Annotated in this window: 44 protein-coding genes and 1 pseudogene (1 of these 45 only partly in view); 16 read left to right on the top strand and 29 right to left on the bottom strand. The window is 74.8% G+C overall.

Annotated elements, in window-relative coordinates:
- A protein-coding gene (hemG, locus tag AC07AZ_RS02505; RefSeq protein ID WP_478842968.1) for a protoporphyrinogen oxidase crosses the window boundary here: on the top strand, positions 1–200 show its final stretch. It extends 1,231 nt beyond the left edge of the window; the window shows 200 of its 1,431 coding nt (coding positions 1,232–1,431); its start codon lies beyond the left edge, outside the window; its stop codon occupies positions 198–200.
- A 5-nt stretch (positions 201–205) separates the two neighbouring features.
- Entirely contained in the window at positions 206–937 is a 732-nt protein-coding gene (gene hemQ / locus AC07AZ_RS02500) for a hydrogen peroxide-dependent heme synthase (RefSeq protein ID WP_478842966.1), read from the top strand.
- Here the strand turns inward: hemQ and AC07AZ_RS02495 are convergent, their stop codons facing one another.
- From AC07AZ_RS02495 to zapE, 13 genes are all read right to left on the bottom strand, one after another.
- On the bottom strand, positions 938–2,587 hold the full coding sequence (locus AC07AZ_RS02495; RefSeq protein WP_478842964.1) for an alpha/beta hydrolase: 1,650 nt from the start codon (positions 2,585–2,587) through the stop codon (positions 938–940).
- Positions 2,588–2,702: 115 nt separating this feature from the next.
- Entirely contained in the window at positions 2,703–3,491 is a 789-nt protein-coding gene (locus AC07AZ_RS02490) for a TIGR04222 domain-containing membrane protein (RefSeq protein ID WP_478842962.1), read from the bottom strand.
- Between the two features lie 97 nt (positions 3,492–3,588).
- Positions 3,589–4,356, bottom strand: coding sequence for a DUF4142 domain-containing protein (locus tag AC07AZ_RS02485; protein ID WP_478842960.1), 768 nt, complete (start codon positions 4,354–4,356; stop codon positions 3,589–3,591).
- A gap of 298 nt (positions 4,357–4,654) precedes the next feature.
- Positions 4,655–6,178, bottom strand: coding sequence for an MbnB/TglH/ChrH family RiPP precursor modification enzyme (locus AC07AZ_RS02480; RefSeq protein WP_478842958.1), 1,524 nt, complete (start codon positions 6,176–6,178; stop codon positions 4,655–4,657).
- A 336-nt stretch (positions 6,179–6,514) separates the two neighbouring features.
- A complete protein-coding gene (locus AC07AZ_RS02475) occupies positions 6,515–7,210 on the bottom strand; it encodes an aminoacyl-tRNA hydrolase (RefSeq protein ID WP_478842956.1) in 696 nt (231 codons plus the stop codon).
- A 46-nt stretch (positions 7,211–7,256) separates the two neighbouring features.
- Positions 7,257–7,445 (bottom strand): hypothetical protein, encoded by a 189-nt coding sequence (locus AC07AZ_RS02470; protein WP_478842954.1) that lies wholly within the window; start codon positions 7,443–7,445, stop codon positions 7,257–7,259.
- An 18-nt stretch (positions 7,446–7,463) separates the two neighbouring features.
- Positions 7,464–8,297, bottom strand: a complete 834-nt coding sequence (locus AC07AZ_RS02465) for a polysaccharide deacetylase family protein (protein ID WP_478842952.1) — start codon at positions 8,295–8,297, stop codon at positions 7,464–7,466.
- A gap of 70 nt (positions 8,298–8,367) precedes the next feature.
- Complete coding sequence (locus AC07AZ_RS02460; RefSeq protein WP_478842950.1) at positions 8,368–9,891, bottom strand: FAD-dependent oxidoreductase; 1,524 nt, start codon at positions 9,889–9,891, stop codon at positions 8,368–8,370.
- A 161-nt stretch (positions 9,892–10,052) separates the two neighbouring features.
- Positions 10,053–10,829 carry a slipin family protein gene (locus AC07AZ_RS02455; RefSeq protein ID WP_478842948.1) on the bottom strand — a complete coding sequence of 259 codons (777 nt, stop codon included), beginning with the start codon at positions 10,827–10,829 and terminating at the stop codon, positions 10,053–10,055.
- 117 nt (positions 10,830–10,946) lie between these two features.
- On the bottom strand, positions 10,947–12,449 hold the full coding sequence (locus tag AC07AZ_RS02450) for a SulP family inorganic anion transporter (protein ID WP_478842946.1): 1,503 nt from the start codon (positions 12,447–12,449) through the stop codon (positions 10,947–10,949).
- Between the two features lie 8 nt (positions 12,450–12,457).
- Complete coding sequence (locus AC07AZ_RS02445; RefSeq protein ID WP_478842944.1) at positions 12,458–13,036, bottom strand: carbonic anhydrase; 579 nt, start codon at positions 13,034–13,036, stop codon at positions 12,458–12,460.
- Between the two features lie 87 nt (positions 13,037–13,123).
- A complete protein-coding gene (locus AC07AZ_RS02440; RefSeq protein ID WP_478842942.1) occupies positions 13,124–13,516 on the bottom strand; it encodes a hypothetical protein in 393 nt (130 codons plus the stop codon).
- Between the two features lie 193 nt (positions 13,517–13,709).
- The gene (gene zapE / locus AC07AZ_RS02435; RefSeq protein WP_478842940.1) at positions 13,710–14,828 is read right to left on the bottom strand and encodes a cell division protein ZapE; all 1,119 of its coding nucleotides are present in this window, start codon (positions 14,826–14,828) and stop codon (positions 13,710–13,712) included.
- A 37-nt stretch (positions 14,829–14,865) separates the two neighbouring features.
- Between zapE and AC07AZ_RS02430 the strand changes: the two genes are divergently transcribed.
- The 4 genes from AC07AZ_RS02430 to msrB all read left to right on the top strand — a co-directional run bounded on the left by AC07AZ_RS02430 (position 14,866) and on the right by msrB (position 18,474).
- On the top strand, positions 14,866–15,702 hold the full coding sequence (locus AC07AZ_RS02430; RefSeq protein WP_478842938.1) for a pyrimidine reductase family protein: 837 nt from the start codon (positions 14,866–14,868) through the stop codon (positions 15,700–15,702).
- Positions 15,703–15,914: 212 nt separating this feature from the next.
- Positions 15,915–16,370 carry an indole-3-glycerol phosphate synthase gene (locus AC07AZ_RS02425; protein WP_478842936.1) on the top strand — a complete coding sequence of 152 codons (456 nt, stop codon included), beginning with the start codon at positions 15,915–15,917 and terminating at the stop codon, positions 16,368–16,370.
- Positions 16,371–16,661: 291 nt separating this feature from the next.
- Positions 16,662–18,053, top strand: coding sequence for a UDP-N-acetylmuramate--L-alanine ligase (gene murC / locus AC07AZ_RS02420; protein ID WP_478842934.1), 1,392 nt, complete (start codon positions 16,662–16,664; stop codon positions 18,051–18,053).
- Positions 18,054–18,066: 13 nt separating this feature from the next.
- Complete coding sequence (msrB, locus tag AC07AZ_RS02415; RefSeq protein ID WP_356036082.1) at positions 18,067–18,474, top strand: peptide-methionine (R)-S-oxide reductase MsrB; 408 nt, start codon at positions 18,067–18,069, stop codon at positions 18,472–18,474.
- Positions 18,475–18,483: 9 nt separating this feature from the next.
- Here msrB and AC07AZ_RS02410 read toward each other — a convergent pair whose 3' ends face one another.
- The 3 genes from AC07AZ_RS02410 to AC07AZ_RS02400 are packed head-to-tail and all read right to left on the bottom strand — an operon-like array spanning position 18,484 to position 23,428.
- Complete coding sequence (locus AC07AZ_RS02410) at positions 18,484–19,791, bottom strand: alpha-glucoside ABC transporter substrate-binding protein (RefSeq protein ID WP_478842931.1); 1,308 nt, start codon at positions 19,789–19,791, stop codon at positions 18,484–18,486.
- Positions 19,788–21,089 (bottom strand): hypothetical protein, encoded by a 1,302-nt coding sequence (locus tag AC07AZ_RS02405; protein ID WP_478842929.1) that lies wholly within the window; start codon positions 21,087–21,089, stop codon positions 19,788–19,790. The genes AC07AZ_RS02410 and AC07AZ_RS02405 overlap by 4 nt, the downstream gene beginning before the upstream one ends.
- Entirely contained in the window at positions 21,086–23,428 is a 2,343-nt protein-coding gene (locus AC07AZ_RS02400) for a tetratricopeptide repeat protein (protein WP_478842927.1), read from the bottom strand. The genes AC07AZ_RS02405 and AC07AZ_RS02400 overlap by 4 nt, the downstream gene beginning before the upstream one ends.
- A 204-nt stretch (positions 23,429–23,632) precedes the next feature.
- On the opposite strand from AC07AZ_RS02400, the gene AC07AZ_RS02395 reads away from it, so the two are divergent.
- The 4 genes from AC07AZ_RS02395 (at position 23,633) to AC07AZ_RS02380 (ending at position 27,258) form a co-directional block, all read left to right on the top strand.
- Positions 23,633–24,139: a SigE family RNA polymerase sigma factor gene (locus AC07AZ_RS02395; protein WP_478842925.1), complete on the top strand. Its 507-nt coding sequence runs from the start codon at positions 23,633–23,635 to the stop codon at positions 24,137–24,139.
- Positions 24,140–24,149: 10 nt separating this feature from the next.
- Positions 24,150–24,647 (top strand): cellulase, encoded by a 498-nt coding sequence (locus tag AC07AZ_RS02390; protein WP_478842923.1) that lies wholly within the window; start codon positions 24,150–24,152, stop codon positions 24,645–24,647.
- Between the two features lie 125 nt (positions 24,648–24,772).
- A complete protein-coding gene (locus AC07AZ_RS02385; RefSeq protein ID WP_478842921.1) occupies positions 24,773–25,990 on the top strand; it encodes a bifunctional glycosyltransferase family 2/GtrA family protein in 1,218 nt (405 codons plus the stop codon).
- The gene (locus tag AC07AZ_RS02380; RefSeq protein ID WP_478842919.1) at positions 25,987–27,258 is read left to right on the top strand and encodes a hypothetical protein; all 1,272 of its coding nucleotides are present in this window, start codon (positions 25,987–25,989) and stop codon (positions 27,256–27,258) included. The genes AC07AZ_RS02385 and AC07AZ_RS02380 overlap by 4 nt, the downstream gene beginning before the upstream one ends.
- A gap of 105 nt (positions 27,259–27,363) precedes the next feature.
- Here AC07AZ_RS02380 and AC07AZ_RS02375 read toward each other — a convergent pair whose 3' ends face one another.
- The 7 genes from AC07AZ_RS02375 to AC07AZ_RS02345 form a co-directional block, all read right to left on the bottom strand.
- Positions 27,364–28,446 carry a class I SAM-dependent methyltransferase gene (locus AC07AZ_RS02375; protein WP_478842917.1) on the bottom strand — a complete coding sequence of 361 codons (1,083 nt, stop codon included), beginning with the start codon at positions 28,444–28,446 and terminating at the stop codon, positions 27,364–27,366.
- Positions 28,443–29,711, bottom strand: a complete 1,269-nt coding sequence (locus tag AC07AZ_RS02370; protein ID WP_478842915.1) for a glycosyltransferase — start codon at positions 29,709–29,711, stop codon at positions 28,443–28,445. The genes AC07AZ_RS02375 and AC07AZ_RS02370 overlap by 4 nt, the downstream gene beginning before the upstream one ends.
- The gene (locus tag AC07AZ_RS02365) at positions 29,708–30,550 is read right to left on the bottom strand and encodes an alpha/beta fold hydrolase (protein ID WP_478842913.1); all 843 of its coding nucleotides are present in this window, start codon (positions 30,548–30,550) and stop codon (positions 29,708–29,710) included. Before AC07AZ_RS02365 ends, AC07AZ_RS02370 begins: the two co-directional genes overlap by 4 nt.
- Positions 30,551–30,553: 3 nt before the next feature.
- Positions 30,554–30,892: an acyl carrier protein gene (locus AC07AZ_RS02360; protein ID WP_478842911.1), complete on the bottom strand. Its 339-nt coding sequence runs from the start codon at positions 30,890–30,892 to the stop codon at positions 30,554–30,556.
- Positions 30,889–35,790 carry a beta-ketoacyl synthase N-terminal-like domain-containing protein gene (locus AC07AZ_RS02355; protein ID WP_478842909.1) on the bottom strand — a complete coding sequence of 1,634 codons (4,902 nt, stop codon included), beginning with the start codon at positions 35,788–35,790 and terminating at the stop codon, positions 30,889–30,891. Before AC07AZ_RS02355 ends, AC07AZ_RS02360 begins: the two co-directional genes overlap by 4 nt.
- A 1-nt stretch (position 35,791) precedes the next feature.
- Positions 35,792–42,847, bottom strand: coding sequence for an SDR family NAD(P)-dependent oxidoreductase (locus tag AC07AZ_RS02350; RefSeq protein WP_478842907.1), 7,056 nt, complete (start codon positions 42,845–42,847; stop codon positions 35,792–35,794).
- 489 nt (positions 42,848–43,336) lie between these two features.
- Positions 43,337–44,656: a hypothetical protein gene (locus AC07AZ_RS02345; protein WP_478842905.1), complete on the bottom strand. Its 1,320-nt coding sequence runs from the start codon at positions 44,654–44,656 to the stop codon at positions 43,337–43,339.
- 113 nt (positions 44,657–44,769) lie between these two features.
- On the opposite strand from AC07AZ_RS02345, the gene AC07AZ_RS02340 reads away from it, so the two are divergent.
- Complete coding sequence (locus tag AC07AZ_RS02340) at positions 44,770–45,990, top strand: molybdopterin-dependent oxidoreductase (RefSeq protein ID WP_478842903.1); 1,221 nt, start codon at positions 44,770–44,772, stop codon at positions 45,988–45,990.
- Between the two features lie 307 nt (positions 45,991–46,297).
- Here AC07AZ_RS02340 and AC07AZ_RS02335 read toward each other — a convergent pair whose 3' ends face one another.
- The 3 genes and pseudogenes from AC07AZ_RS02335 to AC07AZ_RS02325 form a co-directional block, all read right to left on the bottom strand.
- Complete coding sequence (locus tag AC07AZ_RS02335) at positions 46,298–47,197, bottom strand: class I SAM-dependent methyltransferase (RefSeq protein WP_478842901.1); 900 nt, start codon at positions 47,195–47,197, stop codon at positions 46,298–46,300.
- A complete protein-coding gene (locus AC07AZ_RS02330; protein WP_478842899.1) occupies positions 47,194–47,805 on the bottom strand; it encodes a TIGR04282 family arsenosugar biosynthesis glycosyltransferase in 612 nt (203 codons plus the stop codon). Before AC07AZ_RS02330 ends, AC07AZ_RS02335 begins: the two co-directional genes overlap by 4 nt.
- Before the next feature lie 482 nt (positions 47,806–48,287).
- Positions 48,288–49,013: pseudogene (locus AC07AZ_RS02325) on the bottom strand (glycosyltransferase family 2 protein); the annotation flags it as partial.
- A 103-nt stretch (positions 49,014–49,116) separates the two neighbouring features.
- Here AC07AZ_RS02325 and AC07AZ_RS02320 point away from each other — a divergent pair.
- Both AC07AZ_RS02320 and AC07AZ_RS02315 read left to right on the top strand, forming a co-directional pair.
- Positions 49,117–49,860: a response regulator transcription factor gene (locus AC07AZ_RS02320; protein ID WP_478842897.1), complete on the top strand. Its 744-nt coding sequence runs from the start codon at positions 49,117–49,119 to the stop codon at positions 49,858–49,860.
- Positions 49,857–50,984 carry a sensor histidine kinase gene (locus AC07AZ_RS02315; RefSeq protein WP_478842895.1) on the top strand — a complete coding sequence of 376 codons (1,128 nt, stop codon included), beginning with the start codon at positions 49,857–49,859 and terminating at the stop codon, positions 50,982–50,984. The genes AC07AZ_RS02320 and AC07AZ_RS02315 overlap by 4 nt, the downstream gene beginning before the upstream one ends.
- A gap of 617 nt (positions 50,985–51,601) precedes the next feature.
- On the opposite strand, the gene AC07AZ_RS02310 is transcribed toward AC07AZ_RS02315, so the two are convergent.
- The 3 genes from AC07AZ_RS02310 to AC07AZ_RS02300 all read right to left on the bottom strand — a co-directional run bounded on the left by AC07AZ_RS02310 (position 51,602) and on the right by AC07AZ_RS02300 (position 54,916).
- On the bottom strand, positions 51,602–52,603 hold the full coding sequence (locus AC07AZ_RS02310) for an NAD-dependent epimerase/dehydratase family protein (RefSeq protein WP_478842893.1): 1,002 nt from the start codon (positions 52,601–52,603) through the stop codon (positions 51,602–51,604).
- A gap of 118 nt (positions 52,604–52,721) precedes the next feature.
- The gene (locus AC07AZ_RS02305) at positions 52,722–54,161 is read right to left on the bottom strand and encodes a sensor histidine kinase (RefSeq protein WP_478842891.1); all 1,440 of its coding nucleotides are present in this window, start codon (positions 54,159–54,161) and stop codon (positions 52,722–52,724) included.
- Positions 54,158–54,916 (bottom strand): response regulator transcription factor, encoded by a 759-nt coding sequence (locus AC07AZ_RS02300; RefSeq protein WP_478842889.1) that lies wholly within the window; start codon positions 54,914–54,916, stop codon positions 54,158–54,160. Before AC07AZ_RS02300 ends, AC07AZ_RS02305 begins: the two co-directional genes overlap by 4 nt.
- Positions 54,917–55,006: 90 nt before the next feature.
- Between AC07AZ_RS02300 and AC07AZ_RS02295 the strand changes: the two genes are divergently transcribed.
- From AC07AZ_RS02295 to AC07AZ_RS02285, 3 genes are read left to right on the top strand one after another with little or no spacing between them, the layout of a single operon-like run.
- Positions 55,007–56,344 (top strand): ferredoxin reductase family protein, encoded by a 1,338-nt coding sequence (locus tag AC07AZ_RS02295; RefSeq protein ID WP_478842887.1) that lies wholly within the window; start codon positions 55,007–55,009, stop codon positions 56,342–56,344.
- 19 nt (positions 56,345–56,363) lie between these two features.
- Complete coding sequence (locus AC07AZ_RS02290) at positions 56,364–56,810, top strand: FMN-binding protein (RefSeq protein WP_478842885.1); 447 nt, start codon at positions 56,364–56,366, stop codon at positions 56,808–56,810.
- A 1-nt stretch (position 56,811) separates the two neighbouring features.
- Entirely contained in the window at positions 56,812–57,549 is a 738-nt protein-coding gene (locus tag AC07AZ_RS02285) for an FAD:protein FMN transferase (protein WP_478842883.1), read from the top strand.
- Positions 57,550–57,671 lie beyond the last annotated feature (122 nt).

The raw sequence follows: 57,671 nt of genomic DNA, 5'->3' as shown, positions 1-57,671 counted from the left end.
GCCTGCCCCAGTACCCGGTCGGCCACCACGCGCGCGTGGCCCGCGTCCGCGAGCACCTCGGCAAGCTCCCCGGCCTCGCGGTGTGCGGCGCGGTGTACGACGGCGTCGGCATCCCGGCCTGCGTCGCGAGCGCGTACACCGCCGTGGAGCAGCTCACCCCCGACCCGGTGCGGAGCCGTCCCGCGGGCGCGGGAGAATGAGGACCATGAGTGACGACGCCCCCACCACCGAGTCCGGCAGGGTCCCGAACAAGGGCAAGCTGGCCAAGGACCTCAACGAGACCATCCGCTACACCCTCTGGTCCGTCTTCCGGCTGAGGGACGTGCTGCCCGAGGACCGCACGGGCTACGCCGACGAGGTCCAGGACCTGTTCGACCAGCTCGCCGCGAAGGACGTGACGGTCCGCGGCACCTACGACGTGTCCGGTCTGCGCGCCGACGCCGACCTCATGATCTGGTGGCACGCGGAGACCAGCGACCAGCTCCAGGAGGCGTACAACCTCTTCCGGCGGACCAGGCTGGGCCGCGCCCTGGAGCCGGTCTGGTCGAACATGGCGCTGCACCGCCCCGCCGAGTTCAACCGCTCGCACATCCCGGCGTTCCTCGCCGACGAGACGGCCCGCGACTACGTCAGCGTCTACCCCTTCGTGCGCTCCTACGACTGGTACCTGCTGCCCGACGAGGACCGCCGCCGCATGCTCGCCGACCACGGCAAGATGGCCCGCGGCTACCCGGACGTCCGGGCCAACACCGTCGCCTCGTTCTCCCTCGGCGACTACGAGTGGATCCTCGCCTTCGAGGCCGACGAGCTGTACCGCATCGTCGACCTCATGCGTCACCTGCGTGCCTCCGAGGCCCGTATGCACGTCCGCGAAGAGGTGCCGTTCTACACCGGCCGCCGCAAGTCCGTGGCCGAGCTGGTGGCCGGGCTCGCCTGATCAGCGTGCCGGGGGTGCGGCCGGTGCCGTCCGCGCGGCCTCGGTCCGCGTCGGCTCGGGCTCCCGGTGCGGGGCGCAGGCAGCGTGCCGCACCGGGAGCCGGCCGTCCAGCAGATAGGCGTCGAGGTAGCCGTTGACGCAGGCGTTCCGGCCGCCCGCGATGCCGTGCGTACCGGAGTCCCGCTCGGTCACCAGCACCGAACCGGACAGCCGCCGGTGCATCTCCAGGGCGCCGTCGTAGGGGGTCGCCGCGTCCCGCTCGGCGGCCAGGATCAGCGTCGCCGGCAGCTCACCCGGCCCGGTGCGCACGTCGAGCGGCTGCCGGCGCGGCGCCCGCCAGTAGGCACACGGCAGGTTCGCCCACACGTTGTCCCAGGTCTCGAAGGGCGCCACCCGCGCGAGCCGGGTGTTGTCCCGGTCCCAGACGTGCCAGTTCGTCGGCCAGGCGGCGTCGTTGCACTCGACCGCCGTGTAGACCGCGTTGCTGTTCTCGGCCTCCTTCGCCGCCTCCGGATGCGGACCGGCCTGCTCGATCAGGGGCTTCGGGTCGCCCTTCAGATACGCCGACAGCGCCTGCGCGCGGTGCGGCCAGTAGTCGTCGTAGTACCCGGCCGTCAGGAACGCGCCCTGCAGCTGGCCCGGTCCGACCGTGCCGCCCGCGGGCTTCGCGGCGAGCCGGTCGCGGGCCTTCTCGTAGCTGCGCAGCACCTGCTCCGCCGTGGTGCCGAGCCCGTACACGTCGTCGTGCCGGGCGACCCACGCCCGGAAGTCCGCCCAGCGCTCCTCGAACGCGGCGGACTGGTCGAGGTTGTTGCGGTACCAGACCTGCCCGGGGTCGGGGTTCACCGCCGAGTCGAACACCATCCGCCGTACGTGCGAGGGGAACAGCGTCGCGTACAGGGCCCCGAAGTAGGTGCCGTAGGAGGCGCCCATGAAGGTCAGCTTCGGCTCGCCGAGCGCGGCCCGCAGGACGTCCAGGTCACGGGCGTTGTTGAGGGAGGTGTAGTGCCGCAGCGCGGCGCCCGTCCGCTCGGCGCATCCCCGGGCGTACGCCCGGGCCCGGGTGACGCGTTCGCGCTTGTACGACTCCGAGGGATACGTGGGTGCCTCGGCGGGCCCCTTGAAGAACTGCTTCGGGTCCTCACAGGACAGGGGAGCGGAACGTTCGACGCCGCGGGGGGCGTACCCGACGAGGTCGTACGCCGCCGCGACGCGCTTCCACTCGGGGATCATGCCGACCAGCGGGAAGTACATGCCGGAGCCGCCGGGACCGCCGGGGTTGAAGACCAGGGCGCCCTGCCCCGGCACCCGGTGCCTGCTGTTGCGCGGGTCCCTGTGCGTGGCCGGCGCCCGGCTGACGGTCAGCCGGATCTGTGTGCCGTCGGGGCGCGCGTAGTCGAGCGGGACGGACACCGTGCCGCACTTCATTTCGCCCGGCAGGTCCTCGGCGTCGGGGCAGGCGCCGAAGGTGATCCCGGCCGCCCGGGCCCGCGCGGCGGCGAGCGCGGTGCCGCGCAGTTCGAGCGAGGCCCGGGAGAAGTCCGCGGGGGCGGGCGGTCCCGGTGCGCCCGGGGTGCCGCCGGCCGGGGCGGCGGCGAGGGCGGTCAGCAGCAAGGACCCTGCGGCCGTGTAGAGGGCGGGAGCTCTCATCGGGTGTCCCTTCGGTGCGCGGCGGCGACAGAAGGGATGGTTCGTTCGCGCCCGGGGGAAGGCAAGCACCGTCCGCCGGTGTCGCCGCCAGTGCCCCCCGTACGCCCCCGGTGTGTCAGTCGCGCCGGGACGGCTCGCGGTGCGCGAAGGCCGCGCGCAGCTCGGGCTCGCCGACCGCGCGGATGCCCCGCACGGCGACGCGGGTGAGGTAGGTGTGGTCGTCGCCGTCCGCGGGGTGCCGGCTCAGTCCGCCGAGCAGGCGCTGCCCGGCCGGGGACGCCCAGCGCGAGTACGGGTGGACCTCGACCCGCGCGATCGCCAGACAGCTCAGGGTGAGCGTGAGGGGCAGCGCGAACCACAGGGCGACCAGGCCGGAGGGCAGGTCCGACCGGTCCGGCGCCAACAGCGCGGTGACGCCCAGCGCGACGACGGCCACCGCGGCGAACCGCACCTGCCGCATTCCGGCCGTCACGCTCGTCCGGGCGCCGTCGGGCACCGCGAGCCCCGCGCTGACCAGGCGGTCGCCGATGCCGCGCACCGGGTCCCCGGCGGCCGCGGCGGCCCGTACCGGGGCTATGCGGGACTGGCCCTCCGGTCCGATGGCCCTTATCACCGAGCGCTCCAGGTCGTCACGGCCGCGGGGATCGACGACGGTCGCCCAGCCGGTGTGGGCCAGCAGCAGCCGCCGCTGCCGTGCCATGGAGACGAGCGTGAGGTCGGCGACCCGGCGGGGGCCGCCGGAGAGGAACGCGGCCTCGTAGAGCGTCAGATCGTGCTGCCGGACGTCCGCCGGGGCGTCCGCGCCGCCGTCACCGGCCGCCGTGCGGACGGCGGCCAGGCACAGCCGGGTGCAGGCGGTGCCGGCGGCGGCCCAGGCGAGCAGGAGAAGAAGGACCCAGAGCATGTGGATTTTCTATGCGACCGGGTCCGGAAAAAGCCATGCCCTGTTCACGATCCGGACCGAGCGTTGTCGGTACGTGACGTTCCGCTCCGCCGCCCGGTCAGGGGTTGCCGTACGGCGACGGGGGCGGGCTGGAGGCGGCCGGCGGCAGGGTGTAGCTCGGTGCCGGTGCCGGCGCCGATGCCGGGGCCACCGGCAGGGCCGTGGCCGCGACGGCGGGTCCGGGCACGGGGGAGGCGCCGGCCGGCGGGGTGGAGACGGGGGCCGCCAGGTCCCGGGCCAGGGCGTCGAAGTCGACGTATCCGGTGGCCTCCAGGATCTTGATGTGGTCCAGCACCGTGGTGTTCGCGTCGTCGGCGAGGGCACGCACCAGGACGTTGCCGGTGCCGGCCCGCACCTGGGCGACGACGGCGAACACCCTGCCGTGTGCCAGCCGCAGGATGTTCGCGAACTGGCGGTCGAAGTCCACGCCCCGGGCCGCGTTCAGGGTGGCGAGCCACTGCTTCTGCTGGTCGTTCGGCTCGTTCGGCAGGGGGAGCACGAGCTTCGTCGCGACGTCGCGCACGCGCTCGTCCAGGAAGGTGTGGCCCTCCACGAGGTGCCGGCCCGCCCTGCGGACGGCCTCGGTGGTGCCCTTCTCCTCGGCCAGCCGGCCGGCGGGCAGTTCCCACAGGCCCGCCAGCCGGACCTTCGTGACGAAGTCGCGGTCCAGCGCGGACAGCGGCCCGTACTGCGTGGCCACGGTCTGGGCGTCGCTCAGGACGCGCACGTCGGTGCCCGAGCGGTCGCTGTAGGACCAGATCGGGAAGATCAGCGCGGCGAGGGTCGCCGTCAGGCCCACGACGATGAGCCCGGTGCCGCTGAACATGCCTCTGCCGTGAACGGGTGGTCGCGGTCGCAAGGTGCCTCCTGTCGCGACACCGCACGCCGGTGCGCTCGGGGTGCGGGATTGGCATATTACTGCGGAGTCGCGGTCAACTGCCGTACAGGGGCGAAAGGTTGATCAGCGGACATTGGTGACGAATGCAAGGGCGCGAAGGAGGGGCGTACGGGGCCAAAAGTGGAGGAAGTGTGCCGAGATCATGGTTCCGGCGCGCGGAGGCGGCCCCGGTGTTAACCCCGGCACACTCCGGTGGCCGGCAGGTGGACGGGGGGCCGCCCCGGGGTCACCGGCGCAGCAGGACCCGTCGGGTCGCGCGGGCCAGCCGCACCGCCGGCCGGTGCGAGCGCGGCGCCGGACCCGACCGCTCCAGCCACCACGCGCGCAACTCCCGGCGGGTCCGAGCGTCCTCGGGGCGCCCGGCGAGCAGCAGCCGCCCCACGAAGTCCAGCGCGTCGCGGCGGTAGCCGCCGGTCATCGGGGAGCCGTGGGCGTAGGCCAGGAAGGCGGGCCGGTAGGCGGGTCCGAGGATGTCCGGCAGTTCGGGCGCGACCTTGGCCACGACGTCCGCCCGCTTCGCGGCCAGCGCCCGCGCCTGCACGCCCAGCCGCACCCCGTCGAACCCCTCGGGCACGGGCGTCCCGGCGACCAGCGCGGACAGCAGCGCGGCCTGCGCGAGAGCGAGGCGCTGACGGGCGGGGGTGGGCTCCGGGTCGGTGCCGGCGGCGGCGGTCGGGGCAGGGGGGTGGGGGGTGCCGCCCCTCGTGCGGCGGTCCGCGCCGGCCGGGTCCGCGCCGGCCGGGCCGGCGCCCGTGCGGTCTGTGCGTGTCGGGCTGGCGCCCGCAAGGTCCGTGCGCGTCGATCCGGCCAGCGCGCGGTCGGTGCGCGTCGATCCGGCCCCCGCAAGGTCCGTCCGCGCTCTGCCGGCCCCCGCGCGGTCCGTCTCCGCCGGGTCCGGGTCGGTCCCCGCCCGGTCCGCTTCCCTGCGGCCCGCCGTCACCGCGGACCCGATCGCCGTCAGCTCCCGCTCCAGCTCGGCCGGTTCCGGGAAGTTGTCGTCGCGCTCCAGGAGCACCCCGGGCGGGCGGACGCGGGAGGCGAGGTCGGTCAGGATGTCGAGGACCTCCCGCGGAACCGGGTGGGCGTGGCTGTCGTGCCAGACGCCGTCGCGGACGAAACCGCCCGCGACATGGACGTAGGCGACGGCTTCGAGGGGCAGCTCCGCGAGGGCCTTGGCCGGGTCCTCGCCGCGGTTGACGTGGTTGGTGTGCAGGTTGGCCACGTCGATGAGGAGCCGTACGCCGGTGCGGTCGGCCAGCTCGTACAGGAACTGTCCCTCGGTCATCTCCTCGCCGGGCCAGGCGATGAGGGCCGCGATGTTCTCGACCGCGAGCGGCACCGGCAGGGCGTCCTGCGCGACACGGACGTTCGCGCACAGGACGTCCAGGGCGTCCCGGGTGCGCGGGACGGGCAGCAGGTGACCCGCCTCCAGCCGCGGGGAGGCGGTGAGGGCGCCGCCCGCGCGGACGAACGCGATGTGCTCGGTGACCAGGGGCGAGCCCAGCGCCCCGGCGCGTTCGGCGAGGGCCGTCAGACGGTCCGGGTCGGGCCGCTCGGCGCCACCGAGGCCCAGGGAGACGCCGTGCGGCACCACGGTGACCCCGCGCTCGCGCAGCCGCAGCAGTGACTCGGGGAGGTGTCCGGGGCAGAGGTTCTCGGCCACGGCCTCGACCCAGTCGATGCCCGGCATCCGCTCCACGGCGTCCGCGATCTCCGGCCGCCATCCGATGCCCGTCCCCAGTCGTTCCATGCCCGTCCCCCTTCGGTGTCCTCGGCGGCCTCCGCGTGTCCGGCCCTCGGCGTTCCCGGTGACTGCCCGGCCGCGCGCCGTGGCGTGACCGGGGTATGGCCCCGCCGGCCGGGCCCCAACCTCTCGCCCCGCACGTTCAGAGCAACATTTGAGGTTCGGGTCCGCTGCGAAGGAGCCTCCCGGAGTACCGACCGGTCGTCGGCGCGGCGTACCCGGCCGGTGCCAGGAGGTACGAAGGGAGCGTCCGGGATGTCCAAGCGACGGGAAGATTCCTAAACGGCGAGTAAAGTCGCGGGCGTTGGCGGGGCCGGACGGGCAGAGCCGCCCGGACCCGGTCTAACGCAGGGCCGGGTGGTCCGCGACGACCGTGCAGGAGCCGGGGGCGATCTCCGTGAAGCCCGCGTCGCGCACCAACGGCAGCCCCGCGGACGTCAGTTCGGGCCAGCGGGCGGGGTCGGCGGTGCGCACGGCGAGCGGGAAACCGGCGTCGCGCCAGGCGGTCCGCTCCTCGTCCGACAGTTCCCACCAGGCCAGTTGGGCGCCGTGGCCGGCCTGTGCCATCGCCTTGCCCGCGGACATGCCGAGTCCGGGGTTCAGCCACAGCACCGGCGAGGACCCGTCCGGGCCGGCCGGTGGTTCCGGGTCGTCGAGCTCGGTGCCGGAGACCTGGAGCCGGGCCAGGTCCTTCGGCCAGCCGTCCAGCGGCACGGGCGGGAAGACCCGTACCTCCGCCGCCTTGCCCGTCACGGTGATCCCGGGCAGCGCCTCGGCCCGCCGCCACTCGGCACCCCGGGCCCGCCGTACGACCTTGCGGATCCGCGCGTCCTGCCAGTCCCGCATGATCCGCGCCCACTCGCCGTCACCGGCCGACCGCTCGTCGCTCAGGACGGCCAGCACGGCGCGGGCGGCGGTCTCCAACGCGTCGGTGCGGGCGGGCGGCGCGTCGCGTTCGATCCGTACGACCAGGGGCAGGACGAACTGCGGCGCCTCGTCGCGGGCGCCGGACTCCGGCTGGAAGGGGCTCTCACTCACAGACGCAGGCTACTTGACCCGCGCGGGGCCCCGGAGGGCCGGTGGATCACCCCGGACAGGCCGTGCGCTGGGCCTCCTGCCACGCGCACACCGGGCACAGGGTGATCCCCCGGTGGGACTCCGGGTACTCCGTCGGCTTCCGGCACAGCACGCACTCCGCGTACGGCGGCCCGTCCGCCGTGGGCTCCTCGCTCGTGCCGGCCGCGCGGTACGTGTCCTCGCCGTCGTCGCTCATTCGTCCAGGGTAGGCCGGTCAGCGGCGTCCGCCCGCGGCCCCGATCAGCTGGGACACCCGGACGAACCGGAAGCCCCGCGCGCGCAGTGCGGGCACTATGGTCCGCACGGCCCGCTCGGTCGCCGGGGCGGCGCTGCGGGTGCAGTGCATGACGACCACGGAGCCCGGCCGTACGCCCTCCAGCACCTGCCGGGCCACGGCACCCGCGTCCGTCGCGAACGCGTCCCCGCTCACCACGTCCCACTGCACCGCGGTCACGCCGGTCGGGGTCAGCGCCTTCAGGGCCCGCCGGTCGTAGCACCCGCCGGGGAAGCGGAAGTAGGGCATGGCGTCCGGCACCCCGGCCCTGCGGAAGGCGGTGTACGCGCGCTCCACTTCCTCGCGCATCCGGTCCCCGGCCACCGTCGGCAGGCCGTAGCAGTCGCCGGTGAAGGCGTGGTGGCTGTAGGAGTGGTTGGCGACCTCGAAGAGCGGGTCCCGGCCGATGGACCGCGCCTGGATCGGGTACTGCTCGGCCCAGCGTCCCGTCATGAACACCGTGGCCGGCACTTTCAGGGCCCGCAGGGTCGCGACGAGCTGCGGGTTGTCGAAGCGTTCCCCCTTCGCGGCCCGGGGGCCCTCGTCGGCGGTCATGTCGGCGTCGAAGGTCAGGGCGACCGTCCTGTCCGGCGTCCGGGGGCCGTTCGTGAAGACGGGGGTGAGCCCCGCCGGCCCGGGGGCCAGGGTCGGGGGACGGGAGGCGGCGGCGGAGGGGGCGGGACGGGCGGGGTGCGGGGCGCGGGCGGCGCCACAGGCGGTGAGGGCGGCGCTCAGGGCGCAGACGGCGGCGACACGTCGTACGAGAAGGATCACCTGAAAAACGTAGGGTGATTTGTCCTATATGAAGGTGAACGCGGCGGGAGCCCGCGCCGGAGTCACCCGCTCAGATGTCCCGTCGCTCCAGTGGCCGGGTCGCCGGTCCCTGCACCACCTTGCCGTCCGTGTCGAAGCGGGAGCCGTGACAGGGGCACTCCCACGCCCGTTCGGCGGCGTTGAACGCCACCAGGCAGCCGAGGTGGGTGCAGCGGGCGGACAGGGCGTGCAGTTCGCCGTCGTCGTCCCGGTACACCGCCAGCCGGTCGGCCCCCGCGCGGACGACGGCGCCGCCGCCCGGCTCGATCGCCTCCACCGGCTCCGCGGGCCGCAGCCGGTCGCCGACGAAGTGGCGGGCCACCTTCGCCTGGTTCAACAGGAACGACGGTGCCTCGCGCACCGCCGACCGCAGCCGGCGCGGGTCGTACAGCTCGCTCCACGCGCACTGCTCGCCGGTGATCAGGGCGGTGAGCAGCCGGCCCGCCATGATGCCGCCGCTCATGCCCCAGCCGCCGAACCCGGTGGCGACCCAGGCGTGACGGGCGCCCGGATGCAGCGGGCCGACCAGCGGCACGGTGTCGGTGGGGTCGTTGTCCTGGGTGGCCCAGGCGTACGTGAGGTCGACGCCCGGGAAGTGCTCGGCGGCCCAGGCGCGGAGGCGGTCGAAGCGGGCCGGGGTGTCGCCCGTGCCGGGAGTGAAGTGCTCCCCGGTGACGAGGAGGAGCCGCTGCCCGCCGGTGCCGTACGGCGCGGTGCGCACCGAGCGGGTGTCCTCCTCCGGCGTGATGTACATGCCGTCGGGGTCCTGGTCGGCGGCGACCGTCCCGGCCACCACCAGCTCCCGGCGCGGGGACAGGCGGGTGAACAGCAGGGCGCGGTCGAAGAGGGGGTAGTGCGTGGCGACCACGACGTCCCGGGCGGTCACCGTCGCGCCCGTCGCGGTGGACAGACGGCACGGCTCGCCCTCCTCCAGGCCCAGCACCGTGGTGTTCTCGAACACGCGCCCGCCGTGCGCGAGGAGGTCGCCGGTGAGGGCCAGCAGGTACTTGCGGGGGTGGAACTGGGCCTGCCCGGTGACCTCGACCGCGCCCGCCACGGGGAACGGCAATCCGGTGTCCGTGGTGAAGGCGGCCGCCAGTCCCGCCGCCCGGGCCGCCCTGGCCTCGGCCTTGACCTCGTCCAGCCGGGACGCGTCGCGGACGTAGGTGTAGGCGCTCCGGCGCTCCCAGTCGCAGTCGATGCCGAGTTCGTCCACGAGCGTGGCCGCGTGCTCGACGGCCTCGTTCTGCGAGCGGGCGTACAGCCGCGCGCCCTCCGGGCCGCGGGTGCGGCGCAGCCGGTCGTAGACGAGCGTGTGCAGCGCGGTGAGCTTGGCGGTGGTGTGGCCGGTGACGCCTGCCGCGACCCGTCCGGCCTCCAGCACCGCGACGCTCCGCCCGGCGCGCGCCAGCTCCCGGGCCGTGCTCAGGCCCGCGATTCCGGCGCCGATCACGGCCACGTCGACGCTCAGGTCCTCGTCGAGTGCGGGGTGGGGCTCGCCGCCGGGTGCGGTCTCCAGCCAGTACGAGCCGTTGACGTGCGCGTTCTCGGTCATGGCCGCCGGGTACCCCGCCCCGGCGGGTTCAGTGTCCCCGCCGCCCCGCCGCCCCGCCGCCCCGCCGCCCCGCCGCCCCGCCGCCCCGCCGCCCCGCCGCCCCGCCGCCCCGCCCACACCCACGCCGGGCGGGGCGGCCCGGGAACCGCACCCGTGGCACGTCACCGCTCGTGCGGGTGCTCCTGAGCCCGTTCCAGGAAGCGCAACAGTTCCACCGGGAAGGGCAGCACCAGGGTGGAGTTCTTCTCGGCGGCGACCGCGACGACCGTCTGGAGCAGCCGCAGTTGCAGTGCGGCGGGCTGTTCGGACATCTGCGCGGCGGCCTCGGCGAGTTTCTTGGAGGCCTGGAGTTCGGCGTCCGCGTTGATGATGCGGGCCCGCCGCTCCCGGTCCGCCTCCGCCTGCCGGGCCATGGACCGCTTCATCGACTCGGGCAGCGACACGTCCTTGATCTCCACCCGGTCGATCTGCACCCCCCAGCCGATCGCCGGGCTGTCGATCATCAGCTCCAGGCCCTGGTTGAGTTTCTCCCGGTTGGACAGCAGGTCGTCCAGGTCGCTCTTGCCGATGATGGAGCGCAGCGAGGTCTGCGCCATCTGCGAGACCGCGAACCGGTAGTCCTCGACCTGGACGATCGCGTTCGTCGGATCGACGACCTTGAAGTAGACGACCGCGTCCACCCGCACGGTGACGTTGTCACGGGTGATGCCCTCCTGGGCGGGGATCGGCAGCGTGACGATCTGCATGTTCACCTTGCGCAGCCGCTCGACCCACGGGACCACCGTGGTCAGGCCCGGCGAGCGCGCCTCACCGACGACCCGCCCGAGCCGGAACACCACCCCGCGCTCGTACTGCTTCACGACCCGCGCCGCCGCCGCGGCGTACACCACGCCGGCGGAACCCACCGCCACGGCCGCCACCACCAGCTCCTGGAGCATGTCGCCCCCCTCTGCGAGAGGACCGTTAGGCCTTGAGTGTCTCTTTTGCAACGATATGCCCGGTGGCCGGTCCCGGGCCACGCACGGCTCGGAACCGGCCACCCGGGGCCGCGGTCGCTATCCGGCGGTGACCCGCACCGCCTCCGGCCCGACCGCCGAGGGGACGCCTCCCGCTTCGAGCGAGGCCGACACGTGTGGGAGCCGCTCGGACCAGCTCTCCAGCGCCGTACGGCAGGCGTGGTCGAGGTGGTGCAGACCCGACAGGTCCAGCTCGACGGGACGGTCCTGGGGCAGCGCCTCCAGAGCGTCGAGGATCTTCGGCAGCCGCAGGAAGGTCGCGTTGCCCGACAGGTACGCCTGGACGGGGCCCGCGCCCTTGTCCACGACCTCCAGCCGGATGTGCGAGGCCTCCCAGGCGGTCTTGGCGACCGCCAGCGCGAGACCGATGAGCACGCCCTCGAACATGCTGACCGCCACGATCGACACGGCAGTGGCGACCAGTATCAGCGCCTCCCCGCGGTGCTCGCGCCACAACGACACGATCTGTCCTACGGGGATGAGCTTGGCGCCGGAGTACACCAGGATCCCCGCCAGGGCCGGGACCGGGATGTACCCGAGCGCCTCCGGCAGCAGGGCCGCGAACAGCAGCAGCCACACGCCGTGCAGCACCCGGGACGCCTTCGTGCGGGCGCCCGCCTGGACGTTGGCCGCGCTGCGCACGATCACCGCCGTCATCGGCAGCGCGCCCAGCAGACCGCAGAGCGCGTTGCCCGTGCCCTGCGCGAGCAGTTCACGGTCGTAGCGGGTGCGCGGGCCGTCGTGCAGCCGGTCCACCGCGGCCGCGCTGAACAGCGACTCGGCCGACGCGATCAGGGTGAACGCGACGATCGTGCCGAGCAGACCGATCTCCGCGAGCCCGCCGAACGCGTCCAGGGACGGCGGCTGCACCGATTCCAGCAGCCCCCGCACCTCCACGGTGGCCACCGGCAGGGAGAACGCCAGGCTCACGAGCGTCGCGAGGGCGACCGCCGCGAGCGGTCCGGGGAGGGCGCGCAGCCTCCTCGGCGCGCGCTTCCACAGCACCAGCACGGCGATGGTGCCCGCGCCGAGCCCGAGGGACGCCAGGGCGCCGGGGTCCCCGGCCGCCTCGGCGAGCGCTCCGGGCAGCCCGGCTATCTTCGCCGGGCCGGAGGCGGGCGCCTTGGCGTCCGCCATCGAGTAGAGCTGCCCGGCGATGAGCACGAGCCCGATGCCGGCCAGCATGCCCTCGACGACGGAGACCGAGATGGCCCGGAACCAGCGGCCCAGCTTCAGGGCGCCCATCAGGATCTGCAGGGCGCCCGTCGCCAGCACGATCACCCCGAGCGCGGGCAGGCCGTACTCCCGCACGGCCTCGAAGACCAGCACGGTCAGCCCGGCCGCCGGCCCCGACACCTGGAGGCTGCTGCCCCGCATGAGCCCGGTCACGATGCCGCCCACGATGCCGGTGACCAGGCCGAGTTCGGCCGGCACCCCGGAGGCGACGGCCACGCCGACGCACAGCGGCAGCGCGACCAGGAAGACGACGAGTGAGGCGGCGAAGTCCTGCCGCAGGTGCGGGAAGCGGGTGCGTATGTCCATGGCGGCCCTCACAGCGCGCGGAAGGTGTCGGAGGACACGTCGTGTGTCAGCACGGACCCCGTGTGCACCTCGTAGTACCAGCCGTGCAGGGTCAGTCGGCCGTCCGTCAGCCTCCGGTCGACGAACGGGTAGGAACGCAGCCGCAGCAACTGCGCCAGGACGTGGCTCTGCACGCCCTCGGCGACGGCCGGGTCCTCCGCCGCGCCCGCCGGTCGCTGGCCGGCGTGGGTGAGCCAGTCCCGCACCGCGGGTACGGCGCTCAGGTCGTCGCCGCGGACGAGGGCGCCGACCGCGCCGCAGTGCGAGTGCCCGCAGACGACGATGTCGCGGACGCCCAGCACCTCCACGGCGTACTCGATGGTGGCCGCCTCGCCGGTGGGGTGCGCGGAGGCGTACGGCGGGACGATGTTGCCCGCGGTGCGCAGCTCGAAGAGCTCGCCGGGGCGGGCGCCCGTGATCAGGGCCGGGACGACCCGGGAGTCGGAGCAGGTGATGAACAGGGCCTGGGGGGACTGGCCTTCGGCCAGCCTGGCGAACTCCTCAGGGCGCTGTCCGAAGGTGCGGGCGTTGTCGATGAGGGGCTGCATGGGGAACTCCTCCTGGCGCGCCGCAGGGCGCGTCGGGCTTGCACGACGAAGTGGGGGGAACTGCGGGGGTGTCGGCGGTGCTCGCTGTCAGCAGCGGAAGACCTGGAGGACGGCCGGGGAGCGGTCCGGCACGGATCTCGCGGTGCGGTGCGCGGCGGACCTGAGGGGTTCACGCGGGGCGGCCGGGTCCCGTGCGGGGAACGCGCGCTCGGGCACCTCGGGTGCGAGGTCGGCGGCGCGGTGCCGGTCGCGGGTGCGCAGCGGGCCGGCCGGGCCGCCGGTGTGGTCGCAGTGGCGGTGCGTGACCGTCTCGGTGCCTGGCGCCGGGTCCGGGAGCGTGGTTCCGGGCTGGGCCTTGGCCTTGGCCTGACTTGTCGTGTGCGCGGATGCGAAGGACGGGGTGGGAGCGAAGAGCGGAAGCGCGAGCAGGACGGCGGAGAGGACCGCGAGCACGGTCCGGACCGTCGCACCTCGGAACATGCGCCCCCTTCCCGGCCGTTCACGCCTCATGTCCAGACCAACAGCTGGTCAATGACTGGTCAAGAGACACGGTAACCCCGCGAGGTTGTTTGCAGGGTTAACGCAACGTTTCCGATGGAAGAGCGCCCGAAACCGCCCGCCGGGTGGCGCGAACCCGACCTCGCCCAGGTCGTTCCGGCCGTCGTGGTGGCGCTCAGCCGCCCTCGACAAGTCCCCTGGCGTCGCGGGCCAGCGCGGTCAGCCGGGAGATCGCCCGGAAGTACTTCTTGCGGTAACCGCCGTTCAGCATCTCCTCGCTGAACAGCCGGTCGAAGGGCTGTCCCGAGGCCAGCACGGGGACCTCGCGGTCGTAGAGCCGGTCCGCGAGGACGACGAGCCGCAGGGCCGTCGACTGGTCCGGCACCGGCTGGACGTCGGTCAGGCAGACGGCCGTCAGACCGTCGGTCAGGGCGCCGTAACGGCTGGGGTGGACCTTGGCGAGGTGCTCGATCAGCCGCGGGAAGTCGTCGAGCGAGGCGCCCGCGGTGGTGTGCGCCGCCTTCGTCACCTCGGCGTCGGAGTACGGCGCCGGTGCCTCGGGCAGGCCGCGGTGGCGGTAGTCCTCACCGTCGATGCGCAGCGCGCGGAAGTGCGCGGACAGGCCCTGGATCTCGCGCAGGAAGTCGGCGGACGCGAACCGGCCCTCTCCGAGCTTGCCCGGCAGCGTGTTGGAGGTGGCCGCGAGCGCCACACCGGCCTCGACGAGCCGGCCCAGCAGGGTCGACACCAGGACGGTGTCGCCGGGGTCGTCCAGCTCGAACTCGTCGATGCACAGCAGGCGGTGGCCGGACAGGGTGCGGACCGTCTGCTGGAAACCGAGGGCGCCGACGAGGTTGGTGAGCTCCACGAAGGTGCCGAACGCCTTCAGCGCGGGCTCGGCCGGGGTCGCGTGCCAGAGGGAGGCCAGCAGATGGGTCTTGCCGACACCGTAGCCGCCGTCGAGGTAGACGCCCCGGGGGCCGGCCGGCGTCTTCGGGGCCCTGTTCCTGCCGAGGCCGAACAGCCCGCGCCGTACCGAGCCGGCGCCGCTCGCGTGCGCCCCGCCGAGCCCGGCGGCGAAGCCCTCCAGCACGCGGACCGCCTCGGTCTGGCTCGGCTGGTTCGGGTCGGGGACGTAGGTGTCGAAACGCACCGAGTCGAAGCGCGGCGGCGGCACCATCTCGGCGACCAGCCGCTCCGCGGGGACGTGCGGCGCGCGGGCGCACAGGGACAGCGGGGCCGCGTCAGCTATGGGGCTGGTCCCGGAGGCGGCGGGGGACGACGAGGACGACACGGTTCACCATGCTAAGGGTCGTGCCAGACTGCACGACATGCGACGCCTGTTCCCTGTGACCGACGAAACAGCAGCCCAGGTCTCCGGAGGGGGCCCGGACGGAGGCCCCGGGAACCTGGAGAAGGGCGGGGCCGGGGCGGCGGGGCGCGAGTGGAGCCTGGCCGAACTCGCCGCCGCGTACGCGTATCCCGAGCCCTCCGAGGACGGACCGGGAGCCTGGCTGCGGGCCAACATGGTCGCCACGCTCGACGGCGCCGCCCAGCACGACGGCCGCTCGCAGCCCATCTCCACGCCCACCGACATGCGGATCTTCGGCACCCTGCGGGCGCTCGCGGACGTCGTGGTCGTCGGCGCGGAGACGGTACGGCGGGAGGGGTACCGCCCGGCCCGCGCGCGGGCCGAGTTCGCGGCGTCGCGGGAGGCGGCCGGACAGGGGCCCGCCCCGGCGATCGCGGTGGTCAGCGCGCGTCTCGACCTGGACTTCTCGCTTCCGCTGTTCACCTCGCCGCTCGTGCCCACCCTGGTCCTCACGGGCGCCGCGGCACCCCCCGACCGGATCGCCGCCGCGGAGAGGGCCGGCGCCGGGGTGGTGATCGCCGGGGACGGTACCGGTGTGGACCCGGTCCGTGCCGTACGGGCCCTCGCCGGGCTCGGGCACACCCGGCTGCTGACCGAGGGCGGCCCGCGGCTGCTCGGGCAGTGGGTGGCCGCGGGGGTCCTCGACGAACTGTGTCTGACCCTCGCCCCGATGCTCACCGCGGGTGACGCGCAGCGGATCGCGGGCGGGCCCCCGGTCGCGGTCCCGCGGCGGTTCGTCCTGGCGTCCCTGCTGGAGGAGGAGGGTTTCCTGTTCAGCAGGTACCGGCGGCCGTGACGCCGGACAGCGGTTCGAAGGGCGGCAATGATCCCGAAGTGGGTGAAATGTGCCGTTCCGCTTCCTCTCCGGCAGGCACACTGAATCACGCAGACCCGTGGGATCACGGGGAAGGATGGTTTCCGCAGGGCCTGACGCGGTACGGCCCACGCGAGGACAAGAGGGCAACGGCCCTCGCAGAAGAAGGGGCGCTGGTGTTCACAAGCGTTTTGATGATCGAGAAGGCCCTGACGTCCGCCGACGTGGAGTTCGTCACCACCTTGCACGGCGACGAGCCGGTCGCCTTCCAGGTGCTGCTCCAGCCGCGCGGCGACCAGGCCGACCGCCTGCTGCGCGCCATCGACGACGTCGCGCTGGGCGAGATCGACGAGGCCGCCCGGGAGGGCGAGACACCGGAGGGGGAGGAGGCGAAGGCGCCGGCGCAGCGGGCGCTGGACGTGTCGCTGATGGCTCTGCACGCCTCCGGCAGCGAGGCGCAGGGGCGGCTGATCGAGGATCATCCGCTCGACGCGCTGAAGTCCCTCGTGGAGGAGGCGGGGGCGGACGAGGTGATCGTCCTGACGGATCCCCACTATGTGGAGGAGTTCTTCCACCGTGACTGGGCTTCGCGGGCGCGGCACAAGGTGGGGGTGCCGGTGCTGAAGCTTTTCTCGCACAGCAAGGAGTAGGGGGCGGGGGCGGGGGCCGGGGTGTGATGCGGGCGCGCGGGCTGCGGGTTGTGGGTGGCTGGTCGCGCAGTTCCCCGCGCCCCTGCGGTGGGCTGCGTCCGTCGGGTGGGTGCTGGTCGTGGGTGGCTCGGCGCGCGGTTCGGTGGCGTGCCGGTCGTGGGTGGTGGGGCGCGCGGTCGCCCGTGCCCCTGAGGGGCCGGAGGTGTGGGGTGGGGGTAGGCCCTAGGCTGGGGGGGCGTTCTGGTGACAGGGCGCTGCTCATCGTCGTACCGGATCTTGGGGAGACAACGCATGGCACCCGGCCTTCCTGCCGCCATGGACCGACCGCACTTCATCGGCATCGGCGGGGCCGGGATGTCGGGCATCGCCAAGATCCTCGCGCAGCGCGGGGCCCAGGTCGCGGGCAGTGACGCGAAGGACTCCGAGACCGCCGCCGCCCTGCGCGCGCTGGGTGCGACGGTGCACGTCGGGCATGCCGCGGAGCACCTCGCCGGCGACGCCAGCTGCGTGGTCGTCTCGTCGGCGATCCGCAAGGACAACCCGGAGCTGGCCCGGGCCGCCGAGCTGGGCATCCCGGTCGTCCACCGCTCGGACGCGCTCGCCGCCCTGATGGACGGTCTGCGCCCGATCGCGGTCGCCGGCACCCACGGCAAGACCACCACCACGTCGATGCTGGCGGTGTCGCTCGGCGAACTGGGCCTCAAGCCGTCGTACGCGATCGGCGGCGACCTCGACGCGCCCGGCTCCAACGCCCTGCACGGCGAGGGTGAGATCTTCGTGGCCGAGGCGGACGAATCGGACCGCAGCTTCCACAAGTACACGCCCGAGGTGGCGATCGTGCTCAACGTGGAGCTCGACCACCACGCCAACTACGCCTCGATGGACGAGATCTACGAGTCCTTCGAGACCTTCGTGGACCGCGTCACCGAGGGCGGCACGCTGGTGATCGCCGCCGACCAGCAGGGCGCGCGCGAACTGACCCGCCGCGTCACGGCGCGCGACGTGCGGGTGGTGACCTACGGCGAGTCCGAGGACGCCGACGTCCGCATCCTGTCGGTGGTGCCGCAGGGACTCAAGAGCCAGGTCACCGTCGTCCTCGACGGCACCGAGCTCACCTTCACGGTCTCCGTCCCCGGCCGCCACTACGCGCACAACGCGGTGGCCGCGCTGGCGGCCGGTGTGGCGCTGGGCGTCCCCGCCGCGGAGCTGGCCCCCGCGCTGGCCGCGTACACCGGTGTGAAGCGCCGCCTCCAGCTGAAGGGCGAGGCGGCCGGCGTCCAGGTGATCGACTCCTACGCCCACCACCCCACGGAGATGACCGCGGACCTGGAGGCGATGCGCGCGGCGGCGGGCGACGCCAGGATCCTCGTCGTCTTCCAGCCGCACCTGTTCTCCCGGACGCAGGAGCTCGGCAAGGAGATGGGCGAGGCCCTGGCGCTCGCCGACGCCTCGGTGGTCCTCGACATCTACCCGGCCCGCGAGGACCCGCTGCCCGGCGTCACCAGCGCCCTGATCGTCGACGCGGCGCGGGCCGCCGGCGCGGACGTGACACCGGTCCACGACAAGGCGGCGGTGCCGGCGGTCGTCGCGGGAATGGCGAAGGCCGGTGATCTCGTTCTCACCATGGGAGCGGGCGATGTCACCGACCTCGGCCCGCGGATTCTCGACCAGCTGTCTGAGTGAGGGGCTGAGGTTCATGTCGTACGACGTCGAAAAGCCGGACGAGCAGTGGCGTGAGGAGCTGACGCCGGCGGAGTACGCCGTCCTGCGGCAGGCGGCGACGGAGCCCGCCTTCACCGGCGAGTACACCGACACCAAGGCGACCGGCGTCTACTCCTGCCGGGCCTGCGGCGCCGAACTCTTCACCTCCACCACGAAGTTCGACTCGCACTGCGGCTGGCCGTCCTTCTACGACCCGAAGGACACCGACGCCGTCGAGCTCATCCAGGACCGGACCCACGGCATGGTCCGGACCGAGGTGCGCTGCGCGCGCTGCGGCTCACACCTCGGGCACGTGTTCGAGGGTGAGGGGTACGCGACGCCGACGGACCAGCGGTACTGCATCAACTCCGTCTCACTGCGGCTGACGCCCGACGAGAGCTGAGCGGGCGGCTCACCCGCCGGGACGCGCACAGATGTCCTCGGGTGGCCGGAACGTGCGGTCGTCGGCCCAGTCGGCCTCGGCCCGCACCCGTACGGCGTCCAACTCCCGCAACAGGGACGCCAGTCGATGCCGGGTGCGGTCCCGGAAGAACTCCAGGACCGCGCGGTGGAAGGCGTCCCGCAGCTCCGGCGGCATCACGTCCGAGGCGTCGAAGCAGAGCGTGCGGGCCCGGGAGTGGAGCAGCGAGTCGATCTCCCGCTCGGCCGGGTTCGCGGGCGTGGCCGGCGTGAGGCCGGTCGTGCCGGGGAACAGGGGGCGGACCGCCGGGTCCGCCTTCGCCCGCCAGCGCTCCCGCCCGGCCGGGCTGGACAGCCGTTCCACCAGTTCCTGGGCGGCCGGGTCGGCGCTGAAGACGGCCGCCATGTCGCCCGCGACCTCGAACGTGTCGCGGTACTCGGCCTTCCCGTCGAGGAACCGGGCCGACGGTTCCACCCGGACGTCGTCGCCCGCGTACACGTACCGGATGAAGGCACTCTGGTGCTCGTGCGTGCAGTCGAGACCGGGGGAGTCGAGCAGCCCGCGCGGCCGTCCGGCGACGGAGATGCCCTCGAACGAGGTGGTGAGGGACCGCTCCACCGAGGCCGCCGAGCGGGTGCCCAGCAGTCCCGCCCAGGTCGTCCAGGCCCGCTCGACGGCCGGGGTGCGCCAGCCGAGCCGGCCCGTGGCCCACTCCGCGTACCGGGCGGGACCGGCCTGGTGGAGCAGGATGTCCTCGATCCAGTCGGTGCCGGGCCAGCCCGAGGTGGCCTGCGAGGCGAGCCCCACGCACCACACCGGGACGTCGTCCGGGCCGTCCGGGGTGGCCTTCTCGCTCCACACCAGGCTCTTCAGGTCGACCTTCAGCGGAACCCAGTAGGTCCGCCGGCCGCCGTCGACCAGCAGCGTCGGCGCCCACGGCGGGTAGGCGCGCGCGGCGGTCTCCTCGGCGAGGGGCTTCAGCCGGCCGCGGCGGGCGTACTCGGTGAGTTCGCCGATGCTGTTGAGGATCGCCACGTCGGGCGGGTCGTCGGCCTCCAGCTGTGAGACGAGCGTCTCGCGCAGCGAACGGGTGCCCTCGTAGGTGTACGTCCGGCCGGTCCCGTCGTCGAGCCCTTCCAGGGCGGCTTCGAACGCGTCGCCCTCCGCGCCGGTCCACGGGCCCAGGACCACCAGGGGGGCCGGGGCGCGCGAGGCGCAGCCCGGCACGAGCGTGAGCAGACAGGCCGCGACCAGCACCCGCAGGGCACGGCGGGCGCCACGGCGCACCCGGGTTGTCATGAGACGGCTCCGGGCCGGGCCACCACGAGGTACTCGCGGCGGTAGCCGTGCAGGGCGCCGGCGATCAGGGCGGCGCCGGCCAGACCCGCCGGGAACACCCAGAATGCGGCCCCGTCGAGGAAGCCCAGCCGCCCGTCGGCGAGCGTGTCGTCCAGGCGCCGGCCCAGCACCTCCACGGACCACGGGTCCGGGCCGTCGAAGGGACGCTCCTCGGCGGCCGTCTCCGTGCCGGGCGAGGTCCTGCGGGCCAGCGCGTCCGCCACCGGGCCCGCCGCGGTCTGCGCGTGCTGCGCGAGCAGTGCGTCGGCGGTCAGGGCCGGCACCGCGAGCAGCGGCAGCGCGGCCGCCGCCAGCGGGACGCTGAGCCTGATGCGGAAGCGGCGCCGGAGGAAGGACAGGGTGCGCCACAGGCCGGCGGCGAGCAGCACCAGGGCGAGCCCGGAGACCACGGCCGCCGCGAGGACGCGCCCGCCCCAGGCGGCCCGCTGCGCCAGCCGTTCTCGCAGGCGCCGCTCCAGGCCGGACACCCGGTCCACGATCGACGTGGCGTCGCCGGTGGAGCCGGCCGCCGACGGACACGCCGGGTAGCGGTCCCGCCGGTGCGCGGCGGGAACCGGCGTGGAGCACAACATGCTGCGGGCGTACGTCAGTTCGGCGTCCCGCAGCACCGGGTCGCCCGCGTGCCCCTGGGCCCGGCCGATCCACCCCGTGTAGTCGACGACCAGCGCGGAGACCACCCGCAGCTCCTGCTCCTCGGCCACGGTCAGCGCCCCGCCCCGGGTGACCTGGTTCAGGCTCTGCGTGGCCCGCGCCACCCGGGTCCGGTACCGCTCGCCGAGCCCGCCGAGTTCCGCCGAACCGCCCGAACGCAGCCGCGCCTCGGCCTCGCCCTGCGCGATGAACAGCGAGGCCCGCACGTCGGCGAGGTCCACCAGCGCGGGCGCCAGTCGGTCCCGCACGTACACCGAGTCGGCCCGCACGTCCGCGTACGCCCAGCCGAACGCCCCGAACCCCACCACGGCGAGCAGCGGCAGCGCGACCAGCCGGTCCCGCAGGTACTCCCGGTTGCGGCGGCCCGCGGCCGGCGGCCACGCGTAACGCCCCAGCCGGCGGGCCAGTTCGACGGCGACGGCACGGACGGCGCGGACCGTCCGGGCGCCGCGCGGCAGGTGGACGCGCCGGTCGCCGTCGGCCTCGGTCCGGTCGATGCCGGTCCCGTCGGCCTCGGCCCCGTCGGTCTCCGCGCCGCCGGCAGCCGCACCGGCCGCGGCCCGTTCCGGCCGGATGGCCCGGCTCACTCGCGGGCCGCCGGGGTGTTCCGGCCCTGTGCGGGTGCGGGTGCCTGCGCGGGTGCCGGTGCCGGCCGTGGCGCGGAGGCGAGCGCCCGCAGCCGGTCGGCGAGTCTCCTGCCGGGCCACGGGCCGTCCCTGCGGTGCCGGAAGGCGAGCGGCCGGACCTCGTAGGCCCGGTCCAGCAGCGTCTCGGCGACGGCCGCGTCCTCGGGGGCGGCGGACCGGGCGGCCTGGTGGGCGAGCGCGCGGTACAGGCGGGAGAGGTCCGCGCGCAGGCCCTGTTCGTCGGCGGGCAGACCCAGCCGTACGTCGGCGCCCGCGGCCAGCGCGGCCAGGGCCCGCGCGTCGAGGGCCCCCCGCGCGAGCGTCTCCCGCAGGGTCTCCCACACCTCCGCCGTCATCCGGACCCTGGCCTGCTCGTCCGTCAGCCCGTGCGCGTGGAAGAGCCGGGCCAGCCGCTCCAGCACCGCGCGCAGCCGCTCGCTCACCTCCTCGGCGGGCCCGGCGGTCCGTACGTGCCCGACCCCGATGCGCACCGCCGCGGTCCGCGCGGCGGTCCGGTGCCGGGAGTGCTGAGGCACCGCGTCGAGCGCCCGTACGGCGTCCTCCCAGGCCCGTTCGCCGCCCAGGGCGAGGCGGGCGCGCGCCGCGCCGAACGCCGCGCTGCCCAGCGACGGGTTGCGCAGCCGCACCGCCTCGTGGAACGTCAACGCCTCGTGCCAGCGGCCCAGACGCTCGGCGCAGTGACCGAGGGCGAGCTTCGGCGCGTACTCGCCCGGGATGGCCGCGAACACCCGGTCGAAGTGGAGCCGTGCCGTCTCCACCCGGTCACGGGCCAGCGCGAGCAGCCCGCGGTGCCAGGCGAGCCGCCAGTCGTGCGGGGCCCGGCCCGGTCCGATCAGCGCCTCGGCGGACCGCAGTTCCCGCTCGGCCGTGCCGGTGCCGCCGTCGGGCACCCGCAACCGCAGGCGGCAGCGCAGCAGATGGACCTCCGGCGAGTCCTGCCAGTCCCCGGTGTGCTGCAGCAGCGCCTCCGGAGCGGCGTCCGCCAGCCGGCTCAGCTCCAGATGGTGGTCGTCGTACGGGTCGGGCCGCGGGACCGGCAGGCGCCGGGCGACCTCGACGGGCGACGGCGGCGCGTACCCGGCGGGGACCTCGGGCACGGCCCACCGGGCGAGCGGCGGCGCCGAGCCGAGGGTGCCGTCGAGGGCGTACGGCGACTGGACGAACAGAGGTGACGGCTCGAAGGTCTCCTCGCCGGTCCGCAGGGACCGTAACTCGCGGAAGACGCCCCGCAGTTGTTCCTCCATCTCCTGCGCGGTGGCGAACCGGTCGGCTGCTTCCGCCCGCGTCGCGCGGTGCAGCACGCGGGCGAGGGAGAGCAGACCGAGACCCCGGGGCGCGGGCGCCGTCATGTCGTCGGCCGCCGGGTGCGCGGGGCTGCCCGGCGTCCCCGGCGGGGCGAGCGTGTCCAGGGAGACCAGTGCCGCCAGGTCCGCGGCCGAACGCCCGAGGCCGCTCAGCCGCCGCAGTGTCTCGCCCAGGCTGAACAGGTCGTCCCGGCCGGTGGATTCGCCGTCCGGGCCGACGGTCGGGGCCCGGAACCCGGCCGTGGTGTGACCGGGGAGGCCGGCCGGGCGGACGCTGCCCACATCGATGATCTTCGTGGTGGTGCCGTCGTGCATGACGTTGTCCGGCTTGAGGTCCCCGTACACCTTCGGGGGCCGGTCGGCGTGCAGGTGTCCGAGCGCGGCCAGCAGACGCACGCCGTAGGCGAGCACGAACTCGTGGAAGCGGCCGCCGCCGAACTCGTCGGGGTTCACCCGGGCCCGCGCCCGCACCTCCTCCAGGGTGAGCCCGTCGACGTACTGCAGGACCAGGAAGTCCCCGACCTCGGGATGGTGGCCGTAGTTGTAGACCCGGATGATGTCGTCGTGGCTGAGGTCGACCAGGGCCCGCCGTTCCCGGGCCAGGGCACCCGCGCCGACGGCCGCCTGCCGGGGGTGCAGGAACTTGATCGCCACCTCGCGGTGGTCGACCCGCGTGTCCAGGGCCAGGTGGACCTCGCCCATCCCGCCGTAGCCCAGCGGCCGGATCAGCCGGTACTGCCCGGCGAGGAGTTCGCCCTGCGGCAGCGGCAACCCGCCCGGTTCGGCGCCGCGGGTCACCGCGCGCTCCAGCAGCGTGATGGTGGGCAGCAGTGCCGGGTCGGGGCTCTCCTCCGGGAGCTCCACGTGCGCGGCCCGCAGCACCGGCGGCTGCGCCGCCACGACGAGCGGGCCGAACGACCCGTCGGAGTCCGGCCGTTCACTCGACGCACCGGTACCCGCAGCAGCCCCTTCCATGGCTCCCCAGGGTAGACGCGCACGCCGCGAATGACCCCGGTGCCGCAGCACGGGCTGCCCGGCCCGGACAGCCCGTGGGACGTGCCCGGCCGTCTCCCGCCCGCAGACAGGTGTGACCCGGATCACGGGCGCCGAGCGCATCGTGGCGGCGGGCTCAACGTCTTTTCCCAGGTGTAAGGGGATGCCGAAGCGGGGGCGGTGCGGATGGAGCAGGAACGAGCCGACGGGTTCGACACGTTCGTGGCGGCCCGCTGGTCGGCGTTGTTCCACCTCGCGCGGCTGCTCGTGGGCGGCGACCGGCACCGGGCCGAGGACCTCCTCCAGGAGGCCCTGGTCAAGCTCTGGTTCGTCTGGCCCAGGATCGCCGAGGAGGCTCCGGAGGCGTACGTGCGCAAAATCCTGGTGCGCGCGGCCGCCCGCTCGGCGCGACGGCGCTGGTGGGGCGAGCGCCCGGTCGAGCAGCTGCCCGACCTCCCGGAGGCGGACGACGTGTCCACCGCGGTCGCCGAGCGCTCCCGGCTGGAGGCGGCCCTGGCCCAACTGCCGCCGCGGCAGCGGGCGGCGGTGGTGCTGCGCTACTACCAGGACCTGCCCGAGAAACAGGTCGCGGAGATGCTGGGGTGCCCGGTGGGCACCGCCCGGTCCCACGCGTCACGCGGCGTGGCACGGCTGCGCCTGATCCTGGCCGACGTCATCGAGCCGGTGGGGTGAAGGGGAGTCCATGGACCACTTCGAGCGCGAGTTGACGCGCATGATGCGCGACTCCCGGGAGCACACCCCCTTCGAGCCGCGGCACCAGTCGCGGCTGCGGGCGGACGTGCGGGCCCGCCGCCGGGCGCGCGCGGCCCAGAAGGCCGTCGGCTCCGTCCTCGCCGTCGCGGGACTGGGCATCGGCTTCTTCCTGCTGCCCCACGACCGGGTCGAGAACCGGCCGCAGGCCCCCCTGCCCCGGCCCGTGACGGGCCCGGCGTCCCCCGCTCCGACGACCTTGCCGACCCCGGACGCCCCGGCCTCCGGAACCACCGGCGCGTCCCCGTCCGGGACCCCCGGCGGCCCGTCCCCGACCGGCGACGCGGGGAACTCCGAACAGCCCACGGCGCCCACCACGACGGGCAGTTCGGTCTCGGTGGGCGCCGAACCGAGCGAGACCCTCACCTCGGCGCCCTCCGACACGGGGACGCCGAGCGCGCCACCGACACCGACGACCACGCCGTCCTGAGCGCACCCCCGCCGCCGCCGGTGGCTTCGGGGACGCCCGCGACCGACCACGACCATGGATGGAACGTGACAAAGACAGGCTTGGCCGCCGCAGTGCCGGCCCCCTCCTCACCGACGGACGATCCGATGGACCGACTGCCGCTCCGCACACCCGTGCCGGCGCACCACCGCGAACCCGTCCTGGACATCGTCGTCCCGGTGTTCAACGAGGAGGCCGACCTGGAGCCGAGCGTCCGGCGGCTCCACGCGCACCTGCGCGAGACCTTCCCCTACCCGTTCCGGATCACCGTCGCGGACAACGCCAGCACCGACGCGACCCCGCGCATAGCGGCCCGGCTGGCCGCCGAACTGCCCGAGACGCAGTGGCTGCGGCTGGCCGAGAAGGGGCGCGGCCGGGCCCTGCACGCCGCCTGGTCGGCATCCCGGGCGCCAGTGCTCGCCTACCTTGACGTGGACCTGTCGACCGACCTGACGGCGCTGCTGCCGCTGGTCGCCCCGCTCATCTCCGGGCACTCCGACATCGCCATCGGCACCCGCCTGGCCCGCGGCTCCCGGGTGGTGCGCGGCCCCAAGCGGGAGGTCATCTCACGCTGCTACAACGTCCTGCTGCGCTCCACCCTCGCCGTCGGCTTCTCCGACGCCCAGTGCGGCTTCAAGGCGGTCCGGCGCGATGTCGCCGAACGGCTGCTGCCCCTGGTGAAGGACTCGCAGTGGTTCTTCGACACCGAACTGCTGGTGATCGCGGAGCGGGCCGGACTGCGCATCCACGAGGTGCCCGTCGACTGGACGGACGACCCCGACAGCCGCGTCGACATCCTCTCCACCGCCCTCGCCGACCTGCGCGGCATCGCCAGGATCGGCCGGGCCCTGTCCCGCGGCACCCTCCCGATGGCCGGGCTGAGCCGCGGCGCCGACGACACCGCGCGCGGTGGTCTGGCCGGACAACTGCTGCGCTTCGCCGCCGTGGGAGCGGTCAGCACCATCGGATACGTACTGCTGTACGCCGTGCTGCGCCCCGCCACCGGCGCGCAGGCGGCCAACGCCCTCGCGCTGCTGGCGTGCGCGATCGCCAACACCGCCGCCAACCGGCGGCTCACCTTCGGACTGCGGGGCGGCGGCGCGCTGCGCCACCAGGCCAAGGGTCTCCTGGTCTTCCTGGTCGGCCTGGCCCTCACCAGCGGATCGCTCGCCGCGCTGCACCGCGCGGCACCCGGCGTCGGGCGCCCCACGGAGGTCGGCGTGCTGGTCGCCGCCAACCTCGCGGCCACACTCGTGCGTTTCCTGCTCTTCCGCGCCTGGGTGTTCCCCGTCCGGCGCCGCGGGACGGGGTCGACGGCCGCATGAACCACGTCATCACACAGACCGGCGCGCTCGGCACCGACCCCGCCGAAGACGCCGGCCCCTCCGACGCCCGGCAGGCGCCCGGCCCGCGGCTGCGCCGAGCGGCCCGGGAGCACCTGCCCGTCCTCGCCCTGTACGGCGTGCTCAAGCTCACCGGCTTCGCCGTCTTCATGTACCTGCTGGACTCCGCCGGGGACTTCCGGAAGAAGAACCCGCGCTTCGGCGGCGGCGCCCACGCCTGGGACGTACTGGCCAGCTGGGACGGCTGGTGGTACCAGCAGATCGCCGAACACGGCTACAACCCCGCGCTCGTCCCGGTCCCCGGCGCCACCGGACTGATCACCCTCGAAGGCAACTCGGCGGCGTTCTTCCCGCTCTACCCGGCGGCGATGCGGCTGGTGTCCGCGTGCACCGGTCTCGGCGTCTACGGCGCCGGGATGCTGGTCTCGGTCGTCGCCTCCTTCGTCGCCGCCCTCGGCATCTACGCCGTCACCGCGCACTTCGGCGGCCCGCGGGCCGGGCTCGCCGCGGCCGGACTGTGGGCCGTCTGGCCCGGCTCCGGCACGGAGTGGGCGGGCTACTCGGAGTCCCTCTACGTCGCCCTGGCGGTGTGGGCCTGCCACGCCGTCATGAACCACCGCTGGCTCACCGCCGGCATCCTCACCTTCGCCGCCGGCCTCAACCGGCCCACCGCCGGCGCGCTCATCGCCGGACTCACCGTCGCCGCGCTGCTCGCCCTGCACCGGCGCCAGGACGGCGTCGCCCGCCCGCTCACCGCGATCCTCATCGCCCCGCTCGGCCTCTTCGGCTACCTGCTGTGGGTCGGCGACCGGATGGGCGACCTCAGCGGCTACTTCGTCCTCCAGGACGGCGCGTGGGCCCACAAGTTCGACTACGGCGACCAGACCGGCGACGTCCTCACCTCCGTCGCGGTGGGGCGCTTCGACTACCTCTTCGCGTTCCCCTTCGCGGACACCATCGGGGTCGCCGTCGTCCTGCTGGCCGCGCTCCTGGTCCCGCTGCTCCTGGGGCTGCGCCCCCCGGCCGTCCTGACCGTCTACACCCTCCTCACCCTCGCCCTGGTCCTCGGCAGCCAGCAGATCTTCTGCAACGTCTCCCGCTATCTGCTCCCCGCCTTCCCCCTGTTCATCCCGCTCGCCCTCCAACTCCGGCGACTGCGGCTGCCGATGCTGTGCACCGTGCTGGGTGTCGCGGCCATCGCCTCGGGTTCCTACGCGGGGTACGCGCTCTTCGAACTCGGTGTTCCGTAGGGGCGCGTCACCGCTTGCCGGGCCCGCCGTCACAGCACCCCGCGGTGCACCAGGGAGCCGAAGGAGCGCGGGCGGGCGGGCGACGCGAGCGGCCCGGGGGCCCGCTCAGTCCCGTCGTACCACCAGGCGGTAGGCGTTGGACAGCCCCAGCCGGTGCGACAAGGGCCGGACGGCGAACCGGTCCAGGAGCGTGCCGAGCAGCAGGGCCGGAACACCGGCGATCAGCGTCGCGGCCCGCAGGATGCGGCGCAGGGCGTTCGGCCGCGCGGGCAGCCAGGGCAGGTCGTCGCGGGGCGCGGCCGCGTCGAGGGCGAGCCAGACGGCGGCCAGCAGGTCCACCGGGTCGTGCGGCTCGGCGTGCTGTTCCGCAAGGACCGTGAAGCCGAGCTCCGTCAGTCTGCGGCGCAGGTTGCCGGCCGGCACGAAGTGCAGGTGCTGCGGCTGGAGCCACGGCAGCCACCAGCGGCCGAGCAGCCGGGCGTACCGGCTGTCGGGGTCGGGGACCTCGATCAGCAGGTGACCGCCGGGACGGATCACCCGGTGGGCCGCCTCCAGTTCGCGCAGCGGCTCCGTGCTGTGCTCCAGGTAGTGGAACATGCTGACGACGTCGTAGCAGCCGGCGAGGTCCCCGGCCAGTTCGGGGAAGCTGCCGCGGTAGCCGCGCTCCACCCGCCCCGCCCGCTCGGCGAGTTCGGCGCCGTCGGTGAAGTCCAGGCCGTCGAAGACCGTGCCGGGGTGGACGGTGGCGGCCGACTCGCAGAAGTGCCCGTGCCCGGTGCCGACGTCGAGCCAGTTCTTCGGCCCGGACGCGAACGGCAGCAGGGCGGCGGCCCGTTGCTCGTACATACGGCCGCGGCTCGCGAAGGTGTTGCCGAGCTGCTTCTCGCCCAGGCCGTCGTAGAAGTCGCGGTAGTAGAACTCCAGCCCCGCCGCGCTCAGCCGGGGGTTCTGGAAGGTGTGCCGGCAGTCACCGCAGCGGTCCAGGACGAAGCGGCCCGGCTTGTGCTGCAGCAGGTCCGTCGTGCGCAGGCGGGTCGTCAGCCGGTCCGAGCCGCACCAGGGGCAGGTGGTGCGCCGCGGCTCGAAGAACCGCCCGGTGCCGTCCGCGAGATCGGCCCGGTAGCCGGGCCGCAGCGCGGCGACCTGCTCGGTACGGCCGGGGGACGCGGGCTCGTGGTCGTCGCTCATGGGGCCTCCTTCGTGGTCGCGCCGCCGGCCAGCAGTTCGAGCCGCGTGGCGGCGGCCCCGGTGCCGCCGGCGGCGCGGAACGCCGTACGGATGCGTCCGGCCGCCGCGCGGGGGCCGGGCTCGTGCAGGACGGTGTCGATCGCCGCCCCCAGGCCGGCGGCCGTCACCCGGCCGAAGCGGACCCGGACACCCGCCCCGGCGCCGGTCACCTGCCCGGCCACCACCGGCTGGTCGTCACGGATGGGCGCCACGACGAGGGGGACGCCGTGCCACAGGGCCTCGCAGACGGTGTTGTGCCCGGCGTGACACACCACCGCGTCCACCCGTTCCAGGAGCGGGAGTTGGGGGACCGAGGGAAGGACGAGCACGTCCTTGTCGTCACCGGGCGCGAGGCCGCCGGCGGTAGGGCCGCCAACGGTACGGCCGCCCGCGATACGGCGGTCGCCGGTAGGGCCGCCGGTGCCGAGGACGCCTCCCGGGTCGGCGATCACCGCCTGCACCCGGTCCGCGCGGGCGCGCACCGCGGCCAGGCACTCGGTGAGGAAACGGCCGCCCACGTCGGTGTTGGCGGTGCCGAGGGTGACCAGGACCGCCGACCGGCCGGGGTCCAGCCAGTCCCAGGGGAACCCGGGCGGCGCCGGGCGCGGGGAGACCGCCGGGCCGACCCAGTGGATCTGCCGGTCGGTCCTGGCGCCGGGGCCGACCAGCTCCGGGGTGCTGAACGCGAGCACGAGATGCGGGGAGAACCGGGGGTCGGCGGTGCCCGACGGGTCGCCGACCCGGGTGCGGAGCGTGCGCAGGATCCCCGCCAGCCAGTCCGCGACCTTCGGCATGCCCGCCAGGACGTCGGTGAACTCGGCCGAGGTGGTGGCGGAGGTGGCCCACGGCACGCCCAGCAGCTCGGCCACCAGCCCTCCGGCCAGGGCCTGTTGGTCGGCGACGACCGCGTCCGGACGGAACTCGTCGACGGCCGTCCTGACCCCGGGGGCCATGTCCTCGGCGAGCGGTACCAGGAACCGTTCCCAGAGGAACCTCAGCGCCTCCGGGCCACGCAGGTCCGGGGGGCGTACGCCCTCGCCCGAGCCGGGGACGGGCCCGGCGCACGGGAACACCACCGCGTCCTCGCCGGCCAGCCGCCGGACCAGTCCGGGGTCGGCGCAGGCCCACGCCGGGTGGTGGCCCCGCGCGGCCAGTGCGGCAGCGACACCGGCCGCCGGGTTGATGTGGCCCACCAGCGGCGGGACCACGAACAGGAACCTGCTCACCGGGCGGCCGCCCCCGCCCTCGCGGGCCCGGAGGCACCCGCCCCCGGGACGCTCGCTTCCCGGATCAGCGACAGCACGTGTCCGCCGACCACTCCCGCCGCCTCGACCAGTACGGAGTGCTCGTGGCCCGGGACCACGACCGTGCGGCAGTCCGGCAGCAGCGATTCGAGCCACGGCGCCAGCAGGGCGAGGTCGGAGTCGCCGCCGTAGACACCCAGCACCGGGCAGCGCACGGCCCGGATCCGGTCCTCCGTCAGCACCCGGCCGTCCGGGATGTCCCGGGCGAGGCTGGTCTCCCGGGCGAGACGTGCCGCGCCTCTCGCCAGCCGGGCGGTGTTGTGGCCCCGGTTCGCGGTGATCCAGGCGAGGGCGTCGGCCTCGTTGTGCGCCAGCTGGTGCGTCACCCGGTCGAGGATGCCGCCCAGTTTCACCGCCCAGGCCGCGGTCGCCGGCTCCGACTCGATCAGACAGACGCTCGCCGCCCGTTCCGGCCGGCGGGCCGCGTAGCCGAAGGCGACCGTCCCGCCGTAGGAGTTGCCCACGAGGTGGACCGGGCCCCGCACCGCGAGCCGGTCGAGCAGTGCCTCCAGGTCGTCGATGGCGTCGTCGAGGGTGTATCCGCCGGCCGGCCGGTCGCTGCGGCCGTGACCGCGCAGGTCGTACATGACCACGTCCAGGCCGGCGGCGGCGAACGGCGGGGCCACGGTGAAGTAGTAGCTGGCCAGGCTGTCGGTGAGCAGGCCGTGCACGAGCACCACGGTGGCGGTGGCCGGGCGGCCGTCGTCCGGGCCCAGCCGCTGTACGTGCATCCGGAGTCGTCCGGTGTCGACCATCACCATGGCTCAGCCCGCCTCGGCTGCCTTGAGACTCTGCACGACGTACTCGACGAGTCGGCCGACGGTGAGCTCGATGATCTCGTCGAACTCCATGCCGGCCAGGAACTCGGCGAAGTTGACCTGCCTGCCGTACCGCTCCTGCAGCAGGCCCGCCAGGGTCACCAGGTCGATGCTCTCCAGTTCCAGGTCGCGGTTGAAGGTGGTCGTCATGCGGATCTCCACGAGGTCGAGGCCGTACTCGTCCTCGAGAAGTGTCGCGAGCATGCCCGCGATGTCGGCGAGGACCACCTGCTCGGCCGTGCGGCCGGTGCGGTCCGTCCGGTCTCCGTGGGGGGTGGGGTTCATCGGTCGTACGTCTCCTTCTCCAGGTCGGCCCGGCCGTCGAGGACGTCCTGCGCCGGGCCCGTCGTCCAGGCCACGACGTAGGTGCGCTCCGGCAGGTTCGGGGGATTGACGGCCCGCTCGTGGTGCACGGTGTACGCCCGCTCCAACCGCCCGGCGACCAACAACCGGCCGCTGTCGGCCGCTTCGAGCACTGCGAAGTCCCGCGGACGGCCGCCGAAGCCGCTTCCCTCGGCCTTGGCGACGGCCTCCTTCGCGGCCCAGAACCGGGTGAACCACAGCGCCTCCGGTTCCGCGGTGGCCGCGCACCGCTCCCGCAGCAGGCGCAGTTCGTCCGCCGTGAGCGCGGTGGAGAGGGTCGCCTCGGGGCGCTCGACGACCTCCTCGATGTCGATGCCCGGGCCGGGACCCGGCGTGTGCGGCCGTACGATCGCCACCCCGGTCTCCGCGCGATGGGCCAGCGAGACGTCCAGCGCGGGCAGTTCACGCCCGTGCAGACCGGTGACGTAGGGGCGTCCCACCTCGTCGTTGCGCACCAGGATCTCCGCCGGGAAGACCGGCCCCTCGCCGTCGTCCCAGAGCCGTCGGCGTACGGCGTCCTTGACGGCGATACGGCCGAGCAGCCACTGCCTGCGGCCTCGCGGGGCGTGCTCGGCGTACGCCGAACGCTCCCTGCTGCTCAGGGAGTTGCGCATGATCAGCTCGCGTGAGGCGAGGTCGGGCCACCGCTCGTGCAGCAGCGACCAGCCGCCCGGCCGGGCCTCGGACAGGGTGTTGCGGTCGGGGAACCGTTCGACGGGCCTGGTCTGCGGGTCGTTGTCGAAACGGCGGTCCTGCCAGCCGGTGAGCTCCGCCCACACCGTGCCCCCGACGGTGAGTTGTACGTCTGCCTCCAGCACGGTGTCGGTGAGGGAGGTGATCCGCACCAGGCACTCCACCGCGGTGCCGGGTTCCGGGTGCGGCCCGTGGAAGCGCATCTCCCGCATCTGCACCGGGAACACCACGGTCCGTTCGGTGCGGGTCGCCATGATCCAGTAGCCGAGGATCTGCCCCACGTTGTCGAGCAGCGCCCCGGGCGCGGGAGGCGTGGTGATCACACCGCGTACGTGGTGCTCGCCGATCCCGGTGAGTTCCGTGACGCCCTGGAAGGCGGGGCCGTGGAACATCCACCGCTCCGCGTACAGCTGGGCCGCGGCGTGGTCGGGGACGCGCTCGGCGGCGGGGTCGGTGACCCAGCGGGCGGGCGGTGGTACGGGGTGCCGGGCGGCGACTTCGACCACCGCGCGGGCCCGCGGGCCGAAGGCGACCGCGAACCTTCCCGGCCCGTCGGCGCTCACGGTGACCGGCACGTCGACGGGCGGGGTCGCCGTCAGCCACTGGTCGAAGCGCGCCGCGTGCACGGCGACCGCCCGCAGCCCCGGGGCCGCCTGCCGGGCCGCCTCCATCATGTGGTGGACGATCGTCGTCGCCGGCACGACCGGCCAGCGATCGGCGACGTCCGGCCAGCCGGGACGCTGCGGGAAGAAGCAGTGGTCCAGGAGATACGGCATGGAGTCGGGGGAGACGTGGACCGTGGTGCGCCGCTCCGGCCGGATGGCGGAGGCTGGTACGGCGGCGGGCGAGGCGGTGGCGGCCGGGGCGGGCGGCACGGGTGCGGGGGGTGCGGGCGGGGCCGGCGCGGTCGGGCGGCGGTCCGCCGCGGTGATCAGCGCGGCGGCGGTGTCGGCCGTCTCGCGCAGCAGGGCGGACAGTTCGGCGGCGGCCGGAAAACGGCCGGCGAGCGCGTCCAGTGACGCCGACGCGAACCCGTCCGCCGCCACGACGGCCCGCGGAGCCCCCACGACGGTCGCGGCCCCCGTCCCGGCGCGCAGTTCGGCGCGCAGTTCCGCCAGCGCCCGGCCGTGCAGGGACACGAGCGCGCCGCCCAGGTCGAGCCGTACCGGTGACCGGCCGCGCCGTCCGGTGTCCGTGCCGCGCGGCAGCGCGGGGGCCACGGCGGCACCCGCGGTCCACAGGGCCGCGGCCACCCGCCGCAGCTGCGCGAGGCCGTCGCGGTGCGGCGAGTTGGCGGCCACCACCAGGTGGGCCCTGCCGTGCAGGGTGTCACCGACGAGCGAGCCGAGCTGTCCGGTGCCGACCTGGACGAACACGCGGTGGCCCGCCGCGTACAGGCCCTCCACGAGCTGCCGGAAGCGGACCGGTTCCAGCAGGTGCCGGACGAACAACGCACGTACGTCGGCGTCGCGTTCGGGGTACGGCAGCGCGGTCGTCCCCGACCACAGGGGCACGGTCGGCGGGTGCAGCCGGAAGCGGTTCGCGGCCTCCTCGATGGGCGCCAGGTAGGGCTTCAGCATCGGGGTGTGGAACCCGGACCGGAACGGCAGCACCTGACTCAGCACGCCCTCGGCGCGGAAGGACCGTACGACCTCCCGCACGGCCGCGTCCGGCCCGCACACCATCGACTGGCCGGGCGCGTTGTCGTGCGAGAGCACCACTCCGGCCCGGGACCAGCCCTCGTCCTCCAGCGCTGCCAGCACCCGCTCCGCTGACGCCCCGACGGCGGCGAAGGCCAGCCCCGGGACGGTCACCGTGTCGGGGTCGAACGACTCCATGAAGCCGCTCACCTCGTCCGCGGAGTACACCCCGGCGGCGGCCATCGCCGTCCACTCGCCCACGCTGTGCCCGGCGACCGCGTCCGGGACGAGACCCATGCGGCGCAGCGCCGCGTCGAGGAGCCGGCCCAGGCCGACGACCCCGAAGCCGTGCCGGCCCACGTCTCCCACGCGCGCGGAGGCGTCGGACGTCAGCGGGGGCAGGCCGAAGTGGGCGGCGACGTCGTCGACCCTGGGTTCGAAGTCCCCTTCGAGGCCGGGGAAGACGAACGCCAGCTTGCCCGGGCGCTCGCCCCGGACCTCTCGGGCCTCTTTGCCGGACAGCAGTGGGGCCGGCGTGAACCAGACGTCGTTGCGGCCGGTCCAGGCCCCTCCCTTGGCGACCACCCGGCGGGCCAGGGTGAGCCGCTTGGCGGTGGGGTCGACGACGGCGAGCCGGGACCGGCCGGCCGAGGGGTGCGTGCCCGCGGGGTCCAGACCGGCGGCCAGTACGGCGGAGTCGTCCCCCTCCAGCAGCCCGGCGAGGTGGTCGGGGCTGTCGGCGGCGAGCATCAGGACGCGCTCGGGTTCGGTGACGGTGACGGAGGCGGGTGTGGGGGCGGTGAGGGGCGTGGGCTCGGTCGCTGGGCCGGCGGCGGTGGCGGGGACGGTGTTCGTGGTGGCGGTCGGGGCCGCGTGCGTCCCGGTGATGCCGCCAGGGGCGGTGAGGCCGGTGGGGGTAGTGGTGCCGGCGGGGATGATGGTCCCGGAGGGGGCGGAGAGGCCGGCGGGGCTGATGGTCTGGGTGGGGGCGGGGATGATGGTCCCGGCGGGGGCGGTGGTGGCGGCGGCCGGCCCGGCTCCGCTCGTCCGGCGCGGTGTCCGGGCGCCCGGTGCCTGCTCCAGGACGACGTGAGCGTTGATCCCGCCGAAGCCGAAAGCGTTGACCGCGGCCCGGCGCACCGGTTGTCCGGGTGCCTCCTCCCAGGGCGTCGCGCGTTCCAGGGGACGGAAGCGGGTGGCGGCGAGGGCGGGATGCGGGTCGTCGCAGTGCAGCGTCGGCAGGAGCACGCCGTGGTGGACGGCGAGCGCGGCCTTGACCAGTCCCGCCACTCCGGCGGCCGGCATCGTGTGACCGATCATCGACTTCACGGACCCGATCACCGCACGGTGGCGACCCGCCTCGCCCCCGGGCCCGAACACCGTTGCCAGGGTGGCCAGTTCGGCCGCGTCGCCGGCCGGGGTCGCGGTGCCGTGCGCCTCCAGCAGACCGATCGAGCCGGCCGCGGCGGGGTCGAGGCCCGCCGCCCGCCAGGCCTGCCGCACGGCGTACGTCTGGCCGGCGGAGTCGGGGTTGACGAGGGAGGCGACCCGCCCGTCGCTGGCGACACCGGTGCCCCGGACGACGGCGTAGATCCGGTCGCCGTCGCGTTCCGCGTCGGCCAGCCGCTTGAGGACGACCACGCCCGTGCCCTCACCGATCAGGATGCCGTCGGCGTCCCGGTGGAAGGGACGGATGCGCTGGCTCGGGGAGAGGGCGCGCAACTGGGAGAAGACGCTCCACAGGGTGATGTCGTGGCAGTGGTGCACACCCCCGGCGAGCATCAGGTCACAGCGTCCGGCGGCGAGTTCGGTCACCGCCTGGTCGACCGCGACCAGTGAGGAGGCGCAGGCGGCGTCCACGGTGTACGCGGGGCCGCGCAGGTCGAGCCGGTTGGCGACCCGGGAGGCCGCGAGGTTGGGGACGAGCCCGATCGCCGACTCGGGGCTCTCGGGCCCCAGCCGTTCGGTGAACGCCGCCCGCACCCGCCCGAGTTGGGCAGACGTCAGGTCGGGCAGCAACTCGCCCAGGGTGCGGACGAGTTGACCCGCCGTACGGACGCGTTGGTCGAGCCGTACCAGGCCGGGGGTGAGATAGCCGCCCCGGCCGAGGACAACCCCGACGCGGTGCCGGTCCGGCAGGCGGTCGGCGCCGCCCGCGTCGGCGAGGGCGGCGGCGGCCACGTTCAGGGCGATGAGCTGGTCGGGTTCGGTGCCGGCCACCGAGTTCGGCATGATCCCGAACCGGGTGACCTCCACCTCGGCCAGGGCGTCGACGAACCCGCCGCGCCGGCAGTACACCCGGTCCGCCGCCGCCGGGCCGGTCGCGGACCCGGGACGGTAGTAGTCGCCGTCCCAGCGCCCCTCCGGTACGTCGGTGATGGCGTCGCTGCCGTCGAGGAGGTTGCGCCAGTACGCGTCCAGGTCGGCGGCGCCCGGCAGCAGCACCGCCATCCCCACGATCGCGACCGGCAGATGACGGTCCGTCATGTCACCAGCCCGAGGTGGTGTAGACGACGGACGTGACGGACTCCTCGCCCCAGGCCAGTTCGCGAAGCAGCGCCGCGGTGCCCTCCTCCGGGTCGATCAGCCGGATCCCGCGCCGCGCGTACTCGCGCCCCAGCTCGGGGCTCACCATCCCGGTGTGCGCGCCGGCGGGCGCCCACGGCCCCCAGTGCACGGTCAGCGCACGGCGGCCGGTACGGGCCCGCCAGGCGGAACCGAGGCTCTGCAGAGCGTCGTTGGCGGCTGCGTAGTCCACCTGGCCGCGGTTGCCGACGACGGCGGAGACGCTGCCGAACAGCACGGTGAACGCGGGGCCGTTCGGCAGGTCCTCCAGGGCCGTCAGCAGGGCCCGGGCGCCGTCGGTCTTGGTGCCGTACACACGCTGGAAGGACTCCGTGCTCTTCTCGGCGATCAGCCGGTCCTCGATGACCCCGGCCGCGTGGACGACGCCGTCGAGACGGCCGTGCTCGGCGTGGATCTCCTTCACTACCTGGAGCACCGCGTCGCCCTCGCGGACGTCGACCTGGTGGTAGCGGGCCGGGCTGCCGAGCGCCGCGAGTTCGCCCAGGGTGGCGGCGATCTCCCGCTGTGCCAGCAGGAGTTCGGCGGCCCGGTTGAGTTCCGCGGGGGTGCTGCCGTCCGCGCGGGCGGCGAGTGCCGCGCGCAGTGCGGCCGGGGTGCGCGCGGCAGCGGTCGCCGGGTCCTCGGGGCCGGCCGGTGCCGGCGTCCTGCCGAGCAGTTCGAGACGGCACCGGGAAGCCGCGGCGAGCGCGAGGGCGACCTGTGCGGTGATGCCCCGGGCGCCGCCGACCAGCAGCACCACGGAGTCCCGGTCGAGGCCGATCGCGGCGGCTTCGGCGGCGCCGGCGCCGGCCGGTCCCGCACCGCTGGTGGCGAGGGCGCCGAGCGGTGCCTCGACCAGTTCGAGGCCGTGCCGGCCGGCGGCGGTGCGCACCACGACCGGTACGGCCTCCGCCGCCTCGGGGGCGAGCAGTTCGGCGAGCAGCGCGTCGGCCACGGCGGCGGGCGTGGTGTCCGCCAGGTCGACGACGCGTGCGACGGTCCCGGGATACTCGCGGGCGGCGGTGCGGAACAGGCCGTGCAGACCCGCCGGGTTGGCGTCCGCCGGCTGGGCGGCGAGCAGCCGGCGCGGGCCGCGCCGCAGCGCGGCCTGGAACACGGGGAACGCGTCGGGCAGCACGGGCGGACCGGCGGTGAGGGATTCCAGGTGCAGCACCCCGTCCGCCCGGCCGTCCGCCTCGGTGAGCAGGTGGGCGGCCGGCCGGGCCAGGGTCTCGGCGCCGTACGACGTCAGCCGGGCCGCGACCGCCTCCGCGTGCTCGCCGCCACCGAGCAGGACGAACCGGCCACCGGCCAGCAGGGGGGCCGGGTTCGCCGGCCCGTCCGCGTCCTGGTGCGCGAGGAGTACCGGCCGGAGCCGTAGCCGTTTCGGCGCCTCACCGGTGACGGTCGTCGGCTCCTGCCGCTTCGGCCCCGACTCCGTTGCCTGGACGGCCGGTTCAGCCGGTTCGACCGGTGGCGCGGGCGATGCGGTCCGTTCGTCCGGCGGGCTGAGGCGGGCCGCGAGCCAGCCGGTCACCGACGCGGCCGTACGCGCCTTCGCCAGCTCCTCCAGCTCCGCGTCGTCGAGCGCGGCGGCGTCCGCACCGCCCCCGGTGCCCAGGCGCCTGGCCAGCTCACCGGCGATCTCGGCCCGCTTGATGGAGTCGATGCTGAGGTCCGCCTCCAGGTCGAGATCCGGTTCGATCATGTCGACGGGGTAGCCGGTGCGCTCGCTGATGATCTCCAGGACCACCCGGAGCACGTCCGCCTCCGTCACCGCCGCGGGTGCGGGTGCGGGTGCGTGAGGCAACTCGACCTGTGTGGCTGGCTGTTGCGAGGGGGCCGGTTCTGCCGCGACCGTCACGGGCTGCGGGATCCGAGGGAGGGCCGCGACCGGCGTGGGGGCCGGCGCGGGGGCCGGTATCCACGCCTGTGGCGCCGAGCCGAAGTAGGTCAGCAGCACGTCGCGCTGGGCGGCCACCATCTCCCGGCTGGTGCGCAGGAACTCGGCGATCAGCGCGTCCTTGTCGGCCGGGACGCCGTCGGGGTGGTTCGTCGTCACAGTCGTCTCCACAACGCGTCGGGCCGGTGCGAGGGCACCGGGGAGGAGAGCTCCGGCGGCGGTACGGACCAGTTGCCCGTCGACCGTCCAGCCGGGCCGTGCGGGCAGGGGGGTCTTGGCCGCGTCGACGGCGTCGCGGCCCTGGAACAGCCGTCCGGTGCGCACCGGGAGCCCGGCGACGGCCAGTTGGGCGAGGGCGTCGAGCCAGCCGCGCAGGCCGCTGTCGGGACGCGGCTCGCACGCCACGGTGCGGTGCGGGCGGTCGCCCAGGATCTGCCCGACCAGCCGGGTGAGCACGGAGCCGGGTCCGGCCTCGACGAAGATCCTCGCCCCGGCCTCGTACATCGCCTCGATCTGCGCGACGAAGCGGACCGGCGCGCCGATCTGTGCCGCGAGCTCCCCGCGGATGGCGTCGGCGTCGTCGCCGTAGGGGGCGGCGGTGCGGTTGGACCACACGGGGAACTCGGGGGCCCGCACGGGACGGCCGCGGAGGGCTTCGGCGAAGCGGTCGGCGCCGTCGGCCACCAGAGGGCTGTGGAAGGCGCAGGCCACGGGGATGCGGCGGGCTCCGATCCCGGCCTCGCGCAGCAGTCGTACGGTGGTCTCGACCGCCTCGGTCGGACCGGAGACGACCGTCTGGCGGGGCGAGTTGTGGTTGGCGACGACGACGGACCCGGGGGCGCCCGCCGCGCGCAGGGTCCGGACCAGCTCCTCGGCGCCGGCCGCCACCGCCGCCATCGTGCCGGGGTCGCCTCCGCCGGTGGCCGCGAGAATCGCCGAGGCCCGCTCGGCACTCAGCTCCAGCAGGGCCTCCGGCCCGATGGCACCGGCCGCGCACAGGGCGACGAGTTCGCCGTAGCTGTGCCCGGCCGCCATGTCGGGCCGGACACCCGCCTCGGTGAGCAGGGCGTGCGCGGCGAGCCCGGCGACGCCCAGGGCCGGCTGGGCGACCCGGGTGTCGGTGAGAGCGGCCGCCTGACGCTGCCGCCCGGCCTCGTCGAACGCGGCCGGCGGATACAGCACCCCGGCGTGCGCCCGCCCCAGCAGCAGGTAGTGCTGCAACTCGGGAAACGCCACGAACACGTCGGCGAGCATCCCGGGCCGCTGACTGCCCTGCCCGGGGAAGAGGAACGCGACCTTGCCGGTCCCGGCCGAGGTGCCGGCGGAGCCGCCGGTCCCGTCGGCCGCGGAGGCGGCCTGGGCCTGGTCCGCGTCGGGCGCCCGGGCCCCCGCCGGTTCGCCGGCCGACAGGTGGATGCCCGCTCTCGGGTCGTGTTCGCCGGCGAGGGCCCGGCGCAGCTGGGTGGTCAGTTCGGGGACGGTCGCGGCGACGACGGCGATGCGGACCGGGTCGTGCCGGGTGTCCGCGCGGCGGGAGGCGGCGAGCGCGAGGTCGCGCAGGCGCCAGGGGAGATCGCCCGCCTCGACCGCCTCCGCCGTCCGCAGGAGTTCCGCGGCGGCCCGTCCGGCCGCCGCCCGGTCCGCGCCCCGGAAGGTGAACAGTTCGGCGGGCCAGGCGTCCAGGCCGTGGGCCGGCGGCACGGCGTCCGTGTGGGCACCCACCACGAGGTGGAAGTTGGTGCCGCCGAAGCCGAACGCGCTGACCCCGGCGATCCGTTCGCCGGCCGGTGCCGCCCAGGGGAGCGCCCGCGAGTGGAAGACGAACGGGCTGCTGCCCTCCTCCCAGGCCGCGTTGGGCCGCTCCACGTGCAGCGTGGGCGGCTTGACGCCGGTGTGGACGGACAGCACGGTCTTGATCAGGCCGGCCAGACCGGCGGCGCACTTGGTGTGCCCGATCTGCGACTTCACCGACCCGAGGGCGCACCCGCCCGCCGTGGCTCCCGCCTCGGTGAACACCTCGCTCAGGATGGTGAGTTCGGTACGGTCGCCGACCACGGTGCCGGTGCCGTGCGCCTCGACCAGGCCGACCTCGGCGGGGGAGACGCCCGCGTTGCGGTAGGCCCGGGTGAGGGCGGCCCGCTGTCCCTCGGGGCGGGGCGCGGTCAGGCCCAGTGAGCGGCCGTCGCTGGAGCTGCCGACGCCCCTGATCACGCCGTAGATCCGGTCGCCGTCGCGTTCGGCGTCCGCGAGCCGTTTCAGGACGACGCAGGCGACCCCCTCCCCGAGGGCGATGCCGTCGGCGGAGCTGTCGAAGGCCCGGGAGCGGCCGGTGGGGGAGAGGGCGTGGACGGAGGAGAACAGGACGTAGTCGTTGATGCCGTTGTGCAGGTCGGCGCCGCCGCACAGCACGACGTCACTGGTGCCGCCGACGAGTTCCTTGCAGGCCACGTCGACGGCGGCGAGCGAGGACGCGCAGGCCGCGTCCACGGTGTAGTTGGCGCCGCCGAGGTCGAGGCGGTTGGCGATCCGGCCCGAGATGACGTTGGCGAGCATGCCGGGGAAGGAGTCCTCGGTCAGCCGCGGGAGCTGCTCGGCCACCCCCTCGGGAACGGTCCCGTAGTACGAGGGCAGTACGGCCCGCAGGGTGGTGGCGTTGGACAGGTCGCTGCCCGCCTCCGCGCCGAACACCACCGAGGTGCGGGCCCGGTCGAACTCCCGTCCCCGCTCGCCGTATCCGGCGTCGTCGAGGGCCCGCCGGGCGGCTTCGAGGGCGAGCAGCTGGACGGGTTCGATGCTGCCCAGCGAGGTGGGCGGGATGCCGTAGCCCAGCGGGTCGAAGGGGATGCGCGGCAGGAAGCCGCCCCACTTCGACGGGGTGGCACCCGGGGTGTCCGCGGACGGCGGGGCGTAGTGCACGGCGGGGTCCCAGCGGTCCGGGGGGACCTCGCCGACGGCGTCGTGACCGCCGAGGACGTTCGCCCAGAACGCGGCGAGGTCGGGGGCGTCGGGGAACATGCAGGCCATGCCGACCACGGCGACGTCGAGCGGCGCGGGGGCCTCCTGGGCCGCGGGCTCGCCGCCGCCCAGGCGCGGGCGCAGGACGGCGCACCGCTCGGTGAGGAAGGTGGCGGCGGCCTCGGTCACCGAGCGGTGCAGGGCGCCGATCGTGGTCGTCGCCGAACGCAGTACCGACACCTCGCCGGCCATGAACATGCCCTCGGCGAGCCGGCGTTCGGCGTCGACCGGGGCCAGCGCGCCGGTCGCGTCACGCTCGACCCCCTTGCTGGCGATCCGCAGCCGGCCCACGTTGAGCCGCTCCAGCTCCTCCCAGATGTGCCGGTCGGGCACGCCCCGGTTACGCAACTCGGCCTCGAACGCCCGGTATCCGTCGCTGAAGGGGCTCGGGACGCAGCGGGTGGCGTGCCCGGGGGCCGTCTCCAGCAGGGTGGTGCGGGTGGCCCGCACGACCTGTTCCTGGAACAGGGGCTGGATCGCGCCGGAGGCGACGGCTTCCTCGGTGAACAGGTAGGCGGTGCCCATCAGGACGCCGACGGCGGCTCCGCGCGCGGTGAGCGGTGCGGCGAGCGCGGCGACCATCGCGGCCGAGCGCTCGTCGTGCACGCCGCCCGCGAAGAACACCTCGACCCGCGCCGCCACGTCGGGTCCAGCGCTGTCGAAGTAGTCCTCCAGCACGGCGAGTTGGGCCTCCCACAGCGGGAAGCTGCCGCGCGGTCCGACATGCCCGCCGCACTCGGAGCCCTCGAAGACGAACCGGCGTGCGCCCGCCTCCAGGAACTGCCGCAGCAGACCGGGTGAGGGCACGTGCAGGAAGGTGCTGACGCCGGCCCGTTCCAGTGCCTCGGCCTGGGAGGGCCGTCCGCCCGCGATGATCGCGTGGCTGGGCCGCAGCTCCCGTACCGCTTCGAGCTGGGCGTTCCTGGTCTCCTCGGGCGCGAAACCGAGGACCCCCACTCCCCAGGGCCGTCCCGCCACGGCCTCCCGCGTCCGCGCCAGCACCTCGCGTGACTGTTCACCGCCGGCGAGGGCCAGCGCGATGAACGGCAGTCCGCCCTCCCCGGCGACGGCGGCGGCGAACCGCGCCTGGTCGCTCACCCGGGTCATCGGCCCCTGCGCGACGGGCAGTTCGGTGCCGAGCGCCCTGCTCATCGGGGAACCGGAGCGCAGCGTGTCGGCCGGCCCTTCGTCCCGTACCGTGTCCCGGACGGCGGCCGTCAGGGCGCGGACCACCCCGGCGGCGTCCTTCCAGTGCTCGGCGAACCGGGCGGCGAGGAAGCCGTCCTCGCCCACCGGGAGCAGCTGGGTCCGCGGATCGCGCGCGCCGAGCAGCCGTGCCACCGCGGCCGGGTCGTCGGCGACGGGAGCGGGGGCGTCCGGGCCGCGGCGGCGCAGGACGCGGTGACCTGCGACGACCGTGGTCTCGGAGCCGTCCATGGACCGCAGCGCGGCGGCCGCCGCCTCCGCGAGCCCCGACTCGGCGAGCAGCGCGAGCTGGCTGTCGATCACGACCCCGGCCGCGCCGCCGGCCACGGCGGCCGTCGCCGTCCGGGGCCCGATACCGCCGCAGGCCCAGACCGGGAGGGTGACGCGGTCCTCGGCGAGGAGTTGCTGCAGCAGGACGAAGGTGCTCAGTTCGCCGACCCGGCCGCCGCTCTCCCGGCCCCGGGCGATCAGCCCGTGCGCGCCGGCGCGGACCGCCGCCAGGGCCTCGTCCAGCGCGGTGACCTCGACCAACACCCGCCGTTCGGTGACCACGTGAGAGATCGGCCAGGGCGAGTCGGTGCCGAGGACCACGGTGTGGGGGCCGCCGCCGGCCGGTGTCCCCGGTGGCAGGTCCGCCGGCTCCAGCAGGCAGTCGCCCGCGATCCGCACCCCGAACGGGCCGGGTGCCCAGCGCCCGAGGCGGCCCAGCGCCTCCCTGGATCTTCGCTCACCGGTGCCGAGGTCGAGCACCCCGAGTCCGCCGGCCCGGCTGACGGCGGCGGCGAGCCTGGCGTCCGGTTCGCGAAAAGGGGTGATTCCAATGATCAGGTCTTCGGCGCGCACAGCAGACGTCATGATTCTCCGCATAAACGGTGAGACTGCATGGTGGGGGGTTACGGCCTGCAGAAGACGAATTGGCTCGCACAGCGCATCTTTTCCGTGCCGCGCCACGAGAAACTCGCGTAGAAAGGTGCTTGAAAGCTAGACCCGTAGTTACCCGTGGGTCAACAGTGCCTTCCCTGTGCGGTGTGTCACCGAACCGATCCGGCCAGTGTGGACCGGTTGCCCCAAAAGGCGAAAAATCCGGCCAATCTCTTTCAGAGGCTCTGTCGGGCGGACCACAGCGGCGCAAGCCCATCAAAGTCACCGGCCTATTCACTCCCGGCTCACATCCCGGAAACGTGAACGGCGGGGGAGCGGGGCCCGGTGAACTCCCTGTGTCCACCGAAGTGAACGAAGAATCCGACTTGGTGTAATTCGACCCACCGTACCAATGCGACGGCCCACCGTACCCATGCGGCTTGATCGCAGGCGCAATTCAGACTTCCGCGGGTCCCGCCGCCGTCACCATCCCGTGCGCAGCAGGTGGTTGACGAGCAGGGCGAGGACCGCCTGAGCGAGGAGCCAGCCCCGGGGCCGGGTCAGGAACGCGCAGGCCGGCAGCAGCCACATCGCGAACGGCAGCCAGATGCGTTCCGTCTCCGCCTTGCTCATGCCCGACAGGTCGGCGGCCAGCAGCGCGACCAGGGCGGCGCCCACGAGCAGGGCGAGCCGGAACTCGGGCCGCCCACCGCGCGGGCCGGCGAGGTCGGTGCCGGCCCGGCGCAGTCCCGCCGCCGTCGCCGGGCCCGTGATCACGACCGCGCAGGCCAGGTTCGCCCACACCCAGTAGCCGTACGGCCGGACGCCACCCGCCCCCTGGTGGTAGCGGCGGACCAGCAGGCGGTACGCCGCCCACCAGTCGAAGCCCGCCAGGGTGAACGCGGCCGGCACCACGGCGCATCCGGCGGCCAGGAAGAGCAGGGGCCGGGTGCGGTGGGTGCCGAGGAGGAGCACGGCGGCGGCGATCACGGCGATGAGAGTGAGGCCGTAGGAGAGGTACACGGTCAGCCCGAGGAGGAGACCGGAGGCGGCGCCGGTCAGGGCGGGACGGTGGCCGGTCACCGCGAGGGCGAGGAGGGCCAGTGCCCAGGCGGCGACCGCCGCGAAGTAACCGTCGGCGGAGGTGCCGACCCACACCGCGGCCGGCGCCAGGACCAGGAACGGTGCGGCGCGGCGGGCGAGCGCCTCCCCGGCGAGGGCCCGGAGGGCGACCAGGACCGCGACCGCCGCGGTCGTGCCGGCCGTGATGCACCAGGTGCCCGCCCAGCCACCGCCGCCCAGCCCGATCCGGTCGAGCAGGACGAAGGTGAGCGTCGCGCCCGGCGGATGCCCGGCGACGTGCGCGGGCCAGTTGTCGGGGGAGTCGATGAGGATGTGCCCGGTGAAGTCCCGCAGCGTGGCCGGGATGTTCCGGAAGCGGTCGACGACCGGCAGGTACTCGCTTCGGGTCGTCAGCTGCTCGGCGATGCCCCGGTACCAGCCGTCGACCAGGGCCAGCGACCACGTCCAGGCCGTGCCGGCCGCCCAGCCGGCGAGCAGCAGGCGGCGCCACGGCAGCCGGGCGGCCAGCGCCGGGCCGTACGCCACGACCCCGGCCGCGACGGCGACCGCCGCCGGGGTGCCGGGGCCGACGTGCGGGTCCCAGTCCGCGAGCAGCGGCGGCCAGTTGACCCGCAGGGTGCCGTTCCGGTGCTCGACGGCGGTGCCGACGACGACGGCCACCACGACGAGCAGGGCGGCGGCCGCCGCGGCGTACAGGTCACGCAGGAGTTCGCGGTTCACGCCCGAACGCTAGGCCGCGGGGGCTGCACCGGACGGCTGACAGGCGAGGACGTCAGAGTTTCGTCATGGTTCGCGGCCCCTTCCGGGGGGTGGCGCGGGCCTACGGTCGGGGCATGCGACGCTCTCCTTCATCGCCCGCGTTCTGGCGCAGTCCGCTGCGCGGCCCCTGGTTCACCTCGGTGCTCGGGGTGGTGCTGCTCGGCGGGATCACGGTGCTCTTCGTGACGGGGCTGCTGTCGTACGCCGCCTACAACCCGGGCCTGTCGCCGGTCAACGACAAGACCCCCGACAAGGGCGTCCTCGGCTTCTACCTCTTCGCGTGGCCGACCCACCCCTCGTGGCTGTACCGGCTCACCCAGGGCGTGCACGTCACCCTCGGGCTCACCCTGATCCCCGTCCTGCTGGCGAAACTGTGGTCCGTGGTGCCGCGGCTGTTCGCGCTGCCCCCGGCACGTTCCCTCGCGCACGCCCTGGAGCGGCTCTCCCTGCTCCTGCTGGTCGGGGGCGGCCTGTTCGAGTTCGTCACCGGCGTGCTCAACGTCCAGCTCGACTACGTCTTCCCCGGTTCCTTCTACCCGCTGCACTTCTACGGCGCCTGGGTGTTCTTCGCCGCGTTCCTCGCGCACGCCGTGCTGAAGCTGCCCCTGGCCCTGCGCAACCTGCGCCGACCGCGCGAGGAGGACAGCGGGTTGGTGTCCCCCGAGCCGGCCGCGCCGACCGTGTCCCGGCGCGGCGCGCTGTGGCTGGTCGGTGGCGGGTCCCTGCTGCTGTTCGTCACGTCCGCCGGACGCGGCTTCGACGGGCCGCTGCGGCGGACCGCCGTCCTCGCCCCGCACGGCGGTTCCGAACCGGGCGGCGGACCGGGCGGCTTCCAGATCAACAAGACGGCCGCGTACGCGGGGATCCGTGCGGCGGAGACGAGCGAGGACGCCTGGCGGCTGGTGCTGACCGGCCGCACCGGCACGCTCCGGCTGAGCCGGGCCGACCTGCTGCGCATGCCGCTGCACAGTTCGGCGTTGCCCATCGCCTGCGTCGAGGGCTGGTCGACCTCCGACCAGTGGTGGCGCGGCGTACGGCTGCGGGACCTGGCGGCCCTCGTCGGACACGACGACCCGCCGGACGTCCTCGTGGAGTCCCTGCAACGGCACGGCGCCTTCCGTCACGCCGCCCTGCGCGCCAACCAGACCGGTGACCCGCGCTCCCTGCTCGCCCTGTTCGTCAACGGCGAGGACCTGACCCCCGACCACGGCCACCCGGCGCGGATCATCGTGCCCGCGGCCCCCGGCGTGCTCAACACCAAGTGGGTGGCCCGGATGACGTTCGGAGACCTGTGATGCGCAAGCCGTTCCCGGTCGGCAGCCCGTTCCAGCTGCTCCTGCTGGCCTGCTCGTTCGCCCTCGCCGGCTATGCGGGCGTACGACTGCTCGCGGGGGACTGGTTCGGGGTCGCGCTGTGGGTCGTGGGGGCGGCCCTGCTCCACGACCTGGTGCTGCTGCCGCTGTACGCGGTGGCCGACCGCGCGCTCGTCCGGGCGGCGGGCCGCCGCCCGGAGATCGTGATGTACGTCCGGGTGCCCGCCGCCCTGTCCGGGCTGCTCCTGCTGGTGTGGTTCCCCCTGATCAGCGGGCAGGTGTCGAAGCGCTACGCCTCGGCCGCCGCGCTGTCCGCGGCCGGCTTCACGGCCCGCTGGCTACTGCTGACGGCCGCGCTGTTCGGCGGCTCGGCGCTGCTGTTCCTGCTGCGGTCGCGGCCCCGGTTGCGCAGGGCGGCGAAGCAGCGGCCCCCGGCCGTCCACTGATCGACGGCACGCCAGCCCGCGCGGCCCGCGTGCCGCAGCAGGGCCGGCGTGCCGAGCCGCGCCCACGGGAACGGGGTGCTCGCGGCGCCCCGGGCGTCGGTCACATGAACCACGACGCGCTCGTCCAGGTCCGGCACCGGCACCGTCTCCACGATCAACAGGCCCTCGGAGGCCAGGAGTTGGGACATCCGGGCGAGCAGGGCCCGCGGGTCGCCGCCGATGCCGACATTGCCGTCGACCAGCAGCGCGGTGCCCCAGCGGCCCTCGCCCGGGAGGGGCTCGAAGACCGAGCGGCGCAGCGCCTGCCCGCCCGACCGGACCGTGCGCGCCACCGCCGCCTCGCTGACGTCGATGCCCAGCGCCCGGCGGCCCCCGGTGCCGAGGGCGGCGACCAGACGGCCGGGCCCGCAGCCCACGTCGAGGACGGTGCCCTCGCAGCGGCGCAGCACCTCCAGGTCGGCCGCGTCGGCGGCAGCGCACCAGCGTTCCACCTCCAGGGGCAGCAGCCAGCCGTCGGCACGGCTCAGGAACAGCGGGCCCCGGCCGGCCCGCAGGGCGTCCGAGTAGGGATCGGCCGACCAGGAACGCTCCCCGGCGCGCGACGACTGCCGCACGAGGTGCGCGGCGGCCGGGACGGTGACCGTCGCCGTCGCCGCGGTCTGTGGTCCCGGCCCCGTCGCCGGGGTGCCCGTCTGCGGGGTCCGGGCCGGGCGCGACGGGCGGGTCGCCCGTGCCGTGCTCATCGGTCACCCGCCGCGCCGAGCCGGGCCAGCTCCGCGGCGAACCGTCCGCCGGGCGCCTCCTTGGCGACCAGGTCGGCGTCGTACGCCGTGTCCACGTCCCGCAGCCGAGGCAGCTCCCGCACCCGCAGGCCCGCGAGCCGGGCGCGCTGCGCGGCACCCGTGTCGGGCGTCGACATCGGGACCCCGCGCAGCAGCGCGGGGTCCGGTTCCGCCAGGCCCAGCGCCCAGAAGCCGCCGTCCTCGGCCGGCCCGAAGTACGCGTCGCAGTCCGCGAAGTCGACGGTCAGCAGCTCGGGCGTCACCTGCGGGGTGTCCATGCCGATCAGCAGCGCCGGGCCGGCGCAGCCGGCGAAGGCCGACGCCAGCCGCTCGTCCAGACCGCCCGCGCACTGCCGTACGACCTCGAACCCGGCCGGCAGCCAGGGGCCGGGGTCGCCCTCCAGGACCAGGACCCGGCGCCGCGCGGGCGTCCGTGCCACGACGTCCAGGGTGTCGGCGAGGGCGGCCTCGGCGAGCCCGGCCGCCTCCCGCGGACTGAACGGCGGCGTCAGCCGGGTCTTCACCCGCCCCGGCCGGGGCTCCTTGGCGATGACGAGGAGGGTGGTCACCGGCGGGTTCCTTCCTGAAGGGAGAGGGAGACATCACCGGCGGGAACAGCCGTCCGGCCGGACGCGGCGGGCCGCCCGGTGGCGGCCCCGGCGAGCCCCTCGGCGCCGTCGGGCCGCCCGGTGCCGGTGGGGTTCGGGCCACCGGAGCGGGCGGAGTCCGAGTACTCGGTGCCGGTGCCGGTGCCGGTGGAGGCGGAGTTCGGGACATCGGAGCCGGTAGGTCCCTCGCCGTCACCGGCGGGTGGCTCGGGGCTTTCGGGTCGTCCCGCGAGGGCGGAGGTTCGGCCGCGGCCGGTGATGGGTTTCTCGGGGCCGGTGGCGGTGGGGGCGCCGGTGTCGGTGGGTGGCTCGGGGCTTTCGGGTCGTCGCGTGTGGGCGGAGGTTCGGCCGCGGGCGGTGGTGGGTTCCTTGGGGCCGGTGGAGTCCGGTCCGCGGCTGGTGTTGGGTTGCTTCGTGCCCGTCGCGGTCGGAGCAGCCGTGCCGGGAGGCTCGCCGGTGGTGGGTTGTTCGGCCAGTACGCGGCTCATGTCGCGTACCGCCTGCCAGGTGCCGCGCCAGGTTCCCGTCACCTTGGACGCCCCGGTGCGCGGGCGGTACGGGACGTCGTACTCGGTGATGCGCCAGCCCGCGTCGGCGGCGCGCACCACCATCTGGAGCGGATAGCCGCTGCGCCGGTCGGTGAGGCCGAGGGACAACAGCGGCTCCCGGCGGGCGGCGCGCAGCGGGCCGAGGTCGCGCAGGCGCAACCCGGTGCGGCGGCGCAGGAGCCGGGAGAGGGCGAGGTTGCCGGCCCGGGCGTGCGCGGGCCAGGCGCCCGCACCCTGCGGGCGGCGCCGGCCGAGCACCAGGTCCGCCTCGCCGGCCCGGATCCGGCGGACGAACGCCACCAGGTCGGCCGGATCGAGGGAGGCGTCGCAGTCGCAGAAGCAGACGATGTCGGCCGTGGCGGCGGTCAGGCCGGCGTGGCAGGCGGCACCGAAGCCGCGCCGTTCCTCCCGTACGACCGTCGCGCCGAGGTCGCTCGCGACGCGGGCCGAGCCGTCCGTGGAACCGTTGTCCACGACCAGCGCCCGCCAGCCGGGCGGGATGCGTTCCAGCACCCTGGGCAGGGCCTCGGCCTCGTCGAGGCAGGGGAGCACGACGTCGACGGACGCCGCCTCGAAAGCCGTAGGGGAATCCGTGGGGAAAGAGGTCGTCACGGCACTCACCCTACGAGCGTGAAACGGGCATATCGGACTTCGGCTCCTTACGAAACCAGGACGTCGGCCGCCGCGGGCGGCGTGAGCGGTTCCGTGGTGCGAGGCTGGCGGCATGGAGCAGCAACCGTACGCACCCGGCGGGGCCCGGGTCCTCGTCGTCGACGACGACCCGACCGTGGCCGAGGTCGTCTCCGGGTACCTCGACCGGGCCGGATACGTCGTGGACCGGGCCGGTGACGGACCCGACGCGCTCGCCCGGGCGGCCGCGCACTGGCCCGACCTGGTCGTGCTGGACCTCATGCTGCCCGGTATGGACGGCCTGGAGGTCTGCCGGCGCATGCGCGGACACGGGCCCGTGCCGGTCATCATGCTCACCGCTCGCGGCGACGAGGACGACCGCATCCTCGGCCTGGAGGTGGGCGCCGACGACTACGTCACCAAGCCCTTCAGTCCCCGCGAACTCGTCCTGCGCGTCGACTCGGTGCTGCGCCGCAGCCGCCCGGCCCGGGCGGCTGCCCGCGCCGCGCAGCCGCCGGCCCTACTGCGTGCCGCCGGCCTGGCGCTCGATCCCGCGGCCCGGCGAGCCGTCAAGGGCGAGACCGAACTCGCCCTCACCATCCGCGAGTTCGATCTACTCGCCTTCTTCCTGCGGCATCCCGGGCGGGTCTTCAGCCGGGAGGACCTGATGCGGGAGGTGTGGGGCTGGGACTTCGGCGACCTGTCCACCGTCACCGTCCATGTCCGCCGGCTGCGCGGCAAGGTCGAGGACGATCCGGCGCGCCCGCGCCTGGTCCAGACGGTCTGGGGCGTCGGGTACCGCTTCGACGCCGGCCGGGACGGGGAGGAGCAGGCGTGAACGACACCCTCCTCATCGCCGTCTACGCCTTCCTCGGCGCCGCCGCGGCCGGCCTGCTGGGGGCGTGCGTGCTGATGCTGATCCGGCGGCGCTCGCTGATCGCGCACCTCACCGTGGTCGCCGCCGTCGCCGTCACCGCGATGCTCGCCGGCACGCTGGTGGTCGCGGACGCCATGTTCCTGTCCGCGCACGACCTCAAGGTCGTCACCACGGTCGTCGCGATGGCCGCCGTGGTCTCCCTGGCCAGTGCCCTGCTGCTCGGCCGCTGGGTCGTCGGCCGCAGCCGCGCCCTCGCGCTCGCCGCCCGTTCCTTCGGCGACGGCGGCGACTTCACCTCGCCCGTCGGCCCCGCCACCGCGGAACTCGACGCGCTGAGCCGGGAGTTGGAGGCGACCAGTGCGAAGCTCGCCGCCTCCCGGCAACGTGAACGCGCCCTGGAGTCCTCCCGGCGTGAACTCGTCGCCTGGATCTCGCACGACCTGCGCACCCCGCTGGCCGGGCTGCGCGCGATGTCCGAGGCGCTGGAGGACGGCGTCGCCACGGACCCCGGCCGCTACCTGCGGCAGATCCGCACCGAGGTGGAACGCCTCAACGGCATGGTGGGCGACCTCTTCGAACTCTCCCGCATCCACGCGGGCAGCCTCACGCTCACCATGTCCCGGATGTCCCTGTACGACCTCGTCGGCGACGCCCTCTCGGGGGCGGACGCGCTCGCTCGCCAGAACGGGGTGCGGCTGGTCGGGGCCCGGGTCGAACCGGTACCGGTCGAGGTGGACGGCCGGGAGATGAGCCGCGTCCTCGGCAACCTCCTCGTCAACGCCATCCGCCGCACCCCGGCCGACGGCACGGTCGCGATCGCCGCCGAGCGCTCTCCCGACGGCGTGGTCCTGTCCGTGACGGACGGCTGCGGCGGCATCCCCGAGGAGGACCTGCCCCGCGTCTTCGACACCGGCTGGCGCGGCACCCACGCCCGGACCCCGCCGGCCGGCGCGGGACTCGGTCTCGCCATCGTCCGCGGCATCGTCGAGGCCCACCAGGGCCGCGCCACCGTACGCAACGTCCTGGGCGGCTGCCGCTTCGAGGTCACCCTCCCGACCCCCAGCCCTTCGTCCCCGACCGGCTGACGCCCGCCTCACACGTTCACCCCGGCCGACTCACCGACACGGCCGCGGGTACGGCACCCCGAAGCCGACCGGCGCGAGCGGTGTCCGCCGGGTCGGGGCGCGCGTCGGCGTCCGCCGGGGTTCGGGTGGATGTCGGCGTCCGCCGGGACGAGGCGAGCGTAGGGGCCCGCCGGGGTTCGGGTGGATGTCGGCGTCCGCCGGGACGAGGCGAGCGTCGGCGTCCGCCGGGATCGGCGCCTTCGGCTCCGGCCGGGGGGGCGTGTCGGCCTTCGCCCGGCCGGTGGTCGCGGTCTCGCCGGGCGGGTCGCCTGCCGGGCCGAGGGCGAGTGGTTGGGCGGGGGTGCTGGCTGATCGGGTGCGGGTGGCGGTCGTCGGGTTGCCCGTCGGGCGGGGGCTGGGGTCGTCCGGGTGGGGGGCCGGCGACGGCCGGTCGGGTGCCCGCCGGGCCGGGGCCGATGCCCGTCCGGGAGGGGCGCACACGCCGGCCTCCGCCGGGTGGGGCGGGTGTCGGAGGGCGCCGACGGCGGTACCGACGGCTTCGGCCGCCAGGGCAGGCCGGCCGGCCGCGCCCGCCCCGTGCTGCGCCGGGCGCCGGCCGAACCCGCGGCAGCACGGCGTCAGTTCGTGCCCAAGGGGGCGTGGGCGAACTCGCGCATTCCCTCCTCGAACGCGATGCCGGCCTTCCAGCCCAGGTCGGCGCGCAGGCGGGCCGAGTCCGCCGTGATGTGCCGGACGTCCCCGAGGCGGTACTCGCCGGTGACGACGGGCTCGGGGCCGCCGTACGCCGCGGCCAGCGCCCGGGCCATCTCGCCGACCGTGTGCGGCTCGCCGCTGCCGGTGTTGTACGCCGTGAGCGTGCCGTCGGGCGAACCGGCCTCCAGCGCCGCGACGTTGGCCGCGGCCACATCCCGGACGTGCACGAAGTCCCGCCGCTGGCCGCCGTCCTCGTAGACCCGGGGGGCCTCCCCGCGGGCCAGCGCCGAGCGGAAGAAGGAGGCGACGCCCGCGTACGGGGTGTCGCGCGGCATGCCGGGCCCGTACACGTTGTGGTAGCGCAGCGACACCGCCGTGCCGCCCGTGGCCCGCGCCCACGCGGCCGCCAGGTGCTCCTGGGCGAGCTTGGTGGTGGCGTACACGTTGCGCGGATCGGCCGGGGCGTCCTCGGCGACGAGCCCGGGGGACAGGCCGGTGCCGCAGTGCGGGCAGGTCGGCTCGAAGCGTCCGGCGTCCAGGTCGGCCACGGCCCGCGGCCCGGGCCGCACCACCCCGTGCCGCCCGCACGTGTACCGCCCCTCGCCGTACACCACCATCGACCCGGCCAGCACCAGCCGCCGTACGCCCGCCTCGGCCATGGCGGTGAGCAGGACCGCGGTGCCGAGGTCGTTGCGGGACACGTACTCCGCCGCGTCGGCGAAGCCGGCGCCCAGGCCGACCATCGCCGCCTGGTGGCAGACGGCGTCCACGCCGGCCAGGGCACGTCCGACGGCGCCGGGGTCGCGCACGTCCGACCCGGGGCGGGCCCGGACGTCGTAGACGACGGGCTCGTGCCCGTGCGCCTCCAGGGCCCTGACGATGTGACTTCCGATGAACCCGGCACCGCCGGTGACCAGTACACGCATGCGTTCACGCTAGGGCCGGACGGGGCCGGGGACCCCTGGCCGCGCCCGGCACGTCACCGGTCCGTAAGACCTGGCCCGCCCGGCCCCCGGCCTCCGGCCCCCGGCCTCCGGCACCCGGTCAGCGGGTCAGCGGGAGTGTCACCGTGAACACCGTGCCGCCCGGGGCGTCGGACAGCGCGATCGTGCCGCCGTGCGCGCGGATCAGGGCGGTCGCGACCGCGAGGCCTAGGCCGCTGCCCCCGCGGTCCCGGCTGCGGGCCTTGTCGACGCGGTAGAAGCGGTCGAAGACCCGCTCCCGGTCGGCGGGCGGGATGCCGGGGCCGGCGTCGGCGACCCGGACCAGGGCCGCGCCAGGCCCGGTCGTGACGGCCACGGACACGGCCGTGCCGGGCGGAGTGTGCACGGCGGCGTTGGTCAGCAGGTTGTCCAGGACCTGCCGGATGCGCTGCGGGTCGAGGCGCAGCCGCAGCGCGCCGGGACCGGCCGCCACCGTCAGCGGGTGCTGCGGGTGGCTCGCGCGGAACGCGTCGGCCGCCTGCTCGACGAGCTGCGTCAGGTCCGCCTCCTCCGGCCGCAGCGGGGTCTCCACCTCGGCGGCGTCCAGGCGGGCGAGCAGCAGCAGGTCGTCCAGCAGGACACCCATCCGCGCGGCCTCGGCGCGCAGCCGGGCCAGGTGCCTGTCGCGTTCCTCGGGGGCGTTGGCGGCGGCGTACTGGAAGAGGTCGGCGTACCCCCGTACGGACATCAGCGGTGTCCGCAGCTCGTGCGAGGCGTCGGCGACGAAGCGGCGCAGCCGCTGTTCGGCCGCCGCGCGGACCGCGAGGGAGTCGTCGATGTGTTCCAGCATGGTGTTGAAGGCGGTGCGCAGCTCCTCCACCTCGGGGCCGCCGCCGGGACCGTCGGCGCGCAGCGGGAGCCGGGCCGCGGACTCGGTCAGGTCGTGGGAGGCGATGCCGTGGGCGGTGTGCGCCATGTCGCTGAGCGGCTTGAGGCCGCGCCGCAGCATCCGCCGGCCGAGCACCACGAGCGCCAGCAGCGCGAGCCCGAACGCGACGACCTGCACGGTGATCAGCTGCCGCATCGTGGCGTCGATGTTCGCGGTGGGCGCGGCGCTGACCAGCACCACGCCGGGTTCGACCTCGCAGGCCCGCAGCTGGTAGGTGCCCTTGCCGTCGATGTTCGCCATCCGGGTGAGCTCGGTGCCGGAGCGCGCCATCGTCTCGGCGAGGGCGGTGAACGTGGCGGTGTCGGCGGGCACTTCGGCGGGGGTGCGCAGGGCGGCCGAGGTGCCTGTCACGTCGTAGACCGCGGTGTACCAGCCGTAGTAGGGCTGCCGTCGGACCGTGCCGTGCGCCTCGGCGTCCTTGGTCTGCACGACCTGGACGAGCTTCAACTGCTGGCCGAGCTGGTGGTCCAGGTAGTCGCGCATGTACATGGTCAGTGCGGTGCCGACCACGGCGAACACCGCGAGCGACAGCACGCCCAGGCCGAAGGCCAGCCGTGTGCCCAGCCGCAGCCCGCGGTACCGCCGCCACAGCCGGGCCGGCCGCCCGGTCACTCGGCCGCCTCCCGGACCACGTACCCGAAGCCCCGGACCGTGTGGATCAGCGCCGTCCGGCCCGCGGCGGGCTCGTCGAGCTTGCGGCGCAGCCGGCTGACGACCAGTTCGACGACGTTGGAGCGGCCCCCGAAGCCGTACTCCCACACGTGGTCGAGGATCTGCGCCTTGGTCAGCACGGTGGGGGACCTGCGCATCAGGTAGCGCAGCACCTCGTACTCGGTGGGGGTGAGGGTGAGCAGCCGGTCGCCGCGCCGCACCTGGCGGGTGTCCTCGTCCATCGTCAGGTCCGCGACCCGAAGTACGGAGCGCGGGAACCCGGGCCCCGCGCTGCGCCGCAGCACGGTCCGCAGCCGGGCCATGAGCTCCTCCACCGCGAACGGCTTGACCAGGTAGTCGTCACCGCCGCGGGTCAGGCCGGCGACCCGGTCGGCGACCGTGTCCCGGGCGGTGAGGAACACCACGGGGACCATCGTGCCGAGGGCGCGCAGCCGGTCGAGGACGCCGAAGCCGTCCACGTCCGGCAGCATCAGGTCCAGCACCACGATGTCCGGGCGGAACTCGGCGGCCAGTCGCAGCGCCTCCTCGCCGGAGTTCGCGGTGGCCGCCTCCCAGCCCTCGTAGCGGGCGACCGTGGCGACGAGGTCGGCGATCGGCGGGTCGTCGTCCACGACGAGGAGGCGTACTTTGTCCACCCGCTCATAGTGCTGCACAGGTCTCCCGCCACCAGGCCCGGTGACCGGGCACGACCACATCGATAACCACTTGAAAGATAAACGACAGCAAATCGACAGCTCCCGCGAGCCAAGCTCGTACCCCGGACCCGATCAAGGAGCTGCCGTCCCGTGACGACCGTCCAGTCGCCCTCCGCGCCCCCCACGGCGATACGGCCCAGGGTGGTGGCCCGCACGGGCCTGTACGCCGTGCTGGCCGCCAACGCCGCAGTGGTGACCTTCTTCTTCACCCAGGCCGGCTTCGCGTCGAACACCCTCATCGTGCTGGGCCGGCTGGCCGGCCTGTACGGCGCCCTGCTCATGGCCTTCCAACTGCTGCTGGTGGCCCGGCTGCCGTGGCTCGACCGCCGCATCGGCATGGACCGGCTGACCTCCTGGCACCGCTGGACCGGCTTCGGCATCCTGTGGACGCTGCTCACACACGCCGTGTTCATCACCTTCGGCTACGCCGAGTCGTCCTCCCTGGACCCGGTGAACCAGCTGGTCGACCTCGCCGAGACCGTCGAGGGCGTGCTCCGCGCCGTCGTCGCGCTGGCCGTCATCCTCGTGGTGGGCGCCGTCTCCGGACGCTACGCCCGGCGCCGGCTCGCCTACGAGACCTGGCACTTCATCCACCTGTACACCTACGCCGCGGTGGTCCTCGCCTTCACCCACCAGGTCGCCGTCGGCACCACCTTCACCTCCTCGTCCGCGGCCACCACCTACTGGTACGCCGTGTGGGGCGTCGCCCTCGGCTCGGTGGTCCTCGGCCGGCTCGCCCTGCCGCTGTGGCGCAACTGGCGTCACCAGCTGCGCGTCACCGCCGTCGTCCCCGAGTCCGACACCGTCGTCTCGATCCACATGACCGGCCGCGACCTGGACCGGCTGCCCGCCCGGGCCGGCCAGTTCTTCCTGTGGCGCTTCCTGACCCGGGACCGCTGGTGGCAGGCCAACCCGTTCTCGCTGTCGGCCGCCCCCGACGGCCGCACACTGCGGCTCACCGCCAAGACGGCCGGCGCGGGCACCGCGGCCCTGCGGCACGTCAAGGTCGGCACCCGCGTCTTCGCCGAGGGGCCCTACGGCGCGTTCACCGCCCTGCACCGCACCCGCCCGGAGGCCGTGCTCATCGCCGGCGGCGTCGGTGTCACCCCGATCCGCGCGCTGCTGGAGGAGCTGGAGGGCCACGCCGTGGTCCTCTACCGCGTCGCCACCGACCGGGACGCCGTCCTCTACGACGAGCTGCGCGACCTCGCCCACGCCAAGGGCGCCGAACTGCACCTGGTGACCGGGCCGGTCAGCCCCGACAAACTGGCGCCCGCCGAACTCGGGCGGCTGGTGCCGGACATCACCGACCGGGATGTCTTCCTGTGCGGGCCGCCGCCGATGATGAACGCCGTGCTGGGCAGTCTGCGCGAGCTGGGCGTGCCCAAGCCGCAGATCCACTTCGAACGCTTCAGCCTGGCCGGCTGAGGGAGACGGGGAACACACCGTGAAACGAGCACTGCCCGTCCTTGTCCTGAGCGTCGCCGGCCTGGTCCCGCTGTGGCGCTACGAGCCGTCGACGGAGACCTCCACCACCCAGTCCGCCGCCCCGGCCTCCTCCTCGCCGACCGCGTCGCCGTCATCGCCGTCCTCGTCCTCCTCGTCGGACGCCTCGGGCTCCCCGGCCGCGTCCCAGCGGGTCGTCGCGGGGTCGACGGTGAACACCGAGAAGGGGCCCGTGCAGGTCGAGGTGACCTTCGAGGGCGACAGGATCACCGCCGTACGGACGCTCCAGCAGCCGAACCACCCGCAGACGACGGCCGCCGTGCCGCGGCTGGTCGAGGAGACGCTCCAGGCGCAGAGCGCCGACATCGACACGGTGTCCGGCGCGACCGTCACCAGCGACGGCTACCGCGAGTCCCTCCAGGCCGCCCTCGACGCCAGGAGCGGCTGACATGCGGCGGGTCGAGCAGGTGATGGGCTTCCCGGTCTCGCTGCGGATCGACGACGAGGACGAGTTCGGCGAAGCGGCCGACGCGGTCTTCGCGTGGCTGCGGGAGACCGACGCCCGGTTCAGCCCCTTCAAGACCGACAGCGAGGTGTCCCGGCTGGACCGGGGCGAGCTGGCGGCCGACGCCGTCAGCGCGGACCTCGCCGAGGTCCTCGGCCTGTGCGAGCACTACCGGGCCGGGACCGGCGGCGCCTTCGACGTGCGCCTGCCCGGCCGCGGCCTCGACCCCTGCGCGGTGGTCAAGGGCTGGTCGGTGCAGCGGGCGGCGGAGCTGCTCACGGAGGCCGGGGCGCGCAGGTTCTGCCTCAACGCCGGCGGCGACGTGGTCGCGTCCGGAGGGCCCTGGCGGGTGGGTGTACGGCACCCCGAGCACGCCGACCGGCTGTGCACCGTCCTGTCACTCACCGACGGGGCGGTCGCCACCTCCGCCCGCTACGAGCGCGGCGACCACATCCTCGACGGCCGCACCGGACGCCCGGCGACGGCGCTGCTCAGCCTGACGGTCGTGGCCCCGACCCTGACCGAGGCGGACGCGGTCGCCACGGCGGCCTTCGCGATGGGCGCCGAGGGCGTCGCGTGGGCCGCCGGACTCGAAGGGTGCGAGGTGTTCGCCGTGGACGCCGGCCGGCGCGTGCTGCGCACCCCCGGTCTGCCCGTCGCCCGGGAACGGGCGGCGGCCTGAGACGCAGGCGTGCCGGGCGCGGACGAGCGGGAGCGGGGGGGGGGGGGGGGGGGGGGGGGGGGGGGGGGGGGGGGGGGGGGGGGGGGGGGGGGGGGTGGGGGGGGGGGGGGGAGGGGAAGAGA

The organism is Streptomyces sp. NPDC043878 (genome assembly GCF_056435735.1).
Note: the sequence above shows the minus strand (reverse complement) of the source record. Positions and strands in the feature narration are given on the sequence as shown.

Bases quoted from the DNA above. Each gene is read 5' to 3' on its own strand.
- hemQ (WP_478842966.1), top strand. From the start codon at position 206: ATGAGTGACGACGCCCCCACCACCGAGTCCGGCAGGGTCCCGAACAAG.
- AC07AZ_RS02495 (WP_478842964.1), bottom strand. From the start codon at position 2,587: ATGAGAGCTCCCGCCCTCTACACGGCCGCAGGGTCCTTGCTGCTGACC.
- AC07AZ_RS02490 (WP_478842962.1), bottom strand. From the start codon at position 3,491: ATGCTCTGGGTCCTTCTTCTCCTGCTCGCCTGGGCCGCCGCCGGCACC.
- AC07AZ_RS02485 (WP_478842960.1), bottom strand. From the start codon at position 4,356: ATGTTCAGCGGCACCGGGCTCATCGTCGTGGGCCTGACGGCGACCCTC.
- AC07AZ_RS02480 (WP_478842958.1), bottom strand. From the start codon at position 6,178: ATGGAACGACTGGGGACGGGCATCGGATGGCGGCCGGAGATCGCGGAC.
- AC07AZ_RS02470 (WP_478842954.1), bottom strand. From the start codon at position 7,445: ATGAGCGACGACGGCGAGGACACGTACCGCGCGGCCGGCACGAGCGAG.
- AC07AZ_RS02460 (WP_478842950.1), bottom strand. From the start codon at position 9,891: ATGACCGAGAACGCGCACGTCAACGGCTCGTACTGGCTGGAGACCGCA.
- AC07AZ_RS02455 (WP_478842948.1), bottom strand. From the start codon at position 10,829: ATGCTCCAGGAGCTGGTGGTGGCGGCCGTGGCGGTGGGTTCCGCCGGC.
- AC07AZ_RS02450 (WP_478842946.1), bottom strand. From the start codon at position 12,449: ATGGACATACGCACCCGCTTCCCGCACCTGCGGCAGGACTTCGCCGCC.
- AC07AZ_RS02445 (WP_478842944.1), bottom strand. From the start codon at position 13,036: ATGCAGCCCCTCATCGACAACGCCCGCACCTTCGGACAGCGCCCTGAG.
- AC07AZ_RS02440 (WP_478842942.1), bottom strand. From the start codon at position 13,516: ATGTTCCGAGGTGCGACGGTCCGGACCGTGCTCGCGGTCCTCTCCGCC.
- AC07AZ_RS02430 (WP_478842938.1), top strand. From the start codon at position 14,866: ATGCGACGCCTGTTCCCTGTGACCGACGAAACAGCAGCCCAGGTCTCC.
- AC07AZ_RS02425 (WP_478842936.1), top strand. From the start codon at position 15,915: ATGATCGAGAAGGCCCTGACGTCCGCCGACGTGGAGTTCGTCACCACC.
- murC (WP_478842934.1), top strand. From the start codon at position 16,662: ATGGCACCCGGCCTTCCTGCCGCCATGGACCGACCGCACTTCATCGGC.
- msrB (WP_356036082.1), top strand. From the start codon at position 18,067: ATGTCGTACGACGTCGAAAAGCCGGACGAGCAGTGGCGTGAGGAGCTG.
- AC07AZ_RS02410 (WP_478842931.1), bottom strand. From the start codon at position 19,791: ATGACAACCCGGGTGCGCCGTGGCGCCCGCCGTGCCCTGCGGGTGCTG.
- AC07AZ_RS02400 (WP_478842927.1), bottom strand. From the start codon at position 23,428: ATGGAAGGGGCTGCTGCGGGTACCGGTGCGTCGAGTGAACGGCCGGAC.
- AC07AZ_RS02395 (WP_478842925.1), top strand. From the start codon at position 23,633: ATGGAGCAGGAACGAGCCGACGGGTTCGACACGTTCGTGGCGGCCCGC.
- AC07AZ_RS02390 (WP_478842923.1), top strand. From the start codon at position 24,150: ATGGACCACTTCGAGCGCGAGTTGACGCGCATGATGCGCGACTCCCGG.
- AC07AZ_RS02385 (WP_478842921.1), top strand. From the start codon at position 24,773: ATGGACCGACTGCCGCTCCGCACACCCGTGCCGGCGCACCACCGCGAA.
- AC07AZ_RS02380 (WP_478842919.1), top strand. From the start codon at position 25,987: ATGAACCACGTCATCACACAGACCGGCGCGCTCGGCACCGACCCCGCC.
- AC07AZ_RS02375 (WP_478842917.1), bottom strand. From the start codon at position 28,446: ATGAGCGACGACCACGAGCCCGCGTCCCCCGGCCGTACCGAGCAGGTC.
- AC07AZ_RS02365 (WP_478842913.1), bottom strand. From the start codon at position 30,550: ATGGTGATGGTCGACACCGGACGACTCCGGATGCACGTACAGCGGCTG.
- AC07AZ_RS02360 (WP_478842911.1), bottom strand. From the start codon at position 30,892: ATGAACCCCACCCCCCACGGAGACCGGACGGACCGCACCGGCCGCACG.
- AC07AZ_RS02355 (WP_478842909.1), bottom strand. From the start codon at position 35,790: ATGACGGACCGTCATCTGCCGGTCGCGATCGTGGGGATGGCGGTGCTG.
- AC07AZ_RS02350 (WP_478842907.1), bottom strand. From the start codon at position 42,847: ATGACGTCTGCTGTGCGCGCCGAAGACCTGATCATTGGAATCACCCCT.
- AC07AZ_RS02340 (WP_478842903.1), top strand. From the start codon at position 44,770: ATGCGACGCTCTCCTTCATCGCCCGCGTTCTGGCGCAGTCCGCTGCGC.
- AC07AZ_RS02335 (WP_478842901.1), bottom strand. From the start codon at position 47,197: ATGAGCACGGCACGGGCGACCCGCCCGTCGCGCCCGGCCCGGACCCCG.
- AC07AZ_RS02320 (WP_478842897.1), top strand. From the start codon at position 49,117: ATGGAGCAGCAACCGTACGCACCCGGCGGGGCCCGGGTCCTCGTCGTC.
- AC07AZ_RS02310 (WP_478842893.1), bottom strand. From the start codon at position 52,603: ATGCGTGTACTGGTCACCGGCGGTGCCGGGTTCATCGGAAGTCACATC.
- AC07AZ_RS02300 (WP_478842889.1), bottom strand. From the start codon at position 54,916: ATGTGGTCGTGCCCGGTCACCGGGCCTGGTGGCGGGAGACCTGTGCAG.
- AC07AZ_RS02285 (WP_478842883.1), top strand. From the start codon at position 56,812: ATGCGGCGGGTCGAGCAGGTGATGGGCTTCCCGGTCTCGCTGCGGATC.